This window comes from Haloglomus halophilum, from assembly GCF_024298885.1.
In the GTDB taxonomy this organism is placed as follows: Archaea; Halobacteriota; Halobacteria; order Halobacteriales; family Haloarculaceae; genus Haloglomus; species Haloglomus halophilum.
The window spans coordinates 3,142,778-3,197,521 of record NZ_CP101166.1 but is presented as its reverse complement, the minus strand read 5'-3'; the positions used below and the strand labels follow the sequence as shown (position 1 = coordinate 3,197,521).

General features: G+C 69.4%; 56 protein-coding genes and 1 tRNA gene (2 of these 57 only partly in view). 25 read left to right on the top strand and 32 right to left on the bottom strand.

Translation table 11 applies throughout. The annotated features are described in order from the left end of the window. Positions 1-927: the beginning of a DUF460 domain-containing protein gene (locus NL114_RS15580; protein ID WP_254821838.1), read on the bottom strand. Its footprint begins 1,056 nt before the window's first position; only the first 927 of its 1,983 coding nucleotides appear in the window; it begins with the start codon at positions 925-927; its stop codon lies off the left edge, out of view. A gap of 121 nt (positions 928-1,048) precedes the next feature. Between NL114_RS15580 and NL114_RS15575 the strand changes: the two genes are divergently transcribed. Next, entirely contained in the window at positions 1,049-1,453 is a 405-nt protein-coding gene (locus tag NL114_RS15575) for a DUF2178 domain-containing protein (RefSeq protein WP_254821837.1), read from the top strand. Next, positions 1,453-1,659 carry a helix-turn-helix transcriptional regulator gene (locus NL114_RS15570; RefSeq protein ID WP_254821836.1) on the top strand — a complete coding sequence of 69 codons (207 nt, stop codon included), beginning with the start codon at positions 1,453-1,455 and terminating at the stop codon, positions 1,657-1,659. The genes NL114_RS15575 and NL114_RS15570 overlap by 1 nt, the downstream gene beginning before the upstream one ends. 1 nt (position 1,660) lies before the next feature. Here the strand turns inward: NL114_RS15570 and NL114_RS15565 are convergent, their stop codons facing one another. Continuing rightward, a complete protein-coding gene (locus tag NL114_RS15565; protein ID WP_254821835.1) occupies positions 1,661-2,080 on the bottom strand; it encodes an HIT family protein in 420 nt (139 codons plus the stop codon). Positions 2,081-2,154: 74 nt separating this feature from the next. Further along, positions 2,155-3,081 (bottom strand): ribonuclease Z, encoded by a 927-nt coding sequence (rnz, locus tag NL114_RS15560; protein WP_254821834.1) that lies wholly within the window; start codon positions 3,079-3,081, stop codon positions 2,155-2,157. A 173-nt stretch (positions 3,082-3,254) separates the two neighbouring features. Between rnz and NL114_RS15555 the strand changes: the two genes are divergently transcribed. Continuing rightward, positions 3,255-4,421, top strand: coding sequence for a DUF4382 domain-containing protein (locus tag NL114_RS15555; RefSeq protein WP_254821833.1), 1,167 nt, complete (start codon positions 3,255-3,257; stop codon positions 4,419-4,421). 165 nt (positions 4,422-4,586) lie between these two features. Then, positions 4,587-6,287 (top strand): DUF4382 domain-containing protein, encoded by a 1,701-nt coding sequence (locus NL114_RS15550; protein ID WP_254821832.1) that lies wholly within the window; start codon positions 4,587-4,589, stop codon positions 6,285-6,287. 112 nt (positions 6,288-6,399) lie between these two features. Here NL114_RS15550 and NL114_RS15545 read toward each other — a convergent pair whose 3' ends face one another. Then, positions 6,400-7,467, bottom strand: coding sequence for an NAD(P)/FAD-dependent oxidoreductase (locus NL114_RS15545; protein ID WP_254821831.1), 1,068 nt, complete (start codon positions 7,465-7,467; stop codon positions 6,400-6,402). Between the two features lie 168 nt (positions 7,468-7,635). Here NL114_RS15545 and NL114_RS15540 point away from each other — a divergent pair, with 168 nt between their 5' ends. The 4 genes from NL114_RS15540 (at position 7,636) to NL114_RS15525 (ending at position 11,182) form a co-directional block, all read left to right on the top strand. Further along, positions 7,636-7,977 (top strand): glutaredoxin family protein, encoded by a 342-nt coding sequence (locus tag NL114_RS15540; RefSeq protein ID WP_254821830.1) that lies wholly within the window; start codon positions 7,636-7,638, stop codon positions 7,975-7,977. Between the two features lie 135 nt (positions 7,978-8,112). Beyond that, the gene (locus tag NL114_RS15535) at positions 8,113-8,745 is read left to right on the top strand and encodes a DUF7110 family protein (protein ID WP_254821829.1); all 633 of its coding nucleotides are present in this window, start codon (positions 8,113-8,115) and stop codon (positions 8,743-8,745) included. A gap of 167 nt (positions 8,746-8,912) precedes the next feature. Next, the gene (locus tag NL114_RS15530; protein ID WP_254821828.1) at positions 8,913-10,085 is read left to right on the top strand and encodes an acyl-CoA dehydrogenase family protein; all 1,173 of its coding nucleotides are present in this window, start codon (positions 8,913-8,915) and stop codon (positions 10,083-10,085) included. Between the two features lie 128 nt (positions 10,086-10,213). Continuing rightward, entirely contained in the window at positions 10,214-11,182 is a 969-nt protein-coding gene (locus tag NL114_RS15525; RefSeq protein ID WP_254821827.1) for a phosphoadenosine phosphosulfate reductase family protein, read from the top strand. Positions 11,183-11,549: 367 nt separating this feature from the next. Here NL114_RS15525 and NL114_RS15520 read toward each other — a convergent pair whose 3' ends face one another. The 4 genes from NL114_RS15520 to prf1 all read right to left on the bottom strand — a co-directional run bounded on the left by NL114_RS15520 (position 11,550) and on the right by prf1 (position 14,878). Beyond that, positions 11,550-11,756, bottom strand: coding sequence for a DUF7333 family protein (locus tag NL114_RS15520; protein ID WP_254821826.1), 207 nt, complete (start codon positions 11,754-11,756; stop codon positions 11,550-11,552). Between the two features lie 67 nt (positions 11,757-11,823). Continuing rightward, positions 11,824-12,612 (bottom strand): hypothetical protein, encoded by a 789-nt coding sequence (locus tag NL114_RS15515; RefSeq protein ID WP_254821825.1) that lies wholly within the window; start codon positions 12,610-12,612, stop codon positions 11,824-11,826. A gap of 79 nt (positions 12,613-12,691) precedes the next feature. Beyond that, positions 12,692-13,534 (bottom strand): aldo/keto reductase, encoded by an 843-nt coding sequence (locus tag NL114_RS15510; RefSeq protein WP_254821824.1) that lies wholly within the window; start codon positions 13,532-13,534, stop codon positions 12,692-12,694. Positions 13,535-13,636: 102 nt separating this feature from the next. Next, entirely contained in the window at positions 13,637-14,878 is a 1,242-nt protein-coding gene (gene prf1, locus NL114_RS15505; RefSeq protein WP_254821823.1) for a peptide chain release factor aRF-1, read from the bottom strand. 174 nt (positions 14,879-15,052) lie between these two features. On the opposite strand from prf1, the gene NL114_RS15500 reads away from it, so the two are divergent. Together NL114_RS15500 and NL114_RS15495 are read left to right on the top strand one after the other, a co-directional pair. Next, a complete protein-coding gene (locus NL114_RS15500) occupies positions 15,053-16,030 on the top strand; it encodes a MinD/ParA family ATP-binding protein (RefSeq protein ID WP_254821822.1) in 978 nt (325 codons plus the stop codon). A gap of 65 nt (positions 16,031-16,095) precedes the next feature. Next, positions 16,096-17,466, top strand: a complete 1,371-nt coding sequence (locus tag NL114_RS15495; protein WP_254821821.1) for a geranylgeranyl reductase family protein — start codon at positions 16,096-16,098, stop codon at positions 17,464-17,466. 170 nt (positions 17,467-17,636) lie between these two features. Here the strand turns inward: NL114_RS15495 and NL114_RS15490 are convergent, their stop codons facing one another. Further along, complete coding sequence (locus NL114_RS15490; protein WP_254821820.1) at positions 17,637-18,134, bottom strand: DUF309 domain-containing protein; 498 nt, start codon at positions 18,132-18,134, stop codon at positions 17,637-17,639. Positions 18,135-18,136: 2 nt separating this feature from the next. Beyond that, the gene (locus NL114_RS15485) at positions 18,137-18,349 is read right to left on the bottom strand and encodes a DUF309 domain-containing protein (protein WP_434084096.1); all 213 of its coding nucleotides are present in this window, start codon (positions 18,347-18,349) and stop codon (positions 18,137-18,139) included. A gap of 109 nt (positions 18,350-18,458) precedes the next feature. Here NL114_RS15485 and NL114_RS15480 point away from each other — a divergent pair, with 109 nt between their 5' ends. Next, complete coding sequence (locus NL114_RS15480) at positions 18,459-18,653, top strand: hypothetical protein (RefSeq protein ID WP_254821819.1); 195 nt, start codon at positions 18,459-18,461, stop codon at positions 18,651-18,653. A gap of 29 nt (positions 18,654-18,682) precedes the next feature. Here NL114_RS15480 and NL114_RS15475 read toward each other — a convergent pair whose 3' ends face one another. Next, complete coding sequence (locus NL114_RS15475; protein ID WP_254821818.1) at positions 18,683-19,147, bottom strand: hypothetical protein; 465 nt, start codon at positions 19,145-19,147, stop codon at positions 18,683-18,685. A 114-nt stretch (positions 19,148-19,261) separates the two neighbouring features. Between NL114_RS15475 and NL114_RS15470 the strand changes: the two genes are divergently transcribed. Continuing rightward, positions 19,262-19,345 (top strand) — tRNA-Leu (locus tag NL114_RS15470). Positions 19,346-19,495: 150 nt separating this feature from the next. After that, positions 19,496-21,304: a M61 metallopeptidase family protein gene (locus tag NL114_RS15465; protein WP_254821817.1), complete on the top strand. Its 1,809-nt coding sequence runs from the start codon at positions 19,496-19,498 to the stop codon at positions 21,302-21,304. Positions 21,305-21,332: 28 nt separating this feature from the next. Here NL114_RS15465 and NL114_RS15460 read toward each other — a convergent pair whose 3' ends face one another. Both NL114_RS15460 and NL114_RS15455 read right to left on the bottom strand, forming a co-directional pair. Continuing rightward, on the bottom strand, positions 21,333-22,337 hold the full coding sequence (locus NL114_RS15460) for a YndJ family transporter (protein ID WP_254821816.1): 1,005 nt from the start codon (positions 22,335-22,337) through the stop codon (positions 21,333-21,335). Further along, the gene (locus NL114_RS15455) at positions 22,334-23,269 is read right to left on the bottom strand and encodes an NAD(P)H-binding protein (RefSeq protein WP_254821815.1); all 936 of its coding nucleotides are present in this window, start codon (positions 23,267-23,269) and stop codon (positions 22,334-22,336) included. Before NL114_RS15455 ends, NL114_RS15460 begins: the two co-directional genes overlap by 4 nt. A gap of 128 nt (positions 23,270-23,397) precedes the next feature. Here NL114_RS15455 and NL114_RS15450 point away from each other — a divergent pair, with 128 nt between their 5' ends. Beyond that, complete coding sequence (locus NL114_RS15450) at positions 23,398-24,567, top strand: DUF63 family protein (RefSeq protein ID WP_254821814.1); 1,170 nt, start codon at positions 23,398-23,400, stop codon at positions 24,565-24,567. Between the two features lie 15 nt (positions 24,568-24,582). On the opposite strand, the gene NL114_RS15445 is transcribed toward NL114_RS15450, so the two are convergent. Together NL114_RS15445 and NL114_RS15440 are read right to left on the bottom strand one after the other, a co-directional pair. After that, entirely contained in the window at positions 24,583-26,046 is a 1,464-nt protein-coding gene (locus NL114_RS15445) for a PAS domain S-box protein (RefSeq protein ID WP_254821813.1), read from the bottom strand. Positions 26,047-26,147: 101 nt separating this feature from the next. Beyond that, a complete protein-coding gene (locus NL114_RS15440; RefSeq protein ID WP_254821812.1) occupies positions 26,148-27,947 on the bottom strand; it encodes a YcaO-like family protein in 1,800 nt (599 codons plus the stop codon). 630 nt (positions 27,948-28,577) lie between these two features. Between NL114_RS15440 and NL114_RS15435 the strand changes: the two genes are divergently transcribed. After that, a complete protein-coding gene (locus NL114_RS15435) occupies positions 28,578-28,868 on the top strand; it encodes a DUF5789 family protein (RefSeq protein WP_254821811.1) in 291 nt (96 codons plus the stop codon). A gap of 258 nt (positions 28,869-29,126) precedes the next feature. Then, the gene (locus NL114_RS15430) at positions 29,127-29,576 is read left to right on the top strand and encodes a DUF302 domain-containing protein (protein ID WP_254821810.1); all 450 of its coding nucleotides are present in this window, start codon (positions 29,127-29,129) and stop codon (positions 29,574-29,576) included. Between the two features lie 90 nt (positions 29,577-29,666). On the opposite strand, the gene NL114_RS15425 is transcribed toward NL114_RS15430, so the two are convergent. The 5 genes from NL114_RS15425 to NL114_RS15405 all read right to left on the bottom strand — a co-directional run bounded on the left by NL114_RS15425 (position 29,667) and on the right by NL114_RS15405 (position 36,972). Further along, positions 29,667-29,960 (bottom strand): hypothetical protein, encoded by a 294-nt coding sequence (locus tag NL114_RS15425; RefSeq protein ID WP_254821809.1) that lies wholly within the window; start codon positions 29,958-29,960, stop codon positions 29,667-29,669. Positions 29,961-30,020: 60 nt separating this feature from the next. Continuing rightward, on the bottom strand, positions 30,021-31,427 hold the full coding sequence (gene nreA / locus NL114_RS15420; protein WP_286671076.1) for a DNA repair protein NreA: 1,407 nt from the start codon (positions 31,425-31,427) through the stop codon (positions 30,021-30,023). Positions 31,428-31,534: 107 nt separating this feature from the next. Further along, complete coding sequence (locus tag NL114_RS15415) at positions 31,535-32,872, bottom strand: MFS transporter (RefSeq protein ID WP_254821808.1); 1,338 nt, start codon at positions 32,870-32,872, stop codon at positions 31,535-31,537. Then, positions 32,873-33,859 (bottom strand): DUF368 domain-containing protein, encoded by a 987-nt coding sequence (locus NL114_RS15410; protein ID WP_254821807.1) that lies wholly within the window; start codon positions 33,857-33,859, stop codon positions 32,873-32,875. Further along, on the bottom strand, positions 33,859-36,972 hold the full coding sequence (locus NL114_RS15405) for an oligosaccharyl transferase, archaeosortase A system-associated (RefSeq protein ID WP_254821806.1): 3,114 nt from the start codon (positions 36,970-36,972) through the stop codon (positions 33,859-33,861). Before NL114_RS15405 ends, NL114_RS15410 begins: the two co-directional genes overlap by 1 nt. A 124-nt stretch (positions 36,973-37,096) precedes the next feature. Here NL114_RS15405 and purM point away from each other — a divergent pair, with 124 nt between their 5' ends. Beyond that, positions 37,097-38,182 carry a phosphoribosylformylglycinamidine cyclo-ligase gene (gene purM, locus NL114_RS15400; protein WP_254821805.1) on the top strand — a complete coding sequence of 362 codons (1,086 nt, stop codon included), beginning with the start codon at positions 37,097-37,099 and terminating at the stop codon, positions 38,180-38,182. A gap of 455 nt (positions 38,183-38,637) precedes the next feature. Here the strand turns inward: purM and NL114_RS15395 are convergent, their stop codons facing one another. From NL114_RS15395 to NL114_RS15380, 4 genes are all read right to left on the bottom strand, one after another. Beyond that, positions 38,638-39,186 carry a CBS domain-containing protein gene (locus NL114_RS15395; RefSeq protein WP_254821804.1) on the bottom strand — a complete coding sequence of 183 codons (549 nt, stop codon included), beginning with the start codon at positions 39,184-39,186 and terminating at the stop codon, positions 38,638-38,640. A 380-nt stretch (positions 39,187-39,566) separates the two neighbouring features. After that, on the bottom strand, positions 39,567-40,172 hold the full coding sequence (locus tag NL114_RS15390) for an RPA family protein (protein WP_254821803.1): 606 nt from the start codon (positions 40,170-40,172) through the stop codon (positions 39,567-39,569). A 1-nt stretch (position 40,173) separates the two neighbouring features. Then, positions 40,174-41,112, bottom strand: a complete 939-nt coding sequence (locus NL114_RS15385; protein ID WP_254821802.1) for a replication factor A — start codon at positions 41,110-41,112, stop codon at positions 40,174-40,176. 190 nt (positions 41,113-41,302) lie between these two features. Continuing rightward, positions 41,303-41,860, bottom strand: coding sequence for a GNAT family N-acetyltransferase (locus NL114_RS15380; RefSeq protein WP_254821801.1), 558 nt, complete (start codon positions 41,858-41,860; stop codon positions 41,303-41,305). A 96-nt stretch (positions 41,861-41,956) separates the two neighbouring features. On the opposite strand from NL114_RS15380, the gene NL114_RS15375 reads away from it, so the two are divergent. Further along, a complete protein-coding gene (locus NL114_RS15375) occupies positions 41,957-42,244 on the top strand; it encodes a DUF7091 family protein (protein ID WP_254821800.1) in 288 nt (95 codons plus the stop codon). Between the two features lie 91 nt (positions 42,245-42,335). Here NL114_RS15375 and NL114_RS15370 read toward each other — a convergent pair whose 3' ends face one another. After that, positions 42,336-42,836 carry a TIGR04206 family protein gene (locus tag NL114_RS15370; protein WP_254821799.1) on the bottom strand — a complete coding sequence of 167 codons (501 nt, stop codon included), beginning with the start codon at positions 42,834-42,836 and terminating at the stop codon, positions 42,336-42,338. A 123-nt stretch (positions 42,837-42,959) separates the two neighbouring features. Between NL114_RS15370 and NL114_RS15365 the strand changes: the two genes are divergently transcribed. The 4 genes from NL114_RS15365 (at position 42,960) to NL114_RS15350 (ending at position 45,892) form a co-directional block, all read left to right on the top strand. After that, positions 42,960-43,496, top strand: coding sequence for a transcription factor (locus tag NL114_RS15365; RefSeq protein ID WP_254821798.1), 537 nt, complete (start codon positions 42,960-42,962; stop codon positions 43,494-43,496). After that, positions 43,497-44,186 carry a DUF2110 family protein gene (locus NL114_RS15360; protein WP_254821797.1) on the top strand — a complete coding sequence of 230 codons (690 nt, stop codon included), beginning with the start codon at positions 43,497-43,499 and terminating at the stop codon, positions 44,184-44,186. Continuing rightward, complete coding sequence (locus NL114_RS15355; protein ID WP_254821796.1) at positions 44,183-45,115, top strand: DUF5803 family protein; 933 nt, start codon at positions 44,183-44,185, stop codon at positions 45,113-45,115. Before NL114_RS15360 ends, NL114_RS15355 begins: the two co-directional genes overlap by 4 nt. A gap of 75 nt (positions 45,116-45,190) precedes the next feature. After that, a complete protein-coding gene (locus tag NL114_RS15350) occupies positions 45,191-45,892 on the top strand; it encodes a competence/damage-inducible protein A (RefSeq protein ID WP_254821795.1) in 702 nt (233 codons plus the stop codon). Between the two features lie 162 nt (positions 45,893-46,054). Here NL114_RS15350 and NL114_RS15345 read toward each other — a convergent pair whose 3' ends face one another. The 5 genes from NL114_RS15345 to NL114_RS15325 form a co-directional block, all read right to left on the bottom strand. Further along, a complete protein-coding gene (locus tag NL114_RS15345) occupies positions 46,055-46,810 on the bottom strand; it encodes a helix-hairpin-helix domain-containing protein (protein WP_254821794.1) in 756 nt (251 codons plus the stop codon). A gap of 65 nt (positions 46,811-46,875) precedes the next feature. Further along, positions 46,876-47,679: a shikimate dehydrogenase gene (locus NL114_RS15340; RefSeq protein ID WP_254821793.1), complete on the bottom strand. Its 804-nt coding sequence runs from the start codon at positions 47,677-47,679 to the stop codon at positions 46,876-46,878. 54 nt (positions 47,680-47,733) lie between these two features. Continuing rightward, complete coding sequence (locus NL114_RS15335) at positions 47,734-48,969, bottom strand: ABC transporter permease (RefSeq protein WP_254821792.1); 1,236 nt, start codon at positions 48,967-48,969, stop codon at positions 47,734-47,736. Beyond that, positions 48,962-50,788, bottom strand: coding sequence for an ABC transporter permease (locus NL114_RS15330; RefSeq protein ID WP_254821791.1), 1,827 nt, complete (start codon positions 50,786-50,788; stop codon positions 48,962-48,964). The genes NL114_RS15335 and NL114_RS15330 overlap by 8 nt, the downstream gene beginning before the upstream one ends. Next, positions 50,785-51,759, bottom strand: coding sequence for an ABC transporter ATP-binding protein (locus NL114_RS15325; RefSeq protein ID WP_254821790.1), 975 nt, complete (start codon positions 51,757-51,759; stop codon positions 50,785-50,787). Before NL114_RS15325 ends, NL114_RS15330 begins: the two co-directional genes overlap by 4 nt. 123 nt (positions 51,760-51,882) lie before the next feature. Between NL114_RS15325 and NL114_RS21670 the strand changes: the two genes are divergently transcribed. The 3 genes from NL114_RS21670 (at position 51,883) to NL114_RS15315 (ending at position 53,695) form a co-directional block, all read left to right on the top strand. Next, complete coding sequence (locus NL114_RS21670) at positions 51,883-52,017, top strand: DUF7128 family protein (protein ID WP_286671075.1); 135 nt, start codon at positions 51,883-51,885, stop codon at positions 52,015-52,017. Positions 52,018-52,083: 66 nt separating this feature from the next. After that, the gene (locus tag NL114_RS15320; RefSeq protein WP_254821789.1) at positions 52,084-52,620 is read left to right on the top strand and encodes a DUF5804 family protein; all 537 of its coding nucleotides are present in this window, start codon (positions 52,084-52,086) and stop codon (positions 52,618-52,620) included. Positions 52,621-52,663: 43 nt separating this feature from the next. Next, complete coding sequence (locus NL114_RS15315) at positions 52,664-53,695, top strand: hypothetical protein (RefSeq protein ID WP_254821788.1); 1,032 nt, start codon at positions 52,664-52,666, stop codon at positions 53,693-53,695. Positions 53,696-53,764: 69 nt separating this feature from the next. Here the strand turns inward: NL114_RS15315 and NL114_RS15310 are convergent, their stop codons facing one another. Beyond that, the gene (locus tag NL114_RS15310) at positions 53,765-54,412 is read right to left on the bottom strand and encodes a ribonuclease H-like domain-containing protein (RefSeq protein WP_254821787.1); all 648 of its coding nucleotides are present in this window, start codon (positions 54,410-54,412) and stop codon (positions 53,765-53,767) included. A 59-nt stretch (positions 54,413-54,471) separates the two neighbouring features. Next, positions 54,472-54,744, bottom strand: partial view of a hypothetical protein gene (locus NL114_RS15305; RefSeq protein ID WP_254821786.1) — the final stretch only. Its footprint extends 279 nt past the window's final position; only the last 273 of its 552 coding nucleotides appear in the window; its start codon lies off the right edge, out of view; the stop codon is at positions 54,472-54,474.

Below are 54,744 nucleotides of genomic sequence, written 5' to 3'. Positions count from 1 at the left end.
CTTCTCGACCGTCTCGGGCATCGGCTCGACATCGGCCGCCACGAGGATGGGCCGGCCGCGCTCGATGATCCACTCGATGACCGCGGCGGTGTCCGCGGTGCGGGTCGAGAGCGTCTCCAGGACCTCGCCGTCCAGCCCGACGATGGCGACGGCCGTCGTCGTCCCGGGGTCGATGCCCACGAGGACGTGGTCGCGGCGCTGCACCAGCGGCGCGTACTCGATGCCGTCCTTGCGCTCGCGGTCAATCTCGATGCGGGTGTCGCCGGCGCGCTCGCGTGAAACCGGCAACTCGGCGGGCGTCGCCTCGACGTGGAACAGCGCCTGCGAGTAGCCGCCGTACTTCTCCGTGACCTCCTGCTCGTACTCCAGTCCGGCCTCGTCGAGTTTCCGCTCCACGTCGCGGGTCTTCGTCTTCACGCTCCCGTGGATGCGGCGGGTGAAGCGGTCCTCGGACCATCCCCCACCCCCGCCGGTCGAGCGGCCCCGCGCGACCTTCACGGTCGTCCGGTCGGCGAACGCCGACACCTCCTGGCCCACGTTCCGGGCGGCGAGCCGGGCGGCGGCCTCGGCTTCCTTCATCGGCTGCTTGCCGTACGGGACGCCGTGGCGGCGGGCGACGCGGGAGAGCGGCTCGGGCTCTTCGGCGCCCGTCACCTGCACGAGCGTCGTTCCGGACGGGAGCTCGCGCAGGAACCGCACGAGATCGTCCTTGTCCGTCGCGAGTTCGTACGTGTTGTCGGTCGCAACGATGGCGGGTTCCTCGCGCTGGATGAGCCGGGTCAGCTTCCGGTAGGAGACCACGTCCCGGTCGACGTTCTCGCCGTCGAACGCGACGACGGCATAGGAGGGCGAATCGCCGCGCACGTCGCCGCTCTGGATGTCCACCCCGAACACCACCGCGTCGAGGGCACTCGTTCGGGTACTCACACCTGGCTATCGGCGACGAGTGGGAATAAATCCCGTGCCCGGGGGCAGGAGCGAGCGGCGGGTGGCGAAATGTTGAAGTGGGTGTAAAGTATACGTTACAGTGTAAAGGGTGCTTGACACCATGACGGATACCGCCCTCCCGAGCCCCACCGTATCGACTCGCTCGCTGTACGCGGCCTCCTGGGCCGTCGGCAGCGCGCTGTACGCCGCCCTCATCGTCGCCGGCTACCCGCTGGTCGGCGTCGGTGCCTTCGTCGCCGGCGCAGTCGTCGCGGTCGCGCTGGGTCACGAGAGCGACCAGCCCACCTTCGACGAGCGCGACCGCGCCGTCTTCGACGAGGCCGGCCGCCACACGATGGCCGCCGTCGGGATGGCCTCGGCCGTCGTCTTCCCGACGATGGTCGCCGCCCGGGCGCTGGGCTACGTGACCTGGCCGGAGTGGTTCTACTACGCGGGCTACTTCGTGGCCGGCCTGTTCGCCGTCTGGGGCGTCTTCGTGCTCCTGGCCCGCTCCCGCCGCCGATAATGGAGTCGAACCTCCGGGAGTACCGCGAACGCGAGGGGCTGAGCCAGGGCGCCCTCGGCGAGGCCGTCGGCGTCACCCGGCAGACCATCAACGCGGTCGAACGCGGCCGGTACGACCCCTCACTGGAGCTGGCACTGAAACTGGCGGCACACTTCGACTGCGCCGTCGAGGACCTGTTCCAGCTCGAGGACGACGGCGAGGGCTGACCTACAGCCGCTCTCGCAGTTGCTCGGTCACGGCGTCCAGCGCCTCGCGATCTGCCCGCGACTGCTCGGCTACGAACCGCACGTCGTCGCCCTCGTAGCGCGGGACGACGTGGAGGTGGACGTGGAACACCTCCTGCCCGGCGGCCTCGCCGTCTGCGAGGACGAAGTTGATCCCGTCGGGGTCGAGGGCCTCGCGCGCGGCGGCCGCGACCGCCATCCCCTCCTCGAACAGCCGCCCGCCGACCGCCGGGTCGAGGTCCGCGAGCCCGGCGGCGTGTCGCTTCGGAATCACGAGCGTATGGCCCTCGGTCGCCGGGTTCAGGTCCGCGAACGCCAGCGTCTCGTCGGTCTCGGCGACGACGCTCGCCCGGGCCTCGCCCCCGACGATACTGCAGAAGGGGCACTCGTAGTCCTCGGACATGAACGGGCGTTCCGCGCGCGCATACAAGAGCTTCGGGGCGACAGCCTCGGTGCGACAACCGCCGGTTCCGTGGCTCAGCCGTCTGGGTACGGGACCTCGAGTTCGTCGCCGTCGTCGGGGAGCAGGACCTCGCCGTCGAAGCCCGCGCGGGCCTCCTCGGCCAGCAGTTCCGACCGGCCCGCGTAGCGCGAGGAGATGTGGACGAGCGCGAGTCGCTTCGCGTCGGCGTGGCCGGCGAGTTCGGCTGCTTCGGTCGCCGTCGAGTGGCCCGTCTGCGGGGCGCGGTCGGCGTCGGCCTCGGCGAACGTGGCGTCGTGGACCAGGAGGTCGGCGTCCGCGGCGATGCGTTCGGTCGCGTCGGTCGGCCGGGTGTCTCCCGTGTAGACGACGGTGCGGCCGGGGCGGGGCTCGCCGACGACCTGCTCCGGCGTGACAACGGTCCCGTCGTCGAGTTCGACGGACTCACCGTCGTGGAGCGCCGAGAACTTCGGGCCGACCGGGACGCCGAGTTCCTCGGCCCGCTCGCGGTCGAACCGGCCCTTCCGGTCGTCCTCGACGATAGCGTAGCCGACCGACCGGGTCCGGTGCTCGGTCGCGAACGCGCGGACCTCGTACTCGTCGCGGGCGAGCGCGGCGTCGCCCGGATCGACCTCGTTGATGCGGACCGGGAACCCCGGATTCGTGCCGGTGCCGTCCAGCAGGTTCCGCATCGTCCGGCGCTCGCCGTTCGGGACGTGGATGGCGAGGCCGTCCTCGCGGTCGTTGAAGTCCCACGTCTGGAGGAGCCCGGGGATGCCGAGCGTGTGGTCCCCGTGCATGTGGGTGACGAAGAGATGCGAGATGTCGAAGCCGGTCCCGAAGCGCATCATCTGCCGCTGGGTGCCCTCGCCGCAGTCGAACAGGAGTCGCTCGCCCTCGCGGCGGACCAGCAGCGCCGAGGTGTTCCGCCGGACCGACGGGACCGCCCCGCCGGTGCCGAGGAACGTCACGTGAAGGGACATACCATCTGGGTCGGGGGCGCCGCGTGAAACCCGTGTCGGATGGCCGGCACCCGGCGGCGGCCGCCGAGCCGTTCACTTCGTTCACCCCGTTTAATCGCCACACGGCATCGGGGTAGGAACGGTCCGAACGGCGTGACCCCCTTATCTGGGTCCGGGCACTATCCCGGGGTACGATGTCGAGTACAAACACGGTCGTCGCGCTCGCCGCGGCGGCGATGCTGTTGCTGGCCGGCTGTATCGGAGGCGTTCCCGGTGGTGCCGACGGCGGCACCGACGGGACCGCCACGACCGACGACGGTGCGGGCACGGTCACGCTGTACGTGAGTGACCAACCCGGTGCTATGGGCGACTTCGAACACCTGAACGTCACCATCGACCGCGTCGCCTACCACCGCGTGAACGCGTCCGACGACGGGGACGTGGAGGCCGAGACGGACGCCAACACGACCGAGACCGAGGCGAACGAGACGGACGCCGAGGCCGACCCCGAGGACGAAGCGGAAGCCGAGGCAGAGGGTGAGAACGACCCCGACCGCGAGGACGACCAGCGCGAGGGCTGGGAGACCTACGACATCAACGACACGACGGTCGACCTGACCGAGCTGCAGGGCGAGAACGCCACGGTCGTCGGGCAGCAGCGCCTCCCCAACGGCACCTACGACAAGGTGTTCCTGTACGTGAGCGAGGTCGACGGGACGCTCGACGACGGCAGCTCGACGAAGGTGAAGCTCCCCTCGGGCAAGCTCCAGCTCGAGAAGCGGTTCACGGTCGGCAACAACGAGTCCATGGACTTCGTCTTCGACGCGACGGTGGTGAAGGCCGGCAAGTCGGGCAAGTACATCCTGACGCCGGTCGTGAGCGAGTCCGGGACGGACGTGCCCATCAAGGAGGTCGGCCGTGACGAGGAGTCCGGTCTCAGCGCGCGCTTCGCCGGCAGCGTCGAGCGCGGCGAGGCCGCGACGGTGACGGTGACCCAGCGCGGCGAGCCGGTCTCCGGCGCGACCGTCGAGATCGGCGACCGCGAGTACACGACCGCCGGCGACGGGACGGTGATGTTCGACGTGCCCGCCGACGCCGAGGAGGTCGAGGTCGAGGTCGAGTACGAGGACGGCGAGGTCGAACTGAAGCGGAAGTTCGCCGAGCGCGATGCGGACGAGGACGAGGCAGAGGCGGAGCGCGATGCTGACGACACGGAACGCGATGCGGAGGAGGAAGAGGAAGAGCCCGAGGAACGTGAGGAGGACGAGGACGAAGATGAGGCCGAGGAGCGCGAGGACGACGACGCCACGGACGATGCTGGAAGCGACGCCGGCGAGCAGGCCACGGCGACCGAGAGCTGACCGCCACGCTCGGTTCCGGACCGGCCACACCGGTCGCGTGGGACGCTGACATGGAACTCCACCTTCGGCAAATAGTGTCGGTAGCGGCAGCCTCGGCGGCGATATCGGGCGATTCGGCCATAACACTTCTAAGTCCGACGCGGTTCATTGACGCACGGATACATAATGAGACAGCAGTTCGCAACAGTGCTCGTCGCGCTCATGCTCGTGACCGCCGGGTGTTCCTTCGGCGGGTCCGGGCCGGGCGAGAGCGGCGAGCCCAGTGACGGGACTTCGGGCGATGCGGTCGGGACGATCAACTTCTACATCAGCGACCAGCCGGGTGCCATCGAGGACTTCGAGCACCTGAACGTCACCATCGACGAGGTGGCCTTCCAGAAGGCCGAGGGTGACGACGACTCCGAAGCCACCGCCACCAACACCTCCACCGGGGAGGACGATGCGGAGGCCGACGACGATGATGCCGAGGAGAGCGGCTGGCAGACGTTCGACGTCGACAGCCGTACCGTCGACCTGACCGAGCTCAAGGGCGCGAACGCCACGCTCCTGCAGGAGTTCGAGGTCGAGAACGGGACCTACACGCAGGTCCGCATCAGCGTGAGCGACATCAACGGGACGCTCACCGACGGCAGCAGCGCCGACGTGAAGCTGCCCTCGGAGAAGCTCCGCATCAACCAGCAGTTCACGGTCGGCAACAACGAGTCCGTGGACTTCGTCTACGACATCAACGTCGTCAAGCGCGGTAACTCCGGCTCCTACAACATCAAGCCGGTCGCGGGCCAGTCCGGCACGGACGTGCCTATCAACAAGGTCGGCGAGGACGCCGAGGACGAGGACGCTGACGACGAGGGTGACGATGCCGACGACGATGAGGACACGCCGACGCCGACGGCCACCGACGACGGCAACGAGACCGACACCCAGGCCGACCAGGGTCGGATGAACTTCTACATCAGTGACGAGAAGAACGCCATCGACGACTTCGAGCACCTGAACGTCACCATCTCGAAGGTCGGCTTCCAGCGCGGCGGCGAGTCCGGTAACTGGACGGAGTACGATGTCGACAACCGCACGGTCGACCTGACCGAGCTCAAGGGTGACAACGCCACCCTCCTGCAGACGTTCGACCTGCAGTCGGGCAACTACACGAAGGTATTCATCCACGTCGACGACGTCAACGGGACGCTCACGGACGGGAACCAGACCGACGTGAAGCTGCCCTCCTCGAAGCTCCAGCTCAACGAGAACTTCGAGGTCGGCGGCGGCGAGGAGCTCGACTTCGTCTACGACATCACCGTCGTCAAGCGCGGTAACTCCGGCTCCTACAACATCAAGCCGGTCGCCAGCGAGTCCGGCACGGACGTCCCCATCGAGAAGGTTGGCGGTGAGGACGAGGCCGAGGACGACGAGTCCGAGCAGGACGAGCGCGGCGGAGCCCAGCAGGGTGATGAGGCAACCGAGGCAGCCGCGTTCAACGCGACGTTCGTCGGCAACGTCACGGCCGGCGAGAACGCGACGGTGTACGTCTCCCAGAACGGGACCGCCGTGGAGAACGCCACGGTCGCGTACAACGACACGGAGTACCTGACCGGCGCGGACGGCAACGCGACGTTCGCGGTGCCGAGCGACGCCGAGGAGGTCGAGGTCGAGGTGACCTACGAGGACGAGACGGTCTCGCTGAAGGAGACACTCGAACCGGACGAGGAGGCGACCGAGACGAGCACCGAGAGCGAACAGCAGTCCGGTTCCGGTGACGCCGCCGGCTCCGACGGCGGCTCCGGGGACGACTCGGGCAACCAGAGTACGGACACCGAGACCGAGACGGCGACTGCGACCGCCACGCCGACCGAAACCGCGAGTAGCTAACGGCTGGCGCTCGCGGCGCCGATTTCCTGTTTATTCCAGCAACGATAGCTACGCAGTCGCCGTTCGCTTCGAGCGCGAGCTATCCTCCGGGAGATCCCGGTTCAGCGGTAGATCAGTCGTCCGCCGTCTCGGGCTCCGGTTCCTCGACCGGTGGAGCGGCCGCGTTCGCGTTGTGCTCGCGGGCCCGGCGGCGCAGCTCCTGGCTCATCCCGGGCACCTGCTCCGCGGTGACCTCGCCCTCGGACTCGATGCTATCGAGCGAGCGGGGGAACTCGCGGAGCCGGTAGTGGATGCCGATACCGGCCTTGGCGCCCTGGCCCATCGCGACGGGAATCTGGTTGTGACCGGGGACGATGTCGCCGACTGCGGAGACGCCCTCGACGCTGGTGTGGCCGTGGTCGTCGACGGCGATGGTGCCGTCGTCGTTCAGGTCGACGCCGAGCTGGTCGGCGAGGTCGGTGTTGTAGTCGCTGCCGTACATCGGGAAGCCCCCGCGGTACGCGCGGCGGGTGCCGTCCTCGAAGACGAACGCCTCCAGCCAGCCGTCCTCGCCCTTCTCGATGCTCTCGATGTCGTCGTGGATGACATCGACGGGGTGGGCCGCGAGCTGGCGGTCGGTCTCCTCGGACCACTCGGGCTCGTCGCCGCGGGTGAGGAGGTCGACCTCGTCGGTGAAGTTGAGCATTATCATCGCGACCTTCGCGGCGGCCTCGCCGGTCCCCATCACCCAGACCGGCTGGTCGACGAACATGTAGGCGTCGCAGTGGAGACACCAGTGGAGGCCACGACCCGTGCGCGGGAGCGGGGGGTCCGGCCGCACGTCGGAGAAGCCCGTCGCGAGAACGACGTGGTCGACGACCACCTCCACGTCGTTGGCGGTGAGGCGGAAGCGCCCCTCGTCCGTACGTTCGGCCTCGCTCACGAAGTCGCGGTGGTAGTCGGCGCCGTACTCCCGGACCTGCTCCTGGGCGGTCTGGAGGAACTCGTTACCGCTCACGTCCTCGGTGACGCCGATGACGTTGTGGGTATCCAGCATCATCGCCGCCCGGCCGCCGCCGCGGTTGATGACGACGGTGTCGTGCCCCAGTCGAGTCGTGTAGACCGCCGTCGTCAGTCCGGCTGGCCCGCCGCCGACCACCGCGACCTCGTACTCCTCGTCCTGGCTCTCGCTATCGGTCATCGGACATGGATAGAGCCGGGTTACAGTTAACTGGTCGGTAAGCACGAGGTAACCGGCTGACGGCCCGGTCATCCACCCACACGGCAGATGGGAGCGCCCGACCGCCGGGCTGTCGGTCCGTGACCCCTGCCCGCAAGGGATATGAGCCGTCGAGCCACAGGTTCGGACATGACGTTCGACCCCGAGAGCAGCCTCCCCCAGGAGGAGGTCGACGAACAGGTCGCGGAGGCCATCTCCGAGAACGACGTGGTGCTGTTCATGAAGGGGACACCGATGATGCCTCAGTGTGGTTACTCCGACCGGGCGCTGACGCTCATCGGGCAGTATCGCGAGGAGTTCGAGACCGTCGACGTGCTGGAGTCGCTCGACGAGTACCGGGCGGCACTGGAGGACCACAGCGGGTGGGAGACGATCCCACAGACGTTCGTCGACGGCGAGTTCGTGGGCGGCAGCGACGTGCTGGTCGAACTGGAGGAGCGTGGCGACCTCGGGGAGACGCTACAGGCCTGAGTCGCCCGTTACGCTCACGAGCGCCCCGTTCTCGTGGCATCGGCCCCGAGAGACACAACTATAAGTGAGAAATCCTTATACTCACATGACCACCCAACTGTTGGGGGTCGGCCGCTCCCAAGGGACAGGGATACTATGAACAGCAGGGTATTCAGACTCCATTCGACACTCGAACTGCCGCTAGACGACGTCCACTCCTTCTTCGAGGACCCGGACCTCCCAGTGGAGATCAAGGACATCGAGATTACCCGCCGGAACAACACGCTCATCATCTCCTCGGTCGCCGCCGAGGAGAACCTCTCGAAGTACACTCCGACCGCCCAGCTGAAGGCCAGCGTGACGGAGAACCGTGTCTACGAGAACGAGGACGGTGAGTGGCAGGAGACGCCGCCGGACGACGGGCCCGGCGGGTCGGTCTCCTCGGGCGGCGACGGCGGCGGCGGACCCTCCTGGTCCAGCCTCGGTGGCGAGCAGGAGGCCGAGCAGGAGATCCGCTCGAAGCTCATCGAGTACGCCTGCTTCAAGGGCGACCGCGAGACGGTGCTCCAGAACACCGAGCTCCAGTACCCAATGTTCGAGGTGCTGTGCAACCTCGCACGGACGGCCGACAAGGGCTCGCTCGAGGCCATCACCGCGGTCGGCGAGGATCTCGAAGCGGTCCGTATCGTGGACGGCGAGGACCGCGCGGCCCGCGTGAAGGTCGTCGAGGACCCCCGCGAGACGGAGAACGGGGGCGTCGACTGGCGCGACAACAAGTTCATCAACTGACCCCGCGGCTTCTTCGACACCGTGTCCCCGTTCGGCCGACCCTGTGCGGGCCACACCACGACACTCGGTACCAGACAGCAGTGGGAACGCGGCCCCGCCCGGTGAGTAAAGAAGGGCCGCATATGTGATGGACAACGACGAGGCAGTAGCCTCACGAGGAGATGTGTATGCAGCTCTCAGACGAGGACCGGATGTTCAAGGACTCGCTGCGTGACTTCCTCGAGAACGAGATCGCCCCGGACCTGCCGGAGGCGGACAAGGAGGCACTCAGCAAGGACGAGGTCGTCGCGTACCAGCAGGAACTCGGCGAACTCGGCGTCGGCCCCGCCTCCGGCGAGGGCTTCGCCGACCCGATGACCTACACCATCACCTCCGAGGAGCTCTCGCGGGTGTGGCCGTCGCTGAACGTGGCGCTGATGATGTCGTTCCCCGCACAGTTCGGGAAGTACGCCGGCGAGCGGACCCGCGAGGCGCTCACCGACAAGGTCGAGGACGGCTCCTGCATCGCCTGCATGGCCGTCACCGAGCCGGAGGGCGGCAGCGACACGGCCAACCCCAACACGACCGCCCGGAAGGACGGCGACGAGTACGTCATCAACGGCGAGAAGACGTGGGTCTCGAACGCCACCATCGCGGACATGGCGCTGGTCGTCGCGCAGGACCAGGAGACGGACACGCGTGACTTCTTCATCGTCGACAAGGAGACCACCGGGTTCGAGACGCGCGAACTCGACAAGCTCGGCTGGAAGGGCTCTCCGACGGGCCAGATGTTCTTCGACGACATCCGCGTCCCCGAGGAGAACAAGCTGATGACCGCGGTCGGCAACATGGTCGCCGAGGGCGAGGGCGCCATCATGGACGCCCCGATGTTCCAGAGCGCGAAACCGCTCAACGCCATCTTCTCGTACATGCGGACGGGGATGGCGGCGATGTCGGTCGGTATCCTGCAGGCCTGCATGGAGGAGGCGCTGGACTACGCGAAGGAGCGCGAGGTCGGCGGCGGTCCCATCGCCGGCAAGCAGCTCGTCCAGGACCTGCTGTACCAGATCAAGTGCTCGCTGGAGACCTCGCGGCTACTCACCTACCACGCGGCGGACCTGGTCGAGCGTGGCGACGACGAGGCCCGCCTGATGTCCTCGCTCGCGAAGGGCTACGCCTGCGAGCAGTCCGTCGAGGGCGCCTCGAACGCGATGCAGGTCTTCGGCGCCAACGGCCTCTCGAAGGACTACCCGCTGGAGCGCTACTACCGCGACGCCCGCACGATGACCATCCCGGACGGCACCACGGAGATCCAGAAGCTCATCGTCGGCTACGAGCTGACGGACATCCCCGGCTACTGATTCCGACCCAGCGGCCTTCGCTGGCGGGCACCCTCAGTATGACCCGCCTAACCCGGTGTGTTACCCGTTAACACCCACGAATCCTGCCGAAAAGCACTTACAACTCGCTAATTATATCTCATTACGAGATGACCGACTTCCCCGACTACCTGGACGTCGACTACACGGACGGCGAGGACGAGGACCCCGAGGACTACCCGACCATCGAGGACAAGATCGAGAAGGCCCTCGAGGTCGTAGAGACGGGGCTGCGCGAGTACGAGAACCCGGCCATCATGTGGACCGGTGGGAAGGACTCGACGCTCACGCTGTACTTCGTGAAGGAGGTCGTCGACCAGTTCGACCTCGAGATGCCGCCGACGGTGTTCATCGACCACTACCAGCACTTCGACGAACTCATGGACTTCGTCGAGCGCTGGGCCGACGAGTGGGACCTCGAGGTCGCCTACGCCCGCAACACGGACGTCGGTGACTACGTCGACGAGAACGGGCTCGAACCCGGCGACGACATCCCCATCGACGCCCTCTCCGAGCACAACCAGCACCACGTCCGCAACATCCTCGAGTACGAGGAGGACACCTTCCCGTTCCTGCTGGACACGTACGTCGGCAATCACCTCCTCAAGACGGTCGCGCTGAACGACGCGCTCGAGGAGTACGACATCGACGGCATCATCTCCGGCATCCGCTGGGACGAGCAGGAGGCCCGCGCGGACGAGACGTTCTTCTCGCCGCGTCACGACCCGGACATCTACCCGCCCCACGACCGCATCCAGCCCATCCTCCAGTTCATGGAGGCCGACGTGTGGGACGCCTTCTGGTACTTCGTCGTCCCGGAGACGGTCGCCGAGTACCCCGACGACGGCTACGTGCCCCAGTCGCTCGACGACCTGCCGAACGACCTGACCCCCGAGGACATCCCGGTCTCCCCGAAGTACTTCGAGGGCTTCCGCTCGCTCGGCTCCGAGGTCTCGACGGGCAAGTCCGCCGACGAACCGGCCTGGCTCCAGGACATGGAGAACACCTCCGAGCGCGGCAACCGCGCCCAGGACAAGGAGGACCTGATGGAGCGGCTGCGCGACCTCGGTTACATGTGAGCTTTTTTGCGGTTCGGGTTCCGCGCCTGCGGCGTCCTCAGAAATCTTCGATTTCTGATGGGCTGCGGGAGGGCTTCGCTCTCCCGAACGCGGAACCGCTCACCGCAAAAAACGTTCAGAAAAAAGGCCGCTCCTCGCTCCCTGCGGTCGCTCGGAGCGGAGAAACGCGCGCCTCCGGCGCGCGTATGCAGGCGATTGATTCACCTGATTCACGGGCGTGGCCCCGATTGCCCGTTCCACCGGGCGACACGTCGTGCAGATGCCCGGATTCTTTACAGCCATTTTCGCGACATATGCCGCGAAAAAGATATTATGCTACAAATATGTCAAAAGCATCTGGATTTCGGGATGAGTTTCTGCTTTCAGCTTATAGCCCGCCGGACGCCCCCGCCCGGAACTCACCGTGTTTCACACCCAGCGCGAGGCAGATGACACCGAACACGACGGTCGATGGGAGGACCATCATGAGGATGGTGCTGGTCTCCATCGGGATGGGTGCGGCGACGAGGCCACCGATGCCGACCGCGATAATGGCGGCGAAGATTCCGGCCGTGACGGTCAGGTCGAACTCCATACCGGGCGTAGGCGGGACTCGCTAATGAGGATTGGTCCAGCGGGGAGGCCTGCCGATTCCGTGGCGGTCAGTCGTCGGATGCCTCAGCACCGCCGGATTTGTTCTCGTCCTCGTCCTCCTGCGGGCGGGTGAGGTTCGCCAGCGTCACCACCAGACCGAGGAGCCAGCCCAGCGGCACCGCGATGCCGAACCACATCAGGACGAAGGCGAAGCCCTGGAGTTCGAACTGCGACTCCAGCAGGTCCTTGAGCCCGATGGGCTGGAACACCTGGTTCAGCAGGACGATGGCGATCTGCCGGCTCTGCGTGAACACGACGGCGCCGACCGTATCGGAGTAGAAGGCGGCCACGACCGGTGGGAGCAACAGCGCCGTCACCCCGAACGGGTACGCCAGCAGGACCGTCGTCGCCCGGCCGCCCTTCGCCCAGAAGATGAAGGCGAGCGCCGAGGAGACGACGGCCGTGACGCTCGCGACGAGGACGGCCATGAATCCGACCTGCCCGAAGCCGCCGTACGTTCTCACGATGGCCGTCAGCGCTCCCCAGATGACCGTCATCACGAGGACCGTGCCACCCAGGCCGATGCGGGTAGCCAGACTGTCGAACCGGCGCGAGTAGAACCGGACGGCCACGCCGAGCAACATCAGGGGGTACAACACGAGGACGACGGGGACACCGAGGGCGCCCCAGATGCGATACTTCGCCTTGTCACCGGTGGTGGAGGGTTTCCACTTGCCGAGCACCGAGTGCTGGGCGCCACGCTGGCGAGGGAACAACAGTTCCATCCACGTCTCGTGCAACCGCTGCACGTCGAGACGGACGCCGTCGACGACGCCGTCGCGCTGCTCGGTCGCCATGTCGATGGGGTTGCGGCCGCCATACGTCAACCTTCCGCCCGTCCGTTTCGGGCTGGTACAGCCGTCGGCTTCGGGGGCGCTACGCGCTCCAGGCCTCGGGGGCGAAGTCGGGGTGGACCCGGCGGTCGGTCTCCTCGATGGCGTCGATGGTGGCGACCTCCTCCTCGCTCAGTTCGAGGGCCAGCGACCGCCAGTTGTCGACGATGTGGTCCTCGCCCGTCGCCTTCGGGATGGCGGTGACGCCCTTCTCGCGGAGCCACGCCAGCGACACCTGCGCCTCGCTCACGCCGTGGCGCTCGGCGATGGTCGTCAGCTCGTCGACCTCGAACACCTGGCCGCGGGCGAGCGGGGAGTACGCGACCAGCTCGACGCCGTTGTCCTCGGTGTAGCGCTGCAGTTCGCGCTGCTGGAGGAGTGGGTGCATCTCGACCTGGTTGGCGAACGGCTGTTCCCCCAGCACCTCCGTCGCCCGGTCGAGGTGGTCGGGCTCGAAGTTCGAGACGCCGATGCGCTCCACCAGCCCCTCGTTCCGGAGCTGTTCGAACGCGCCGAGCGTCTCCTCGGCCTCGTACTCGCGGGCGGGCCAGTGGACGTACAGGAGGTCCACGTAGTCGACCCCGAGGCGGTCGAGGCTGTCCTCGGTCGTCGCGATGACATCGTCGTGGCTCAGGTTGTCGATCCAGACCTTCGTCGCGAGGAAGACGTCCTCGCGGTCGACGTCCGCCCGCTCGATTCCCTCGCCGACGGCATCCTCGTTCCGGTAGGCCTGGGCCGTGTCGATGTGTCGATAGCCGGTCTCGAGTGCCGTCGCGACCGTCTCCGCGCACTGGTCCGGGTCGTCGTTCTGCCACGTTCCGAGGCCGAGCATCGGCATGCCACGCGACTCCGGACCACCGACGCGCTGCTGTTGCTGGTCACTCATGTCGGTTCGAACTCCGACGCCGAGCCGAATAGCCGTTGGGGAACCGGACGCATCGACCTCGGGCAGCGCGAGAAGCCCTGACGCGATAGCAGCTCCGCCCGCTTACACGCCGGTCGAGTAGCGGAGGATGCCGGCGACGCCGCCGAACGCGGTCATCAGCTGCTCGCCCTTCTCGAAGTCGGTGGAGATGAACTTCGTCTCCGTACCGCGCTGCTCGGCGATCTCGATGAGGTGGTCGATGGCGTCCTCGCGTTCTTTCACCTCGGCCTCGGTGCCGTTCTCGCACTCGTGCTCGGGCGTCTCGGCACGGCGGCTGACCGTCTCGAACTCCTCCTTCCCGCCGCAGTCGTAGACGACGACGTCCTGTCGGAGGTCCTCGGAGATGAGCAGGCGGTCGACCGACCCCATCATGAGGTTCTGCCGGGTCTGGGAGAAGCCGTAGGTGGCCCGCTCGCCGTCGTGGAGCTCCTCGAAGAACTCCTCCATCTGCCGCTTGTCCTTCATCACCTCGTGGTCGGCCAGTACGTCGCTGGCGGCGTCCACGAGGTCCTTGAGCCCGGATTCGTCCGTGTAGGAGACGTCGAACTTCCCGAGGACGAGGTCCTGGAGTTCGTGGTGGAGGTAGTCACCGTCGAGGAACTCGTCCTTCGTCGGCGAGGGGCCACCGACGAGGATGCCGTCCATCTCGTGGCGCTTCGGGACGAACAGGTCGTCGGCCATCCCCGCGACCTCCTGGTAGAAGTTGTCGATGGCCTCGAGTCGGAGCCGGGCGAATCGCTGGGCGGACTGGCCACCTTTCCGCTGCTTGCCGGGGACCAGCGAGGAGGCGGACTTGACCGCCTCGACGCGCTTGCCCCGGAGCCAGCCGACGTTGGCCTCGCGCCGGTCGAGGACGACGAGGCCGAACAGGCCCTGGTCCTCGAGCATATGCTCCAGCGGCCCCGTGAGGAAGTCCGAGTCGCAGTGATAGCGGAACGACTCGATGGGCTGGGGCGGTGATTCCAGCGTCCGCGTTATCATCTCCGTTCGGCCGCCGCCGCTGTCGATGGCGCCCGAGAAGATGACCATCCCGTTCTCCGGCGGGAAGGTGTCGTAGTACTTCAGCCGGTCCTTGATGCTGGTCAGCGCGTCCTGCACCGCGGTCCGGGTCTGCTTGGACTTGATGTTCGAGGCCTCCGAGTGCTCCTGGGTGACGTGCTGGGCGACGTCGCTGATCTGACGGTCCTCGGGGATGTAGATGCTCACTAGCTGCGTGCCCGACCCCTCGAAATCCTTCAGCTCCTCGATGACCTTCTTGAACTCGTACTTCTGTTTGTCCGACTGTTCGGCGTCCTGCTGACTCATTGCCGGTTCTAGGCCAATGGGGTGTAAGTAACTGTTGACAGTCCGAGGCGGCGGCTGGAGGCCCACCGAGGGACGGTGCGAGCACAACGACCGAGCGTCACGGTTCCCCCGGGAACGTTAGAACCGGGCAATAGTGGGACAGTTTATTAAAGGAACGACGACGTACCCGTACCCATGGATATCTACGCCGTCGCCGGTGCGGACGGGGCCGGCAAGACGGCGACAGCGTTGAACGTCGCCGTCGCCTTCCGTGCCGGCGGCCAGTACGCCGCCGTGCTCGACGCGGACCTCCGCGGCAACGTCGCCTCGCGCCTCGGTATCGAGCCCGAACACACCCTCGACGACGTGTTCGACGGCGACGCGACAATCCGCGAGGCGACCACCGAGTACGAGCTCTCGGCCGAGACGGTTCCCGAGGCGGACCTCCTGGCTTACCGGGAGGCGCTCGCCGACGACCGGACCGCGTTCCGCGCCGGGGACGAGGAGTTCGCCGGGGTGGACGAGACGGAGTTCCCCGACATCGACACCGTCCCCGTCATCGCGGGCTGGCCCTCCGACCGGCGCGTCGCGGCGACCGACCCGGACGAGCTGGAGGACGTCCTCCAGGAGCTGGTGATGGCCTACGACGCCGTCATCATCGACACGGGCGGGGAGTCGGTAGCGGCGACGGCACCGGTGACGGTCGCCGACGGCGTCGCGGTCGTGACCTCGACCGACGAGTCCCACATCCAGACCTCGAACGCGACGGCCATCGAGTGCCAGCGCAACGGCGCCTCGCTCGTCGGGACCGTCGTGAACCGGGCCGACGAGCAGACGACCGTCACGGCCGTGACCGACGAGGTCGGCGTCGAGGCGGTCGGCGTCATCCCGGAGGACAGCCGGACAGCCGACCTCGAACCGGTCCGCTACAGCGTGCCCGATGCGCCTGCCGCGAAGGCCTACGACCGGCTCGCCGACGGTCTCGAGGAGTGGAGCCGGGCCGTCGAGGCCGAGGCCGACAGCGCAGCCGACGGCGGCGGCCCCGGGGCGTCGGGGGCAGGGACCGACCCGGAGACGGATGCGAAGGCTCCCGGCGAGGGTGACGAGCACGGAGCGGACGACGAGAGCGACGAGGGAGACGACGGGCTGCTCGGCCGATTCGGACTCGACTGACGCCGGCGGCCGCGAGCCGACCCGAAAGGAGTGTATTTTAAGTTCGGGTCGGATAACCTCCGAACATGCCAGCCGAGACGTACGACGTCCTCGTGGTCGGTGGCGGGACGGCCGGCGCGTTCGCCGCAGCCACGGCTGCCCGCGAGGGTGTGGACGTCGCCATCCTCGAACGCAAGTCCGAGGAGGAGGCGGGGCACATCGCCTGCGGCGACGCCGTCAAGGGAACGTCGACGTTCCCCGACGTGATCGACCGTGAGCGACTCCGCCGGGAATCGTTCACGAACGACGGCATCCGGCGCGCGGTGTTCGAGAACCCCCAGGGCGGCACGCTCGACATCCAGATGCAGGGTGACGGCGGCGCCGTCGTCGACCGCAAGCGCTACGGCGAGATCCTCCTCGACGAGGCCGCCAAGGCCGGCGCGGACATCCATTACGACACCGTCGTCCAGGACGTCATCCAGAACGGCAAGGTCGAGGGCGTCAAGACCGCCTCGAAGGGCTCGGTGACGACTTACGAGGCCGACGTCACCATCGACGCCGCGGGCGCGCTCTCCATCCTCCAGGACCGCACCGACCTGAGTGACCCCACCTTCGACACGAACGTCAGCTACTCGCAGTTCTGTTCGGCCTACCGCGAGGTCATCGAGGTCCAGGAGCCGGTCGACTACCACGACGCGCTCGTGTTCAAGCCGACCGCGGAGCTGGGCTACCTCTGGTACTTCCCCCGGACGAAGACGGAGATCAACGTCGGCCTGGGCTTCCAGATGAACAAGGACCCGATGAAGCTCGTGAGTGTCCTCCGGGACGACGTGCGCACGCGCCCGGAGTTCGAGAACGCCACCGTCAAGGACAAGCTCGGCGCCGCGCTCCCGACCCGCCGGCCGTACGACTCCGCGACGGCGCCGGGCTTCATCGCCGTCGGCGACGCGGCGGCCCACGTCAACCCCACGACGGGCGGCGGCATCCCCGGCGCCGCGAAGGCCGGCTACTGGGCCGCGCTCGAGGCCGTCGAGGCCATCTCCGAGGGCACCACGGACGACGAGGCCGCGTTCTGGGACTACAACCGCAAGGTCCAGACCGACTTCGGCAAGCGGTTCGCCGCGATGGACCTGTACAACATCTGGGGTGGCACCTACGACGTGGACGACCTCGTCTCGGTCATCTCGGCGCTGCCGGGCCAGCAGATTGCCGACGTGATGGCCCGCGACGGGACCGCCTCGATGAGCCTGGGCCTCAAGCTGAAGACACTCGTCAGGACGTTCGGGCACTGGGGCACCCTGCTGGAGCTCCGGAAGGTCAACGGCCTCGCCGCCGACCTCCGGGATATCTACGACGATTATCCGACCTCGCCGGACGGCTTCGAGGCCTGGCGCGACCGCCGGGACGCCGTCATGGACGAGCTGTACGAGGTCACCGGCGCCGACCCCAAATACTGAGCCGGCCGGCCCCTCCACAGCGTGGAGGAGCACCGTATTTCTCAGCACCCTAGCCAATATCTGGAATAATATGCATATATGGGACTTATTTGATATTTCTGCCAGCTATACTCATCTGCGCAGATAGCGACCGAACCCGAGGGGAAGCAACGAGGCCCCGACCCAGTCGGTCAGTGTTCCAGGGACTCCGCGTAGGCGAAATCCTCCGTGCCGGCCTCCCGGACCTCCCCGTCGAGCGTGATGGCCCAACCGTGGAGCGCCGTCGGGTCAGAGAGTGCGTTCGTCAGGACCGTCCGCACGTCGAGTACGTCGACGCCGTAGTAGTCCCGGGGGATACCCTGGAAGTACTGGAGCGCCGTCCGGAACAGCGAGCGCATCCCATCATCATCCTCGAAGTCGAAGTGCTTGTACGCGCCCGCGGCGACCTGCACCATCCCGTGGAGGAACTTGCTCTCGGTGGAGCCGCGGCCGTAGTTGTACCACTCCGCTTCGAAGCAATCATGTGATTCATGAAACTCGCCACTATTGTACAGACAGACGCCGTGAATCACAGCGCGTCGGAGCGTGCCATGCTCCCAACCGTTTGATTCCCTCCGGTCGGCGGACCAACCGGTTGGGTTGCTCGAAGCTGGTGGAGCAATATCCGGGTCAATAGTGTGGTCGTCCATTATCAAGGATTCCGCTGGTACGGATTGTTTACACTGGCACAAACGTTCTCGAAGCAGTCGTGTGACTCGTGGAACTCGCCGCTGTTGTAGAGGCGTACGCCGTGGACGGTCGCCCGCCGCAGGGTCCCATGCTCCCACCGGCCGTCGGCTCGCCACCCCGCCGGGTCGCCGCGGGCCGGCGGGCCCACGCTCGGGTCACGGGTGTGGTCGTCCATACCTCGACTTCCGCCGCGAGGGCCGTAACGGCGTCGGTCAGTATGCCCTCGCCGTTCGGCGGTCGTAACGAGCCGAAGCTTCTTGCCGTGGGGCACGTAACCGTGGTGCATGGACGTTGACGCGGCGACCGATACGGTCGAGTGCGAGCGATGCGGTGACGCCGTCGAGGTCGGCGTCCCCGGCGGTGAGCGGTGCGCGGACTGCGGTGCCTACTACTGTCACATCTGCGTCGACGACCTCGCGAGCCAGCAGTTGCTCGACGAGCCCGAGTGCCCGGCGTGTGAGATCCGGCTCGTGGCCTGAGGCGGGGGCACCACTCGGCCCCAATCGCCTCAGAGGTCCCGCGCGATGTCGCGTAGCCGGTTGACCCGCTCGGAGCGGTCGCTGATGGCGTCGGGGTCACAGAACTCCCCGAGCCGGCTCGACCGGACCAGTTCCTGCAGGGGCTCCAGCGACCGGTCGGGCACCTCCACGGATTCGAGGTACTCGGCGGTTCGTTCGAGGTCGGCCGTCGACGCCTTCCGGCCGCCGTCGGCGCCACCCAGTCGCCAGGCGAGGTCGCGTTCGTCGTCGCCCCCGCGCTCCGGGAGCGTCGCCCCGCCCGCGAGCACGAACGCCTTCGCCATCACGAACGGCACCACGTCCGGCCGTTCGTATTCGAGGTCGTCCACGAGCAGCGAGACCACCCGGTCCGAGAGTTCGAGCCGCCGGCGACTGCTCCCGACCGCGATCTCGAGCAGGAGGTCGTCGCGTGACTCCAGGTCGGGGTCGCGATAGAGATGCGGGGGCTTGGTCATACCCCGCCGTACGCGCGCCCGTGATTTCAGCGGCCCGGTTCCCGCGACCCGGTTCACGGGTGTGACCGGCCTCCGCAACGGTTTTGCCCGACAACGCCGGATTCTCCGGTGCGCGCGGGGGTAGCCAAGCCTGGAAACGGCGGCGGACTCAAGATCCGCTCCTGTAGAGGTCCATGGGTTCGAATCCCATCCCCCGCACGTGCAACTCGTGCGGAAGGCCGCCTCGGAGCGGTCTTCCCCCGCATCATCCTACTGGAAGCCACCTGACGAGTCCTGGGAACGGCCCCAGTTCGAGGGCGACCGGGAACGGCCAGAAGCGCTATACGGCGTGGTGTTCGACGGGTGGGCATGCGAACCCGTGCGGCCGTTGTCGTGGTGTCCGTGCTTCTCGTGGCGACGGCCGGCGCCCCGGCCGCGGCGGTCGTCCCGGAGCCGTCCCGAGCTGGGGCCGACGGTCCGTCGGCCGCAGCCGACACGGATGGTTCCGCGGTGGCGAGTCCGGTCCCCACCGGGACCGTCCGCCACACCGTCCGGCTGGCCGACCCCGGGACGGTCCGCGTCGAACTCGGTGTGGGCATCACGGAGCCGACCGCCGAGTTCCGGGTCACGCTCCCCGGCACCGCCGAGGTGACCGGAACCGACGGGTTCAGCCGGACCGACGGGGGGACGTACGAGTGGGACGGTCGGACCGAGGACCCGACGCTGACCTACCGGGCACCGGTCAACCGGACGGTCGGGGAGAGTGTCAGGTTCGCCGCGACCGACGACTGGGCACTGGTCGACATGACCGACTTCGACGCCGCGTACTCGTGGCGGAGTTTCGGCGAGACGAGTTACGAACGCCGGTTCTCGGTACCGAACGGCTATGCCGGGCGGGCGATGGCCTATCTCGGCCCCTACCGCGTGGCGAACGCCTCCGGGGCGGACCAGCGGTTCACCGTCGTCCACCCGACCGTCGTGGAGACGAACGCGACCGCCAGCGCGTACGCCGAGACGCTCGCGAGTCTCGCCGGCACCATCCGGATCGGGGCGCGCGACCCCGCCGTGACGGCGTTCATCGCGCCGCGACCCATCGGCGTCGAGGGGGGCGAGGGCGGCGTGGGCGGCCTGGCGACCAGCGCGGACATGTGGATCGCCGCGGACGCCGCCACCACGACCGGGCCGAACGGGACCAGCGTCCACGAACCCATCTTCGTCCACGAGTACGTCCACACGCGGCAGAACTACACGTCGACGCCCGAGATGCAGTGGTTCACGGAGGCCAGCGCGTTCTACTACATGGCGCTGACCCCCTACCAGCGCGGCAGTATCACCGAGGCCCGGTTCGACCGCCAGCTCCGGGTCCCGGACCGCTTCGGCGACACCGTGCTGACGGGGACAACCGGCGCGCAGTACCGGGCGTGGGCGACCCGGGGAGCCCGGACGCTGGCGGCGCTCGACCGCCGTATCCGGGTATCCACGAACGGGTCGCGGACCCTGCAGGACGTGTTCCGCCGGCTGAACGCCCACGAGGGGAACGTCACGTACGCCGACTTCCAGTCGATGGTGGACGCGACGGCCGGCGAGTCACAGGCCGACTGGCTCGACCGCCACGTCGACGGGTCGGAGCCGGTTCCCTCGCCCGTCGCGGATGCCTATCCCGCCCCCGACGTGACCGTCGACCCCGCAGGGGCGGAGTGGCGCCGCGGCGACGAGTGGGTCTCCGTCTCCGACACCCCGCTCCCCGCTGGGATACCGGTCCGTGTTCGCCACCCGGAAGTCGGTGTCGTGGTCCGGGCCGGGAACGGGACGACGGCCGTGAACGTCTCCGGTGGCGACCCGTCGACGGTCCGGTTCGCGGCCGGCGAGGCGACGCTGCGCGTCGAGACGTTCTACGGCCAGCAGTCGACTCGCCTCACCGTCGCCACCAGCGACGACGTGGACGGCGACGGCGTCACGAACGCCGCCGAGCTCGGACAGGGGAGCGACCCCTACGACGCGAGCAGTTCGACGGCGACCCCCGAGCCCGGCCTGCTGGATGGTGACGGGAACGACGGGAACGGGACGGGCGGCGGTCCCGCGGTCCGGGACGGCCCTGGGTTCGGCGTCACGAGCGCGCTCGCCGCGGGGACCGTCCTGTTGGTGTGGCAGCTGGCGCGGGCGCGACGACGGGAGTAGCATCGGGAATCCCCGCGTCAGAGGGCCATCAATCATCCAGCAGCCGGAAGGCGAGCAGTGCCGGAACCGCGAAGCCGAACGCGTTGAGTGCGCCGTGCCAGCGGACCATCGTCCCGATGCCGACCAGCGCGTCGCTCGGACGGAACGCAGAGTAGCCGTAGGCCAGCGCGAGCGCCATCGAGGCGAACAGCGTACAGCACGCGACCGCCAGCAGCGTCGCCGGTACCCGCGGAAGCCGGGGCACGGCCCGGCGGAGCGCGACGGCGGCGAACACGGCCACCGCCACGGTGAACAGTGCCACGGCGACGACCTCCAGCAGCGGCGAGAACGTGATTCCGACCGCGATGAGCGCAACGTTCCCCACGAGCACCAGGAGCGCGGCGGCGGCCAGCCGACCGACGGGCCCCTCGAACCCCCCGTCCGCGTCGACGACGCGCGCGGTCAGGCCGGCCGTGAGCGGGAGGACGAACCCGGCGTAGTGGTAGTGGACGGCCGTCAGCAGGACGATGATGGGTTCGAAGCGCAGGAAGACGCCGGCCCGGTGCAGGACCAGCGCCACCGCGCCGACCGGGACGTAGAGCAGCGCCGCGGTCACAGACAGTTCCGGAAGCGAGTCGAGTCCCCGTTCGCGGAGCCGCGAGAGTCCGGCCACGGCGATAGCACCGGTGACAGCGAGCCACGGGAGCGTCAGCAGGACGGATGGCAGCGACCCGACGGGGAGCGACAGGGCCCCGACGACCGCCAGCGCCGCCGGGAACGAGGCGACGATGGCACCACGGGCAGCCAGCACCCCGAGTCGGGAGTCCGGCGACGGCACCTGGCCGAGTCCGAGGGGGACCAGCACCAGCACGGCCAGCGCGACGAAACGGTCGACGGCCGAGAGCGGGGCGATATCGCCGAGGCCAGCGGCGACGACGCCCGCCCAGACGAAGGCTCCGGCGGCCGCGGTCAGGTCCGTCACCCGGTAGCCGCGGAGTCGGAGCCGACGGGTCGGCCGCGACCCGTCGCGGTGGCCGTACCCGGTCGCACTCACGGGTCGGTCACCCCCGTCGTGCCCGTCGTGTCCGTCGCATCCGCAGGGGCGGTCGGCGTCGCCCCGTCCTCGCGCTCCCGGAGGTAGTCACCGAGCCGCCGGAGCGACGACTCGGGGGTGTCGAACGCGGTCACGTCGTTGTCGGCCACGGTGTTGTCGAGCGTCGTGGCGCGGTACTGGTCCAGCCCGACCGGAGCGCCGGGCACCCGATCGAGGAGCGCGGCGCCGGCTCTCGCGACCGGCATCGGGACGGGCAGTACGACCGGGTCGTCGGCGACCAGCCGGAGAACCGCCGCGAGCGTGAGCCGCTCGGGCCCGCCGAGCCGATACGTCGCGCCGACGTGTCGGGAATCGGTGACCCCCGCGGCGACCATCGGTGCGAGGTCGTCGACCCACATCGGTTGCAGCCGCGTCCGCCCGCCCCCGGGGAGCGGAACCACGCCGAAGCGGCCCAGCCGTTCGAGGAAGGGGAGGAACGCGCAGCCGTCGCCGAACACCACGGACGGACGGTAGATGACCCAGTCGAGTCCGGATGCCCGGACGGCGGCCTCGGCGGCGCGCTTCGCCCGGAAGTACCCGGTCTCGACATCGTCCTCGACGCCGAGTCCGGAGAGCTGGACGAGCCGGTCGACGCCGGCGGCCTCGCTCGCCCGGAGCAGGTGGCGGGTCCCCCCGAGGTGGACCGCCTCGTGGCTGGCCCGCGGCTGGACGTGCGAGGGCAGCGCGACGAGGTTGACGACCGCGTCGTGGCCCGCGACGAGCCCCCGGAGGTCGTCCTCGGTCACGTCCGCGGGGGCCCGCACGACCGCCTCGGGGAGCGCCACGCCGTCGGGCGAGCGCGACGCGGCGGTCACCCGGTGCCCCCGGTCGACGAGGGCAGCGCAGACCGACCGGCCGAGGAAGCCGGTACCGCCCGCGACGAGGATATCCATACGCGGGCGCAGGGCCGCAGCCGGCTAAAACACCGGGGCAGTTCCGGACCACAGCGACCGGACGGGCCGGTGCGTCGCCCGGGCACAGGTCCGGAACGCTGAAACATCGGGCGCGCCGGTCTCCGGACATGGCCGCGACAGAGCGGTTCGACCTCGATATCAGCCCGGAACGGGCGTGGCTCGCGACGCTGGCGGCCGCCGTCGTCGCGCTGACCGCCGGGGCCGCCGCCCTCCCCCGCCTCGTCTGGGACCGTTTCCTCTGGCACTACTTCTGGGGCCCCGTCTTCGCGGACGCACAGGGCGCCCGCTGTGCCGTGATGACCGACAGCGGCCCGGAGCTGCTGTTCCGGGAGACCCGCTGTAGCGCCGCCCGCAACGCCGGCAGTATCGTCGCCGAGCCGGGCTACACGCTCGTCTCGGAGGCCGGCTACGCCATCACGCTCGTCTTCTTCCTCATCGGGGTCCTCTACCTGCTCCGCTACCTGGAGGTCGGCGAGTCGCTGGATCTGTTCTTCGCGCTGACCCCGTTCATGTTCTTCGGCGGCGCGCTGCGGGTCGTCGAGGACGCCAACAACGCCGCGCTCGAAGCGGGCGTCGAGAACCTGCTCTCGTACCCGGCGAACACGCTCATCATCAGCCCGGTCATCTACTTCACCGTCTTCGCGGTGACGCTGGCTGCGCTCGTCGTCGGGGTCGCACTGGACCGGCGCGAGGTCGTCGAGAGCTACCACCGCTTCGTCTTCGGCGTGGGCGCCGTCGCGCTGCTGGCCACGACCGGCTTCCTGTTCTGGTTCGTCCCGACGCAGATCGCCCCGGAGATTCCAGGCGTCGGGTTCTACCCGCTGATGACCATCGTCACGCTGGTGCTCGCGGCGGTCCTCGCGGTCATCATCTACGCGGGCGCCGAACGCTACGCGCCCGTGATCAACGAGGGGACCGGGCGTGCAGGGCTCGTCGTCCTGTTCGGCCACGCGGTCGACGGCGTGGCGAACGTGCTGTCGGCCGACTGGCTCGACTACATCGGCGTCCCCGTCGAGTACGGCTCGAAGCACCCGATCAACCGCATCATCGTCGATATCACACAGTCGGTCCAGCCGGAGTGGCTCTCGACCGCCATCGGCACCTCGTGGCCGTTCCTCGCGGTGAAGCTCGTCGCCGCGACCGCCGTCATCTACGTCTTCGACCGGCGTATCTTCGAGGAGAGCCCACGGTACGCGGTCCTGCTGCTCATCGCCATCCTCGCGGTCGGCCTCGGCCCGGGGAGCCGGGACATGCTCCGCGCGACGTTCGGCATCTGAGGCGGGCCGCCCGCCTCACCCGTCCGCACTGTCGGCCAGGGGTAGCCGCATCTCGACGACGGTCCCGCCGTCGTCGGACTCGTCGACCGAGAGGTCGCCACCGGCCTCCGTCGTCACCCAGTTGACCAGCCAGAGACCGAGCCCCTGGCCGTGGCGCAGCGGTGTCTCCGAGCCCTCCTCCAGCGTGCGGCGTTCCATCCGGGGGATACCCGGACCACTGTCGGCCACGCGAAGCACGGCCACGGGCGCACCCCCCGGGTCCTCGGAGCTGAAGAGGTCGACGCTGACCGCCGGGGCGGTGCCGTCAGGGCCATCCGACCCGGCCTCCGACGGACCGCTCGTCGAGCCGTGTTCGACGGCGTTCTCGATGAGTTCTCGCACTGCGTGTCGGCACCCGGGAGACGCCACGTGGAGCGGGCGCTCCGGGAGGCTGGTGGCGATGTCGTGTCCCCCGGCCTCGACCTGGTCGGTGGCCTGCCGGACGGCCGAGCGGAGGTCCAGATGGTCGGTCTCGTGGTCGCCCGAGACCACCTCGCGGACGGTCCGCGCGGTGTCGCTCACGGCCAGCAGGCTCCGGGCGCGGTCACGAATTCGCTCGGCGGCAGCCGCCTGCTCCCCCTCGGCGTTCCGGGCGATGTCCCCGGCCTCGCCCAGCACCACGTTCATCTCGTTGCGCAGGTTGTGCCGGAGCACCCGGTCGAGCACGTCGATTATCTGCTCGCGTCGTGTCCGCTCGGTCACGTCCCGAACGACACAGACGAAGCCATCCTCGAGGTCGCTCAGCGAGAGTTCCTGCTGGAAGGTGGAGCCGTCGGCGCGCCGGCCGACGGCCGGGCCGCGCCAGCCGCCCGTCTCGACCATCTCCGGCAGCGCCTCCCGTTCGAGCCGTCGTTGCTCGGCCGGGTCGTAGAGCTGGGACCAGTGGTTCCCGAGGAGTTCCTCGCGGTCGTACCCGTACAGGTCGGCGTGGGCGTCGTTGACGAAGAGATAGCAGCCGTCGTCGTCGAGCAGCGCCATCCCGTCCATGGCACCCTTCATCGCCTCCGAGTGGCGCTCGATGGCCCGGCGGCGCTCGGTCGCCTCGCGAGCAGCTCCGCGCACGGCGACCACTTCGCCCTCCGCGTTCCGGACCGGCTCAGCGTTCACCTCGATCCAGGGGCGCTCGTCACCGGCAATCCGGAGTGCCATCCCGCGGACGGTCTCTCCCGACAGCACCGCGTCCAGCGCGTCGTACGCGGTCTCGAGGGACCCAGCGGCGATGTACTGCTCGAACTTGTGGTCGATGACCTCCTCGGCGGTGGCTCCCAGGAGCCACTCGATGTCACCGGAAACGGCGGTGACCGTGCCGCCGGTGTCGAGTCGGAAAGCGAAGTCGACACCCAGGTCGGCGATGGCGTCGACCTCGATGCCACTCGCGCCGTCGCGTCTGGCGGACGCCCGCTGTCGACCCGGGGTAGCGCTCGGCTCCCGGTCACCCACACCCATTGGTAGTGAGATGTCCACAACCAGTTGCCCTTAAACTACGGGTCACCTCGATGCCCGAGTCGGCGCTGCAGTGGCCCGGGCAGGCGTCAGCGGCATCAGGGGAACGGATGATGCGCACGGTCCAGGCGCGGTTCGCACCCGAACGTCTCCGGGACTTTACGGGCACGCTCCCCGAAATACGGCGTTCCGCTGAACAGTGGCTGCGCGCCGGGGACCAGAACCCGGACCGCCTCGAACCCGAGCGCCTCGACGTCGCGGGTCGTCAGCCGCGCGGCGTAGGCGTCGAGGTCGGCGCTCGCGAGCGCTTCGACGAGCGCCTCCAGTGCCTCGGCACCGGTCGGCGGAGTCGATGACCCGACCGACCCCAGTGGGACGGTCGTCTCCGGGTCGCAGAGTGCTCGGACACCGCGCGGGAGGTCCGCCGCACGTGCCACGTTCGGTTGCTGCTGGCTGGCCCCCTGCCGGCCCATCCCGCGCAGTTCCATCCAGTTCTGGAGCGCCTCGGAGAGGGCGTCCCGGGCGGCCGCCGCCGGGTCGAGCGCCGCCGACATCCCGGCGGCGAACCGGGGCCAGCGGTCCGCCTCCTCGTGGTGGACCGCGCAGGCGACGACCGGCACGTCGATATCCTGGGTCAGCAGGAGTGCGGTCGTCTCCAGCCCCTCCGAGCGGGCACGGCGCCGGAGCGTCTCGAAGGTGGCGAGCGGGCCGTCCTCGGGCGCGTCCGCGAGGGTGTCGGGCCCCACCGAGAGTCCCATCGGTTCGAACGTCGAGTACCACGCCAGCATCGCGGCGTCGCGCTCGATGACCTCCGAGAGCCCGGACAGCAGGGCGTCGACACCACTCCCGAAGCCCAGTCCGGTCGTGATGGCCGGGCGGTGGCGCGCACCCCCCGGCGGCGGGAAGACGACGAACTCGACCGGGAGCCAGGCCCGCTCGCCGGTCGCGAGGGCCTCACCCGCGACCCACGGGATAGTCTCGCTCGGGTCGGGGGCGTGCCACTCGCCCGCGTCGGTACCGTCCGTCTCCGGCCGCACGAACGCCGACGGTGGGACCGTATCGTCGACCCCGGCAGCCGGCGCGCGCTCGAACGCCTCCGTGCGGTAGACGGCGGCGGCGTAGCGTTCGAGTCCCTCGCCCAGTGCCTTCCCGAGCGCGGCGTTCCAGTCGGTCGCGACGCCCGCCGCGAGCCCACCGGTCGCACCGTCGCTGAACCCGCGCGTGTCGGCGAGTTCGGCGAGGTAGTACGGCGCCGGGAACGACTCGGCTTCGCTGATCTCACGGACGGGCCCGAGTCGCCGGTCGACCGCGCGCTCCAGCCGGTCGACGGATTCGTCGAGCGAGCGGTCCACGACGGAACGGTCGAGGGCGGGCCCGGGCGCCTCGCTCTCGCAGGCACAGTTCGGCACCGGGAGCACCCGGCGCTGGGCGTGCGGAACCTCGACGACACTGCCCAGCGTGGCCGTCTTGCGGCCGGCCACGAGGTCGGCCGCCGCACGCCCGGCGAGCGCGCCCGCGAAGCGAGCCGTCGCCGGGTCGACCGACGCGGTCCCGTCGACGGAGGGGGCCTCGCCGCCCAGTCCCGCGGCCACCCGCGTCCGGAGACAGTCGAAACAGGCCGTTCCGGGGCCGAAGCCGGCGACCGCGGCGTCGACGCTCGGGAGCGCGTGGCCGCCGATACCGCCGAGTTCGACCGCCAGCCACGGGGTGCCGGCCTCGCGTGCGGTCCCGGCCGCCGTCTCGAACGCGTCGGCGCCGACGGGCGCGACGACGACGCCGAGGTCGGCACCGTTCAGTGCGTCCGAATCGGTCCGGTCGACCGTCGCGTCGGTGTCCGCGAGCGCCGCCTCGACGGCCTCGACGGCCGGCCCCTCGCCCGCGAGCCGGACCTCGGTCACGGCTCGACCCCCGCACCGGTCCGTCGCCGCGCGCCAGTCTTGTTCATGCGCGACTCCGCGGCCGGGCGCGACGTGTCGTTTGTGGTCCCGGCGGGCGCATTCAGGTCGGACTCGATGGTGGCTTGGTGGTGCGAAGATACAGAAGGGCTCTCTGGTGACAGCGCCGACCGAACCCTGTTGAAAGCCCCCGAGCGCTCCGGGCTCCGGGGCTCGCTGCGGTCCTCGGCCGCCGGAGGCGGCCTGCGGTCCTTACGTCGCCCGGGAGCCGCGGAGTGCTCGGCCCCTTTCAGTCCCGCCCGGGTCGGCGTTCCAGGGTCGCTTCGCACCGTGCTGGCTCGGTGCGGACGCTCCGTGGACCGGACACTCTCGGGTGGAATGGAAGGGGCTGGCCGCTCGACCCGGCCCCGGCGAAGCAAGGACCGCAGGCGGCCGAAGGCCGCCGAGGACCGCAGCGAGCCGCGGACGGTCGAGCGGCCAGGGGCTTCCAAACCGGTTCTATTCGCGGTTCCTCGCTCTGCATCTCCCTCCAACTACACTCCCTACAGCTACCGGCCCGGGTGCGTATCTGCACACGACCGGCGGGCGCTCCGGCTTCGAAAACGGTATGAGCGAACCCCCGAAGGGTTGGGTATGAGCGACGAGGACGAGGAGGCTGACGAGCCCGCCGTCGAACTCGGCGAGGGTACCGACGTCGAGGGGGCGCCCCTCGCGCGAGTGAGCCACCGGCTCCACTACGGCATCGAGCACAGCGAGGTCGTGCGCCGCGAGGGCGACACCGTCATCCGGACGCCCGACGGCCCGCGCGAACTCGGTGACGTGCTGGAGGAAACCGACGAGACCTACTTCGAGACCCGCAACGCGCTCGAAGAGGCCGTCGAGGCGGTCGTCGGCACCGGCCCCGTCCCGACAGCCGAGGACTGAAAACGAGCCATCCGACCCGTACGGGTGTCCCGGTAGCCTGCGGAGACGGCTTCTCCTTGCCGCCCGCCCCGGCCGGCGCATCGAACGGTCACCCATCCAGGCGCGTGGCCGTAGACTGCCGCCGGAAGCCGACGGGCGCGATACACGCACACGATCAGCGACTGCAAGGCAGGCACGTCGCGCGAACGGCCCAATATTGTGCAATCAGTGAATATCTGTCGGAACCGTTTTGTGGCTGACGGGCGTCCGGACGGTACGATGCTCCCCATCGACCCGACACAGCTGGACGGCGACGACATCGGCGAGAAGCGCGCGACGCTCCACATGGACCACGAGGAGGCCATCGAGCACGTCCGGGAGGCGTTCACGCAGGAGGGCTTCGGCGTCGCCACGGAGTTCTCCCCCTCGGAGATGCTCAACGAGAAGGTCGATGCGGGTCGGGACCCGTACTACGTGCTCGGTGCGTGCAACCCGAACATGGCCGACCGCGTGCTGGATGCGAGCGACAAGCGGGCCGGCGGCCTGTTCCCCTGCAACGTCGTCGTCTGGGAGGAGGAGCCCGGCGTCCAGACCGTCTATCACGTCTCCATCATGAAGCTCGCCCGTCTGACCGGGATGGCTCCCGACGACGAGACGATGGCCGACATCATCGCGGACACGGGCGACCTGGTCGAGGCCGCGTGGGCGAACCTGAACACCGCCGAGTGATCGGCCATCGGCCCGGGAAGCGTCGCCGATACGCCACCGAACCGACTCGGAACGGAACCACGACCCAGCCTGGGGCGTGACGCTTCCCGACTACTCCTCCCCACCGTCCGTTCCGACGATGCGTTCGAGTTCCTCGACACGGGTCCGGAGCTCCTCCAGTTCGGTGACCCGGTCGTCGAGGTCCTCGACGCGCGCCTGAACCCCGCCGACCTCGCGCTCGACGCGGTCGAAGCGTTCGTCCATGCTGCCCCCACTTTTGGTACGGTCGACGAAGTAGTAGAACCCGCCGAGGATGGCCAGCAGGATGGCGACACCGAGGACGAGGTTCAGCACGATGATGAGCAGTTCCGGGGCGCCGGGAATCGACTGGAGGGGTACCAGCATCGGCCGAACACGCACCCGGAAGGGGCAAAAAACGGGGGGTCGCTCGGGACGCGCGGCCACTCACTCGAAGTCGGAGAGCGTCGGTTCGCCGCCGTCGTGGTCCCCGGCACCACCGCCGACCGTCCCGCCGTCCCCGGCTGTCCTGCCATCCTCGGCCATCTCGCCATCCCCGACCGTTCCACTCGGGTCCACGCCGCCAGCGCTACCGAACTCGCCGAGCGTCGACTGCAACCCGGCGACCATCTCGGACTTCCGCCGGAGGCCGTCCATCGAGATGGGGAGCCGCTGGCTCACCTCACGCACGGCGTCGTGGAAGGTCTCGGCGACGCCCGGTTGCCCGTCGCGGAAGGCGTTGCGCACGGTCTCGCGGACCTGCCACACGCCGGCGGGACCCCAGTAGTCCTCGGTGACGTGCCGGAGGACGAGCACCTTCGCCTGCCGGTCGCGCTCGCGGAGGTGTTCGAGCACGCCGAGCCGCGAGGCGTAGTACGCGCCGGAGGTCTCGTCGACGTACGTGGTACGGCCCTCGTACCCCTCGCGGTCCGAGGCGACGCGGTAACCGCGGTCCTCGTGGGGGTTCCAGACGGAGCCGGGCGCCTTCATCTCCACCAGCTCGAACTCCCAGTCGCCCGGCGCGAGCAGCACCCAGAACCGGTTGCCGAGGAACTCGTTGTACCAGACCTCCACCTCGTCGACGGTGTTGGCGTTCCGCAGGCCGCCCCGGAGGAAACCGCCGATGGTGTCGTCGACGGCGGTGATGGACCAGCGGGTCGGGACCATCCGGCGCTCCTCGGTCTGCCCCAGCGCGCCCGCCGAGAGGATGGTCTTCACGTCGTACACGTCGAAGCCCCGGTTGTAGAGGTAGCTCATCGCGCCCTCGGCCTTCCAGTCGTCGTCCTCCAGGGTCTTCTCGACCGCTCTGGGCACGTGTGGGTTCTCCGTTAGCTCGGCGTGCTCGGCCTGCGCCCGCGGTCCGGTCGGCGTCGCGATGTCGTCGAACCCCACGTCCAGGTCGAGGTCGAGCGGCCCATCCAGCCCGACCTCCACGTCCACGGGCCGGTCGGCGATGGCCACCTCGCGCTGGACGCCGGTGAAGCCGGTCCACTCGTCGGCGACGTGGACGTTCGTCCGCTGGGTGGAGTTGAGCAGGTTCGTCCGCGCCTCGAACACGTCCTCGATACCGAACCCCTCGCGGTACCAGTGGCTCCCCGTCTCGTACTGTGCGGCGCGCTCCTCGTCGCCCACGGGGGCGAGGACGCCGGCCGTCACGTCCGGGTACTGGCTCCGACCGACGAAGATGGAGGGCGAGGTCGACCCGAACAGGGAGTCGCCCTGGGCCACCTCGTCGAAGCGGCGCTGCACCTCGTCGAGGTGGTCCGTGATGGCGTAGGACTTCTCCTCGGCGAGCTGGCGCTTCAGCGCCTCGGTCCCGTCGTCCAGCCCGTCCATGAACTCGTCGAGGCGCATCGTGGTCTCGACTCGATGTCCGACCGCTGGCCAGTTCAATCGTTCGGCAGCGGAGCGGAAGTGGTCGTCCCGCGAGCGGAGCGGCCGTCAGGGAGCCGGGGCGCCCGTCAGTCGGCCTCGAAGACGCCCTCGTCGTCGGTGGCTCGCGTGTGAGCTCGCCCGGCCAGCAGCCCGAGGCCGAGTCCCGCGACCGTTCCGAGGGCGGCCGTCCCGAGCAGGACGTACCGGACCGCGGCCTCGAAGCCGAGGACGGGTTCGCCGGCCGCGATGAGTCCCCCGAGGACGAGCGGGGCCGCCGTCGAACCGACGCGGCCGACGGACTCGCCGACGCTGACCAGCCCCCCGCGAGCGCTGGCGTCGGCCAGGCCCGTCACCGTCGAGCGATAGAGCGTGAGGACGGTCCCGAAGCCGGCGCCGACGAATGCGGCCCCTGCCGCCGCCATCGGCACCGAGGTCGCGAGGCCGAACAGTGCCAGTCCCGCGCCACAGACCGCCATCGTCGCCGCGAGGGGGAGCCCACGGCTGTCGAAGGTCGCCGTGAGTCGGCCGACCTGCGTCCCGCCGACCGCCGACCCGAGGCTGGCGAGCCCGACGACCAGCCCCGCGACGCCCGGCGACCCACCGAGGAGACGGCCCGTGACGACCGAGGCGTACGTCAGGAAGGCGAACCACACGAAGGAGGGCACCGCCCGGCCCACGAGTGCCGCGAGCACCAGCGGGTCGCGAAGGCGCTCGACGAGGGCGCCGACCGTGGCCTCCGGTTCCGACCCGTCGGTCCCCCCTCCCCTTCCCCCTCCCCCTCCCCCGGCGCCCGCCCGCGTCGGTTCCTCGAACACCAGGAGGACGACGAGCGCGACCGGCAGGCCCAGGAAGAACAACAGGAAGGGGAGCTGGAACCCACGGGTGACCAGCACGCCCGCGACGACGGGGAAGAGGGCCAGCGAGAGCCCGACCGTGGCGAACCGGAGTCCCTGCGCGGTCGCCTCGCGCTCGCCTGCGTACAGGTCCCCGACGCTGGCGATGAGGACCGGCCCGATGCCACAGTAGCCGATGCCCTGGACGAGCCGGAGGCCGACGACGACGCGGAAGTCGGCCGTGAACGACGCCGCGCCGCCGGCGACGGCGAACAGCGCGAGTCCAGCCGCGAGAACCGGCTTGCGACCGACCCGGTCCGAGAGCGCTCCCACGAGCGGGATGGCGACGATGGAGGGCGCGGTGAATGCGGCCATCAGCAGGCCCACGCGCGCAACCGGGACGCCGTACGGCGTCGCCAGCGACTCCAGCACCGGCGAGACGACCGACGACCCCATCGGGGAGACGACGCTCCCGAGCAGGAGCACCTGGAACGTCCGGTCCCGGACGACATCGGCGTCGTCACCGAACAGACGGGCGAGCACGGCCGCGAGCGGTCCCGTCGCGGTCCCGTCCGACTCGCCCGCGGGCATTCAGAGCCCGAGGTCGGCCGTGATGTGGTCGAGACCCAGCACGAGGGCGCCACCGACGAGTCCGGCCCCGAGCAACACCGCGGCGGTCTCCGCGGAGAACCGGGTGGTGGCATCGAAGATCTCCCGGGCCGGGAGCCGGAGCGCGCCGACCATCAGGCTCACGAGGAAGGTCAGCGTCGCGGCGCGGTAGTGGTCCAGGGCCCAGCGGATGACGTGTGCGACCGTCAGCAGGCCGACCACGGCGCCCGCACAGAACGTGACCACGACGCTGCCCGTGCTGGCGAGGTCGGTGCCGCCGCCGGTGACGGCCGCGAGCACGGCGTCGACGAAGTCGCCGAGCGTCGTCACCATGAACTCGTACTGCCCCAGCACGAGCAGCAGGAACGAGCCGCTGATTCCGGGCAGGACCATCGCGGTCACGGCGATCGAGCCAGCGATGAAGACGACCGGAAGCGTCGACGGAAGGGCTCCGGAGATGGGCCCGGTCAGCAGGAACGCCACGACCACACCGACGACACCGACCGCCAGCCGGCGGGGGGTGCCCACATCCACCTCACCGTAGAGGACGACCGCGCTCGCGGCGATGAGGCCGAAGAAGAACGCGAACGTCGGCCCCGGATGCTCCTCCAGCGCGAACTCCAGTACCCGCGAGAGGGTGACGACGGCCGTCGCGATACCGCCACCGAGCGCGAGCAGGAAGGGGACCTCCATCTCGCGGAGTCGGTCGATGAGCGCGGCCCGGCCGGCGCGGGTGTGGATGTCACCGAGCAACAGCACGGCCAGCGGATCCAGCTCGGTGATGGCCGTCACCAGTCGCTCGTAGACCCCGACGATGAGTGCGACCGTCCCGCCCGAAACCCCGGGAACGGTGTCGGCGGCGCCCATCGCGGCGCCCTTCAGGTAGACCGACAGCCACCACGGGAGGACGGAACCACCCTCGCCGGTCTCCACGGTCGTCTCGGTGCTCGGAGACTCCGGCTCCGGCATCACAGGACGGCCGCGAGCGGTGTGGTCAGCCAGGCCGGCGGTGCGAGCGACCCCGAGGGCGTCGCCGTCGGGGTCGCCGTGCCCGTCGGCGTCGGGGTGGGCGTCGACGACGTGGAGTTCGTGTCCGAGCCGCCGGAGTCGGTCGTGTTCGTCCCGCTCCCCGAGTCCGTCGAGTTGGTGCTGTTTCCGTCGTTCACGGAGATGACCTCGCCCTCCAGCGTCACGGTCACGGGTTCGTCGCTGCGGCCGATGACCTGGGCCTCGGAGACGGTCGCGTTCGCCTGGTACCGGGTGATTTCGTCACCCTCCACCGTCGGCGGTGCCGTGATGCTGTACGGCCCCGTCGCTCTGACGGAGGCGTTGGTACGGCCCTGCTCGGGGCCGAACTGGTCGTACCCGGTCGTCGAGTACGGCACCGTCATCGTGAACCGGCCGTCGTCGCCGGTCCGGGCCTGCTGTTCGTAGGTGAACGTCTGCCCGTTGGTGGGGATGCGCATCTGGACCGTGGCGGTGACGTTCGTGTTCGCGGGCCCCTCGCCCTGGATAGTCGCCCCCTCGACGCGCTCGAACGTCTTCAGGTACGAGGTCCTCTCGATGGGCCGGGGCGGCCGCTGATTGAGGCGCGACCAGAGGCCGAAGGCACGGCTGATGGGCGTCTGAACGCTCTGTCCGGAGGCCCAGACCAGCCGGTAATGCTCCAGTGCCGGGACCGGCTCGCTGGGCTTGCCCAGGACGCCGCCGATCTGTGCGGTGCCGTCACGGCGGACGTACTGCTCGGCCGCGGTCCGGTTGGGGAACGTCCGGACGGGCTGGGTCGCAGCCGTGATACCCGGGAGGGTCGTCCCGCGGTAGTCGACGCGCTCCCAGTCGGCGACGACGACGCTCCCGTCGCTGAAGGTCGGCTCGGCGCGGCTCCCGTGGTACTGGTAGAGCCGCGTCCGCATGCTCTCCATCGACCGCTGGGAGTGGATGGCGTACCGGGTGATGACGCGGCTACCGGCCTGTGTCTGCTGGATGACGTACGCCGTCTGCTGGAGGTCGCCGGCGCGGAGCGCCCGGAGGCCGTCCGGCAGCGTGTCGCTCCCGCCGGGGTACGGCTCGACGACGAACTCGCCGGTGTCGTTGTCGACAGCGTAGCGGCGCTGCCACGCAGCCGGGGCGCTGAACTTCCGGGTCCCGGCCTGCCCCATCTGGTAGTCGAGCATGACGTACCGGGTCTGCTCGCCGTCGCCGCTCGTGTCCACCATCGACTCGTGGGCGTACGACTCGTTGGTCGAGAGGAAAACCTCGGCAGCGTACTCGGCGTTCTGCTGGAACGGGTTGGCGTTCGGAACCCGGTCGCCGAGGACCGTGATCCAGTGGCCGTAGTCCCACCAGGCGAGGACGCCATAGTCACCCGATCCATACTGGAAGTCGTCCGTCTTCTCGTAGGTCCCGTACTTCCCATCCTCGAGCGCTGAGTCGGGGCTCTCGCCGAACTTGCCCTCCTCGGGGGTCTGCTCGTCGAGCCAGATGAGGCCCGACTGCCAGTTCTGGACCGACCCCGGCGAGGACTGCTGCTCGGAGGTGTCGACGACGTTCGAGTACGTGCCGCCACCCGGCCGGATGGCCAGCGGGGCGGTGATGACGAGCAGGACGGCCACGATGGAGAGCACCTGGTACCCCTTGATGCTCGTGATGTCCTCGGCCATCTGGCCCACGTCGAGCAGGTCGAACACCTGCTTCGCGAGGAAGGCGTTCAGCGTACAGACGGAGAGGATGAAGTAGTAGTCGAAGCGGCGCTGCGTGAACGCCGCCGCGAGCAGGAACAGCGACCAGATGACGACGAACGTGCCGACCGGGTCGATGTGGTCCTCGCGGAGGGAGGTGTAGGTGAGATAGACCAGGGCGCCGACCGCGGTGTAGAACGCCAGGCCGTAGGAGTTGTAGAGGAACTGCCCGGGGTTCTGGATGGGCGTCGCCTCGGCGACCGTCCGGGCGGTGTCGGTGGCGCCGAAGCCGACGACGCGGAGCAGCTGGCGCTGGAAGAACTGGAACACGTCCGGCAGGACGACGGCGACCAGTCCGAGGAGGACGAGTCCCGCGCCGACCAGTGCCACGGGGAACGCAGCCCGCGGGAGTTCCTGATCGAGCCGCTCCCAGAGGCGGCTCCCGCCCACGATGACCACGCACGCGAGCGCGGCAGCGGCGGCCACGAACGGCTGAGCGATGGAGAACCGCGTCGCGGAGAACGAGAACGTGTTGATGGGGACGAGGGTGACGAGGAACGTCGTCGTCATCATCACGGCGCCGACGATGCCGACGTGGTCGGGGCTGTGCCCGCGGAGGTAGGTCCCGAGGAGATAGCAGACGAGGAAGACCCCGATGATGCCGGCGAGGAAGACGCCGGGCGGCCACACCCAGATGTAGAGGCCGACGAACAGGCCCGCGAGGGCCGACCAGAGCAGTGTCGGGCGGAGGGCGTCCCAGTCACGGGCGGTGAACAGCTCCCAGATGGGCCGGTCGCGGTCGGCCACGTCGAGCGCGACGAGGACGAACACGACGGCGGTGGCCATGAACAGCGTCTCGCCGACGTGGTGGTCCGAGAAGCCGGCGAGAGAGCGGGTGAGGAACTGGCCGGGCGTCAGGGCGATGATGAGCGCCGCGATGACGCCGCCGGACTTCCCGCCGAGACGCTTGCCGAGGAAGTAGACCGGGACGACCACGAGCGCGCCGAAGACGGCCGGGGCGAACAGCGTCGCCAGTTTGACCTGGAACTCCGTGGGGGAGCCGAGGCCGTAGATGAGCGCGCCGGTGGCGATGAGCTGGTCGAACAGGGTGCCGAACTGACCGACGCTCGTGCCCGTCGGGAAGCTGGTCCACGGGTCGAACGGCATCGTGGCGGGCCAGTTCCCGACCGTGTACTGGACCATCCGGTAGTGGTAGTAGGCGTCGTTCCCGGAGAACAGGACCTCCTTCCCCTGCACGTACGCGCCCCAGTTGCGCGCTCGGACCCAGAGCATGAACGCGAACAGGGCTGCCACCACAGGGATGTGGTAGTAATCCCGGAGCGTCTCGGTGGGGAGGTCGAGTGCCTCCACCCGCTCCGAGATGGATTTCGAGGACTGGCTCATTGCCCGAACGGGGGGCCAAAACCCGCATAAGCCTTTTGCGATTGGCTCGCTGGCCGATTCCGCCGCGCCACGGTGTCAGGCGCCGACCGACACGCCTTTGCGCGCCTCGCCCCCGCGCTCACCCATGACCGACCGTGGCGCGAACGGGGACGACGACGCACCGGACGGGAACCGGGACGCGGACGACGGTACCGGCGAGGAGGGCCTGACCTACGCCGACGCCGGCGTCGACATCGACGCGAGCGAGGCCGCCACCGCTGCCCTCGTCGGTGCGGTCGAGGGGGTCTCGGGCGACTACGCCGGCCTGCTCGACATCGGCGACCGCTACCTCGCGCTCGCGACCGACGGCGTCGGGACGAAACTGCTCGTCGCCGAGGCGCTGGGAGACTACTCGACGGTGGGCATCGACTGCATCGCGATGAACGTCAACGACCTCGCAGCCGCGGGCGTCACGCCCGTCGCCTTCGTGGACTACCTCGCCGTCGACGAACCGGACGAGGGATTCGCCGAGCAGGTCGGGCAGGGGCTCCGTGCGGGCTGTGAGGCCGCCGACATCGAACTCGTCGCGGGCGAGACCGCCGTCATGCCGGAGGTCGTGAAGAGCCTCGACCTCGCCGGGACCTGCGCCGGGCTCGCGACCGACGAGGACCTGCTCCCCGGCGACGCCGAGGCGGGCGACGCGCTGGTCGGCTTCCCCTCCTCGGGCATCCACTCGAACGGGCTCACGCTCGCGCGGCAGGCGACCACGCGCGAGCACTCATACACGGACCCGTTCCCGGTCGAGGAGTACGGGACGCCGAACTGCTCGCGCGTCGAGGACGGCGAGACACCCCGCATCGGCGACGTGCTGCTGGAGCCGACGCGCATCTACACCCACCTGCTGGAGCCGCTCCGCGAGGCTGGCGCGCACGCCGCCGCGCATGTGACGGGTGGCGGGTGGACGAACCTGACTCGACTGGGCGAGTTCCGCTACGTCGTCGACGGCCCGTTCGACGCGGACCCCGTGTTCGACTTCGTGCAGGCCGAGGGGTCGGTCGACGACGAGGAGATGCATCGCACGTTCAACATGGGCACCGGCTTCGTCGCCGCGCTCGCGCCCGACGATGCCGAGGCGGTGGTGGCCGAGACGGACGGCCGCGTCATCGGGCACGTTGAGGAGGCCGAGAGCGAGGACGCAACGGTCGAGATTCGCGGATTGAAACTCGATTAAGTCTTCTATACTCGTCTTTGGGGCCCTTATACCCACCTTTTGGCACTTATATCCAGCCTTAGACATCGATGAGCGTAGCCCGGATGCTGTTCGAACCGCGCCTCCCGTCAGTCCAGTAGGCGCGCGCTGGCGGCTGTGCCACAGGCCAGCCGCCGGCACCGTGCGAGGGGCGAGAAGCGCAACGAGCGGAGCGAGTGAGCATCGCAGGCGGTTGGGGAGGCGTGAGGCTCATGGCCCCGACTGACCCGCGTGCGGTTCCTGGCGGAATCGAAGGGCGACCGCTCTCGACCAGGTGAGACGACGCAAGCACCGCAGCCGCGCGAACGAAGTGAGCGCGACGAGGAGCGCAGCGAGTCGCAACCGGTCGAGAGCGGGAGGGCTTCGGAGGAATCTCCAGCAGCAGAGTCTCGGTGCCGGTCGAAGTGCGCGAGGGCTTCGGAGGCGGCCCCCAACACCTACCGCAGGTGTGTCGCCACGTCGGCCTCGGTGATGATACCGACCATCTCGCCGCTCTCCATCACGATGATGGCGGGGTTGTGGTCGAGGTAGTCGTTGATCTCGTCGAGCGTGGCGTCCCGGCCCACCGTGACGATGGACTCGCTCATCGACTCCGCCACCGGAATCTCGTCGACCTCGTCGGCGCTGTAGTGGCGCACGTCGGAGTTCGAGATGAGCCCCACGGGCGTCCCGCCCTCGTCGACGACGGGTAACTGCGAGAACCCGGCCTCACCCATCAGGTCGATGGCCGCCGCGACGCTGTCGTCGCGCGAGACGAAGGTCAGGTCCTCGTTCATGATGTCCTCGGCGCGCTTGATGGCGCCCTCGGCCTCGTTCATCGCGTTGACGATGCGCCGCAGCGTCGAGAGCCGCGGGTCCACGTCGCCACCCTCGATGCGCGCGATGAGCGGCTGGGAGACGCCCGCCATCTCGGCCAGCTCGCTCTGGGTCATGTCGAGGTCGGTCTTCCGCCGCTCCCGGAGTTCGGCGGCCGTCGGCAGTTCCATGAGGTTTGATAACTGTGGGTTATCACTAAAGCGTTCGGGTGCTAGCAGATGACTGGAGCGGCCGCACCGAGGCCGGCGGGTACGACTACGAAGCCCTCGCGCTCTCGGGTCGCGCGCCTCGCTGCGCGCTTCCCTCGCTCCCGTTGGTCGCTCGGTCCAGTGCTTGCGTCGTCGTGCTTCCCCGAGAGCGCTCGCCCTTCGATTCCACCAGGGACGTAGAACGTGTCACGGGCGCGGCGGCCCTGCCCTTCCCCGGGTCGCGCGGGCCTCGCGTTGCTCGGCCACGCGCTCCCGGCCCGTGGACCGTCGAACGTACCCGTCGCTATCAGTTGCGAAGAAATCGCAGAACGGTTGACGAACGCTACGAACCGCGGAGGCGGTCAGTCGGCCGCGTCGGGCGCCGGCGCCTCGGCCGTCTCACCGTCGTCCAGCGACTCCAGCGCCGCGATGGCCTGGTCGCGGTAGGTGTCGACGGGCAGGTCGTACTGCTCGTCGGCCATGGCCGCGTACTCGCTCGTCTCGGGGGCGAACGCCTCGATGCGCTCGATGGTCCGCTCGGCCGTCTCGACGACCCAGCGGTCCCGGGTCGCCTGGTCGACGACCGTGATGGACTCCGGCCGGAGGGAGACGCGGACCTCGCCCTCGTCGGTCTCGTAGGTCCGGGGCTTGCCGACGATGGCGACGAACGCGGGCGTCTCCAGCTCGCGCAGTGCGGCGGCGGCCTCGGGCTGGTACTGCCCGGCGTACGTGAAGAACGTCCCCGTCGGGTCGACGATGCGGCCGCGCCAGTACTCCGACTCGTCGCCGACGTCCTCGGTCTCCATCAGGGTGCCGACGACGAACACGCGGTTGGCGCGCTCGCCTGTGGGCAGGAGCGCGTACAGGGGCGCGCGGTCGTCGTCGCTCTCCTTGAACGTGTAGCCGGCGTCGTTGAACTCGCTGGCGAACGCGCGCCGCGCGACCTCGCGGGTGGGGATGGAACTCATGTCAGATCGACCTCGCCTTGATCAGCGTCGCTTCGGCATCGACGGGCCCGTCGAGCCGCTCTGTCTCGTTCGCCAGGACGTACCGGCCGAACGTCGGGCCGCGGACGCGGTAGTAGCGCCCCAGCACGTCCTCGCGCATCTCCTCGACCACGACCTCCGTGTCGAGCGCGTCCTTGGCCATGCCGATGGCCTCCTCCAGCCCGATGCCGGTGAGATCGGTGGTGGCCTCCTCGTCGAAGATGACCTCCGTCACCTCGTCGCCGTCGTCCAGCACACCCTTGATGCGGAGATCGTACTCGCCGTCGACCTCGCCGTGCTCGTTGCAGCGGCCGTTCTGGAGGACGCGCGTGCAGTCGTCCTCCGGGCAGCGCTTGACGAGGCCGCTCCCGTCCTGGATGTCGACCAGGGCGCCCTCGACCTCGGTGGCGTCGTCGCCGACCTCGACGGTCTCGTCGAGTTCGGTGATGCTCGTCGTCCGGTTGAGCTTCACCGAGTAGTTGCCCTCGTACTCGTCGGTGACGACGTTGCCGAGCGCGTAGCTCTGCCCCTCCTCCAGCGGCGGGAGGTCGCTGGTCTCGAAGGCGACGAACTTGATGGTTCCCGACTCGTCGCCGAGCAGGCCCACCTGCGAGACGGCGTCACTCCGGGGCTCCCAGAGGTCGGCCACCGTCACGCGCAGGTCGACCCACTGCTCGTCCTCGTCGATCTCGTTGACCAGCAGGGAGGCGTTACCGCCACCGCCGCCACCGCCGATCTCATCGCGCTCCATGCCCGCCTCGTCCAGATACGTCGAGACGACGCTGCGCCGGGCCTCGTCGGCCGGCACCTTGTACTCGTTCACGAGCGTCTCGAGGCGCTCCTGGACGTCCTCGACGGTGATATCGAGCTGGTCGGAGAACTGGTCGTGTACCTCTTCGGCGTGTCGCTGTAGGTCTGCCATGGGTTCGTTCCGCCTCCGCGTGTTTTCAATGGGAGGCGTACGCTGGTTGGCGCCGGATGGTATAAGAAGTTTCGCGACCGGGGTGGAAGTGTAATCGTGGCCTTCGATGCATCTATCGCCGGGTTCCTCGGCTCGGGTCAGGTCCTCCCGCCGGACCACCTCCGACGGACCACCGGCCACCCGTCGACGGTCAGTCCGAGCGGACGGCGTCGGCGCCCGGCCACTCCCGCCGGAGGAGCCCGTAGAACTCGACATCGGCGTACTCGCCGTCGGCCATCGTCTTCTCGCGCTGGGTCCCCTCGTGGGTGAACCCCAGCCGCTCCAGTACGCTGATGGACCCGTCGTTCGGAGCGAGGGCGTTCGCCGTGATGCGTCGGAGCCCCCGTTCCCGGAAGGCGAACTCGACCAGGTCGGCCGCGGCCTCCGTCGCGTACCCGTGTCCCCACCCCTCGGGGAACAACCAGAAGCTGAGGTTCGCCCAGCCGTCGGCCTCGTTCACGTAGTCGAGTTCGACCTGTCCGACCGGCTGCCCCCCGTGTTCACCCGCCTTCGGAACGACGAACAGCGAGACGCCGTCGTCGCTCGGAACGTCCTCGGCGACGGCCGACTCGCTCCGGGGCGCCCGGAATCCGGCGATGTACCGCCTGATATCGGGATGCATCCGGGCACGCTGTACCACATCCGCATCCCCTTCCTCGACCGTCCGGAGTTCGAGCCGTTCCGTCTCGATGAACACGGGCCCCGGCATACCGGCTCTTGCCCCCGGCACCCACCTATCGCTTTCGCCGGAGCGCGACCGGGGCCGCGCCGACGCGTCTTTGTGGCCGGGCACCCGTGAATCGGTATGGGCGACCGAGGACGATGGAAACGGTTCCTCCGGACGAAGCTCCGCTCGGCGGGCCGGCAGGTAGAGGAGGCCCGTCGGTCCTACGAGAGCGGCCGCAACCAGGCGCTCGCCGACCTCCCGACCGACGACGAGGGCCGGGCGAAGCTCGTCTGCCGCCGCTACGCCGAGCGCCGGGCCGTCGACCTCGACGAGCAGGCCCGGCCGGTCTGCTACGACTCCGAGCATACGGACTGCCAGGGCTGCGTCGAGGACATCCGGGAAGGTCGCATCGAGACGTGGGAGTAGACTTCTGCAACTATGCGGTATACTCGCGAAATATTCCCCCACATTCTACAGACCTACATCTTTTCTACATTATTCGAATTATTTCCAACTATCAGTCAACTGGCGCCAGCATCAGCGCCCGGAGGCTGGGCCAGTAGTACCACCAGGCGACACCGAACATCAGTACCGCGCCGAACGGGACCGGCGTGTACGCGAGTCGGTGGCTGAACGCGTACGCGACGCCGAGATGCGAGAGGCCGGCGAGAACGAGGATGCCCGCGGTGAAGCGCGGGTCCTCGCGGTCGGCCAGCCCGGCCGTCGCGCTCGCGAGTGCGACGAGGTAGAACAGGATCGAGAGCGGGAGTAGTTCCGGGTTCCGCGGCAGGCCGCCCTTCGCGACGACGAGCAGGCGATAGATGTCGATGAGCTCGGGCGGGTTCGTGTTGACGAAGCCGAACGGGAACACGAGCGTCACCTCCCCGTAGACGAGGATGACCGTCCACGGGACGACGGCGAGTGCCGCGATGGTGGCCAGTCGGCGCCCGGGCGACCCGTGTGGCTCCCCACGATACGGCGTCGAGGGAGCGGGACCGCCCGCGGACGCATCGTCCATACCCGGTGTCGGGGAGCGACCTACTTCGGTCCCGCGAATCCAGCAGGCCGCCGCCGGCCGGCCGAGCGGAGACAGACGGCCCGAGCGGAAGTTTTACCCGGCGGACCGGCGGATTACACCGTAATGGCGTTCGAGGATCTACTCGAGGACCCCGTGATACAGAAGTACCTCCACGAGCTGGTGGGGCCGACCGGCATGCCGGTGGCGGCGGCCCCCCCGGACGGGGAGGTAACGGACGAGGAACTGGCCGAGGAGCTGGGGATGGAGCTCAACGACGTGCGTCGGGCCCTGTTCATCCTCTACGAGAACGACCTCGCGAGCTATCGGCGGCTCCGCGACGAGGACTCGGGCTGGCTCACCTACCTCTGGACGTTCGAGTACGAGAACATCCCCGAGCGGCTGGAGGAGGAGATGCACCGGCTGCTCGAGGCGCTGGAGGAGCGCGAGGACTACGAGCGCGACAACGAGTTCTACCTCTGCGAGCAGGACTCCATCCGGTTCGAGTTCGGCGAGGCGATGGAGTTCGGCTTCCAGTGCCCCAACTGCGGCGGCGAACTCACCTCGATGTCCAACGAGCGGCTCGTCGACGCGATGGAGCAGCGTATCGCCGAACTCCGCGATGAACTTCACCTCCCAGAACCCGACGAGGCCGAGGCGTAGATGGTCGTTCTCGCGACGAAACTCTACGTGAAGGGCGAGGCCCGCGAGCGGGCGCTCGACTCGCTGCGCTCGCAGGTCGACAACACCATCGGCGAGCTCGATGTCGAGTCGTCGCTGGGCATCCGTGACGACGACTTCCCGAGCGTCACCATCTCCGGACCGGACGCGACGGCCGCGCGCAACGCGCTCGCCGAGGAGTGGGGCGAGCTCACCCCGCACCGCGAGGCCGGCGGCACCTACGTCGGTACCCTCGCGCGCTGGGACGACGACGGGTTCACCCTCGACGTCGGCTTCGGCGAGACGGTCCGCGTCCCGGCCGAGAACCTCGGCCTGGGGCCGGGCGACGCCACCCAGATCCGCCAGCGGTTCGGCCTGGTCCAGCACCTCCCGCTCCGCTACACGATAGCTGAGGACGAGGAGGGCAACGAGATGGCGTCGCTCGCCGAGGTCGAGCAGGACCGGCTCTACGAGTGGACCCGTGGCACCGGCCGGCTCAACGTCAACAGTGCCACACGGGCGGAGGTCCGTGCCACCGTCAACCGCGCAGGGCACGCCCAGGATATCGTGACCGTCGAGCGACTCGGTCTGCTGGAGCAGTCGGTCGTCTGCAAGGAGGGGACGGACCCGCCGGGGCTGCTGTCGGCCGTCGGCGAGTACCTGCCCGCGGAGCTGCTGTGCGTCGTCCCATGACCGGAGACGTACCCGACGACGGGACGAACGACGGAGGCGCGGGCCCGTCTCCGGGCAGTCGACGCCGGCTCGCGGCGGGTGTCGTGCTCCTCGGTGCACTCCTCGCGCTCGGTGGCTGTACCTCCGTGTTCGGCCCGGGCTCGGTGCAGTCCGGGGCGCTCGCCGAGGACCCGGGCAGCCCCTACGACTGGACGGATGACGCCGACGGCTACATCGAGGTGAACAAGAACAACTTCACCTCCGTCTACGCCGTCGGCAACCGGACGACCGGGAGCCGGGAGGCGGGCGAGAACTTCACGATGGGGCTGTACACCCGCGACGCGCTCGGAACCGACCAGCCGGTCGACCCCATCGCGCTCCAGTTCCAGTACGAGAACGGCACCGTCCTCCGGTACCAGAAGACCGACGACGGGAACGCGAACCTCGTCATGCTGAAGGACGGCGAGACGGTCGACGTGCCGGACTCGAAGCTCGCGGTCTCGAAGTCACGCCGCCGGACGACGGTCCGGCTCCCGACCAACGAGACCGGGAAGCTGGCGTTCACCACGCCGAAGAACGGCAAGCAGGTGGCCACGCCCACGTTCGTCGAGGGCTCCTACGAGATGGTCCTGCCCGAAGGCGCCCGCGTCGGCCTGCCCGTCCTCGCGCAGGTCCAGCCCACACGGACAAGCGCCGAGCGTATCGACGGCAACGTCCACGTCAGGTGGGACTCGGTCAGCCGGGCGCGTTCCGTTCTGGTCCGGTACTACCTCCAGCGCGACCTGTTCCTGTTCGGCGGGCTGGTCGCGCTGATGCTGGTGCTCGGCACGGGTGGGGCGCTCTACTACTACCTCCAGATCCGCGAGACCGTCAAACGCCGCGAGGAGGTCGGCCTCGACATCGACATCGAGGACGACGACGGGCGCGACCCGCCGCCGGGGATGGGGTAGCGGCGGCCCGGCATCGCGCGACAGCGGCCACCCCATCGCGAGGACCTTTTTGCGAGGCGGCGCCAACGGCGAATCATGCGCGTGGCCATCGTCACCGTCGGGGACGAGTTACTGGCGGGCGACACGGTGAACACGAACGCGGCGTGGCTGGGGCGACGGCTGGCCGAGCGCGGCGTCGATGTCGAGCGCGTGACGACCGTCCCCGACCGGGTGGCCGACATCGCGGGCGTGGTCACCGAGTACCGGGACCGGTACGACGCCGTCCTCGTGACCGGTGGGCTCGGCCCGACCCACGACGACCTGACGATGGACGCCGTCGCGGCAGCGTTCGACGTGGCCGTCGAGGAGAGCGAGGCCGCACTCGAGTGGCTATCCGAGAGTGGCTACGCCCGCGAGGACCTCGCGACGGGGACGGCGGACATCCCGGCCGGCGCCCAGCCGCTTCACAACGAGGCGGGCGTCGCGCCGGGCTGTGTCATCGAGAACGTCTACGTCCTCCCCGGCGTCCCGGCGGAGATGGAGTCGATGTTCGAGTCCATCGCCGACCGGTTCGTCGGGAGCGAGACCCACGTCGCGTTCGTCACCGCCGACGAGCCGGAGAGCGCACTCATCGACCGGTTCGCCGAGCTCCGCGAGCAGTTCGACGTGCAGGTCGGCTCCTACCCGGGCGAGTACGTCCGTATCAAACTCCAGAGCGACGAGGAACGCGTCGTGCAGGAGGCGGCCGCGTGGCTCCGCGAACGGGTCGACGTCGTCGAGGAAGCCGAGGGGACGTGAGCTACCGGAACAGGTAGACCGCCCACGCGATGGTGAAGGCGAGACTCGCGAGTCCGACGAGCCAGCCGGTCGTGTCGATGATGCCGGCGTTCACGGCCTGCAGTGGTAGGTACATGGCGTGTCGTAGTCGGAGGCGTCTCTTAATCGATGTGGTTGCCGGCGTCAGGCCAGGCGCTCCCCGGCGCGCTCGACGAGCCGCGAGAGCCGCTTCTCGGAGATGCCCGTCTCCTCGGCCAGCGCCGCCGGATCCGCGGCCGCGAGGTCGGCGACCGTCTCGACGCCCGCATCGGCCAGCTGGCTCGCGTACGCGGGGCCGATACCGCTCACGGTGTCGACCGGGTCATCGTCGTCGCCCGCCGACTCCTCGGCGGGGTCGGCCTCGTCGCTCACCGGGCCGGCGGCCTCGGCCGGCTCCGCAGCCTCGTGCTCGTCGTCGTTCTCGCTGATGGCGCCCGCGGCCTCGGCGGGTTCGGCGGCCCCCTCGTCCTCGGGGGGCTCCTCGGTCACGCTCCCAGTGGAGCCCGTGGCGTCCGTACCGGCCGCGGCAGCCTCCTCCTCACCCGCATCCGCCTCGACCTCGGGCTCGCCCACCGGGCTCTCGTCGACCGGCGCGGGCTCGGTCTCGCTCGGGTCGGACTCGTCGGCCGGGCCGGCGGCCTCGGCCGGCTCCGCAGCCTCGTGTTCGGTGCCGGCGTGGTCGGTCCCGTCGGCCGCCTCGGCCGGCTCCGCGGCCCCCTCGTCCTCGGGGGGCTCCTCGGTGATGGAACCGGTCGAGCCGGTGGCGTCGGTTCCCTTCACCGCCGCCTCGTTCTCGGCGTCGGGGTCGTGCTCGACGGTCACGTCGGTGGACTCCTGTCGCTTGTCGGAGTCCGTCGACTTCAGCCCCAGCAGTGACAGGATGGAGTCGAACAGCGTCATGTCCGAAGCGATGGCGGGGCTGGACTTAAACCCCAACACGATGACCCGACAGGCCGGGCGGCTCGCTAGAGCGCCCCGCGCAACGCCACGTTCATCGCGTCGACGGGAGCGCGCTCGCCGGTCCACAGCTCGAACGCCTCGACCCCCTGGAAGAGGAGCATCCACGCCCCGTCGATGGTCGTCGCGCCGACCGCCGTCGCGTCGCGCAGGAGCCGCGTCTCGATAGGTGTGTAGACGGCGTCGAGCACCGCGAGGTCACCGTGAAGCGCGTCGGCGGGAACCGGGCTGGCGTCCTCCTCCATCCCGACGCTGGTGGCGTTGACCAGCAGGTCCGCGTCCGCGAGGAGGTCGGGGACCGCATCGAGCGGGTGGCCCGAGGCCCCCGGAACCGCCGCGGCGAGGTCGGTGGCCTTCGACTCGGTGCGGTTGGCGATGGTGACATCGACGCCGGCGTCCGCGAGCGCGAACGCGGCCGCCCGCCCGGCCCCGCCCGCACCCACGACGACACCTCGCCCTTCGAGCGCGACATCGTGATGCTCGAACGCGCGCGTGACCCCGGCCGCGTCGGTGTTGTGGCCCGTGACACCGTCGCCGCCGAAATCGAGCGTGTTGACGGCGCCGATACGCTCGGCGAGCGCGTCGGCGTCGACCTCGGGGTGTGCCAGCGCGTCGCCCTTGAACGGGATGGTGACGTTCAACCCCCGGATGCCGAGCGCCCGCGCGCCAGCGACGGCATCGTCGAACTCGTCGGGGTCGGGTTCGAACGTGACGTACCGGGCGTCGAGTCCCAGTTCCTCGTAGCCGGCCTCGTGCATCGGCGGCGACAGCGAGTGCCCCACCGGGTTGCCGAGGAGGCCATACACCTGCATACCCGCCAGTGTGACGGACGGGGGATTGACGCTGGCGGTTCGGGCCCGGCCGGGTTACAGCCCCTCGGCGTCGATGCGCGTCACGAACGAGCGGACCCCCAGAGCCACGACGACGCCGGCGACGAGGTACAGCACGACCAGCAGCCGGGAGAACTCGCCGGGGGAATCGATGGCCAGCAGCGCGGCCGTGGTGGCCGGGTGCTCGGGGAGCAGGGCCGCGCCGGCGAACGCGCCGAGGACGCCCAGCGAGTAGAGCAGCTGTGCGCGCTGGCGTTCCCGTATCACCAGCCCCAGACCGATACCGACGGCGACCAGCGCCAGGGAGAGCCCCGCCGTGAGCACGAGCAGCCCCGGCAGGTTCTCGATGCCGATACCGTTCAGCGTCAGGAGCGCCATCCACAGCAACGCCTGCGCCGGACCCAGGAACACCGCGCCCAGCGCCTTCCCGTCGGCGATGGCCGTCAGGGAGAGCGGCGCGACCTGCAGGAGTTCGAGCGTCCCCCGTTCGATCTCCTCGGTCACGATGTCGACCGCGACCGACCCCGCGATGAAGACGGGCAGGAACAGCAACAGCGGGACGAGCACCGTGTACGAGAACCCGAAGTAGGGGCTCGCGTTCACCTCGCCCGGGAGCGGAACCACGGGCGAGTCGAGATATCGAGCGCGGTCCTGCCGTTCCTGGCGCTCGAGCGCCTCCAGCGTCTCGCGTAACTGGGCGACGATGAGCGTCCCCCGGAAGCTGTTGGCGGGCGCCGTCGCCTCGATACGGATGCGGTTCCCGCCGCTCTCGTCCGCGTACCGCTCGGCGGCGACGAGTGCGTCGACCCGGTTCGCGTCGAACGCCGCGAGGGCGTCGTCGCGCGTGTCGTACTGGACGGCCGAGAGCCCCTCGCGACCGGCCCCGGCGGCGACGACCGCGTCGGCCGCCTCGCCGGTCACGCCGACCGTCACCTCACCCTGTACCGCCGACGGGTCGTACAGCGACGTGAGCCCGACGACGAGGAAGGAGGAGAACGCGGCGACGAACAGCTGGATGAGCAGCGCCAGCACGATGGTCTTCTCGCGCGTGAGCGAGGTGAGGTCGCGTCTGGCGACCACGCCGCGGACACGTAGGGCCCAGCCGAGGCCTCGCTCGTCCGAGCTGGCGGCCGTTCCACCGTCAGCTCGCGGCATGCCGTCTGCCCGTGGCGTGCCATCAGGGCCCGCCTCGCTCCCGCGACCGTCGGAGTCGCCGCCGTCGGTCCGGATGGGGCGGCTCCCGGAGCCGAACGAGCCGGTGCGGTCAGACAAGGAAGACCACCACCGAGAGGTTGTAGACGACGTGCAGGAGGATGGCTGCCGTCAGCCCGAGCACGTACCCGTCGCGGCTCCGGGTGGCACCCAGCGCCGAGCACGTGGTCGTGACGACGTGGAGCGCGAGCGGCGCGAGCAACAGCAAGAGCGCCACGGCCGGCCCCGCGTTCGCGCCGGTCTGGAAGACGGCGCTCCCCTCGGAGATCTGCTGGTCCAGCCCGACCACCTGGACGATGAGGGTGAGCTTCTCGGCGAGGAAGAAGCCGAAGCCGGCGAACGCACCCGCGATGACGGCTGTCCGGGCCGTCCGCTCGTAGCGGGCGTGCATGAACCCGGCGTAGACCGGGAGCGACTTCGCCAGTTCCTCGATCACCGCCACGACGGTCAGGAGCAGGACGACCGAGAGCCCACCCGGGAGCGCGAACAGCAGGGCGACGGCCATCAGCTCCGCGACGAAGACGAACGGGACGAGCGCCGCGACCACGAGCGTCAGCGAGCGCGGACGGCTGATGCGGGCCGCGAGCGAGTCCATCGCCTTCAGATGGACGGGCCGCTGGGTGAACATGTCCTCCTCGCGGTAGATGCCCGTCCCGAGCGCGAACAGGAGGAGTGCGGTCAACGTGGTCGGGAGCAGCGCGAACGCGATACCGCCGGGGCCCACCGAGGCGCCCGTCAGGTCACGGACGACCAGCGTCAGCGGCGAGATGAGCGCCACGCTACCGACGTCGGTGAAGATGGCCGGGACGAACGCGAACGTCATCAACAGCACGGAGATGGCGACGGTGACGAAGGTCAACTCCTTGAACGAGCGCGCGAACATCGCGCCGACGAACGAGGCAGCCAGGAACAGCAGCGCCAGCGTCGCCACCGCGACCACCGACAGCAGGCTCCCGCTTCCGGTTCCGAGTGCGATGAGCCCCGTGATGGCACCCGTGATGAGGACCGCGCCGACGAAGTAGGGGAGCGTCTTGCCGGCGACGATCTCGCGTGGCTTCACCGGCGCCACGAGCAGCAACTCCCCACGTCGGTTGAGTCGCTCGCTCAGCACGGACGAGCCGTACGCCTGGATGACGAAGTTCAGCGGGATGACGAAGACGAACGCCAGCACCAGCGACCCGAAGGGGAACGGCGGGGCGAGGTCGCCCGGCGTCCCGCCGGTGGTGCCGCCGCCGAAGACGCCGCCGGAGAGCCCCGGCACACCGAACTGGCCGCCACCGCCGCCCGACGGGAGGCCGCCGCCGTCGCCGCCGCCGGTGCCCCCGGAACCACCGTCGCTTCCGGTCCCACCGTCACCGCCATCGCTCCCCGTACCACCACCGCCCGTCCCGCCGTCACCGTCCGTGCCGCCGTCCCCACCGGTGTCGACCGAGCCACGGTCGGCGTACTGGAGCGAGACCGGAAACACGGGATAGGCGGCCGAGGCGTTGGTCTCGTTCAGCATCCGGCGGTCGTTGAACTGCTGGACCGTAGTCCGGAGTTCGGCGACCGCCGCGCGGCCCTTCTCCGAGTCCGCGGCGACGAGTCGGCCCTCCTGGATGACGATGTCGGCCTCACCGGCCGCGAGGAGCCCCGGTTCGGGCTCGACGACCCGGAACGTGTCGTCGCTCGCCACGGCCGGGTAGAAGACGCTGTCCTCGGCGACCCCGGCGCGGTAGATGCCGTCGTCGAGCGCGAACCCACCGCCCGCGACGACGGGCGCGAGCGCGAAGGCGAAGAGGATGCCGACGACCGCCACCGCCACGGTCCGGCGGTCGAGGCCGCCGGCGTTCTTCGTGACCTCCCAGCGGGCGATGCGGAGGACCGTCCGTGGCCTCACTCGTCGGCCCCCGGGGGCGTCGCGCGGGCCGTCTCCGTGTCCTCGCTGGCCGCCCCGTCGGCGGCACGTCGGGCGACGGCTCGTTCGGCCTCGCTCTCACCCTCCGCCAGGTCGAGGAACACGCGCTCCAGCGACGGGTCCTCGGTCCGGATGTCGACCATCCGTCCCCCGGCGGCCTCGGCGGCCTCGCGGGTCGCATCCACCGCATCCATCGACTCGACGGTCCGCTCGTGGCGCTCGCCGGCGCTCCCCTCGACGGGCGTCGAGTCCTCGACCGGCACGGAGGTGTAGACGTGGTACGTGGTGCGGCCGTACTGCGCGCGCAGCTCCTCGACGCTGCCGCGGGCGACGATCTTCCCCTCGTTCATGATGGCGATACGGTCGCAGATGGACTCGACGTGATACAGGTTGTGCGCCGAGAAGACGACCGTCTTCCCCTCGTCGGCGAGGTCGCGGGTGAACTCGATGATGTAGTTGGTCGTCAGCGGGTCCAGCCCCGACGCCGGCTCGTCGTACACCAGCACGTCGGGGTCGTTGACCAGCGAGCGCGCGATGGCGACCTTCCGCTTCATCCCCTTCGACATGTCGCCCAGTGGTCGCTCGCGGTACTCGAGGTCGAGTCGGTCCAGCGTATCGTGGATGCGGGTCTCCGCGACCTCGCGGTCCACGTCGTAGAGGTCCGCGAAGAAGGTGAGATACGAGATGGGCGTCATCTCCTCGTACAGCGGTGACTCCTCGGGGAGGAAGCCGAGCTGCTGGCGCATCCGCGGGTCCGAGGCGTCGTAGCCCGCGACTTCGGCGCTGCCGCTCGTCGGCTCCAGCAGGCCGGCCAGCGTCTTCAGCGTCGTCGTCTTGCCGGCCCCGTTCGGCCCGATGATGCCGAACACCTCGCCCCCCTCGACCGTGAAGCTCGACCCTTCGACGGCCACGAAGTCGCCGTACTCCTTGCGCAGGTCCCGGACCTCTATCATTCGTCGGTGGGAGGGGCGCACGAGACTTAAGTCCGGGCCCCACTTCGAGCCCCGTCGTCCGGTGACTCCTGACGGGGTACGCTCGGAGAAACACATTTGTCCGCGGGCGGTCAGGTTCCGCACATGGTCGCCGAAACCACCCGAGAGGGCGAGACGTGGTACGAGTGCGAGGCGTGTGGCCTCCTGTTCGACGACCCGGACGACGCGGCGGCCCACGAGGAGAACTGCGACGCGGAGGAACCCTCGTACATCCAGTAACGGGCGGGCCACCGACCGACCCGCCCGGTCGAAACCGCTTTGAGTGCGCCCCCGGCAGTCGAGGGTATGGCGCGGGTCTGTCTGCTGGGCGACGACGGCGTGGACCTCCGGTACGAGCTGCTCTCGCGGGAGACCGCCCGCGAGGCGCTCGCGACCTACGACCTCCGGCAGCCGTACCACAACTCCGTGGCGCTGGAGACGGTCTCGCTCGGCGCCGCCGTCGCCCTGCTGAACGACCTGAACTGGTACCTCGTCCGCTTCGTCGACGAGGCACTCGTGCTGGAACCCTCCGTCAGCGACGAGGAGTGGCTCTCCCGGGACCTCGCGAGCGACCTCCGCGAGGACCGCGTCACGCCCGACGAGAGCGACCGCTTCCTCAAAGTGTACGGCGTCGTGACGCCCGACAAGGGCGACGCGTCAGGCGGCGACGAGGGCGACACGGCGGCGGACGACGGGAACGACGGGACCCGTCGGGGCCCCGACCGTCGCCTCGTCGACCCGATGTTCGTCACGCGGACGGGCCCGGAGCTGCCCGACTACGACCTCCGTGACGTGGACGAGACGGTCGTCGTCCGCGTCACGGAGGGTGAATTCGGTGCTTGAGCCTCCGTCCGGTTGAAGTGCGCCGACGTGCAGCCTCCGCGTGATGTCGACGCCCTCCTCCACCGACAGCCGCGACGGCCACCGTTCCCCGTCCACGATGTCGTACTTCTCCGCCGGAGTGGACGTACTGGCCAGCCGCCCGTGGCTCGCGCTCGTCCCGCTCGTCGCCGGCCTCCTGTCGGTCGACCAGCTCGAACGCGCCGCGCGTGCCGACGTGACGATGCAGATAAACTTCGGCCTCCCGACGCCGGTCGCCGGGGTCTGGACGTTCCTGAACGCGCCGACCGAGTCGGGAGTATCCGTGTTCGGCTACTCCAGCACCGCCGTCGCGAACCAGCCGGAACTCCTCGTCACCGGGATAGGTGTCGCGGGCGGGAGCCTGCTCCTCGTCGGCCTCCTGACCGCCATCTACCTCGGGTCCATCGACGACGCGCTGGCGGGACGGTCCGGCGACCCGGTGGAGAACCTGCGCCGGTACGCTCCCGTGACGCTCGCGTTCGCCGCGCTCCAGGTCTGCTTCCTGCTGGTCCTGCTGGTCCTCGGCGGTGGAATCCTCGCAGCCGGGGGCATCGCCACCGCGCTGTTCGTTCCGGTGTTCGTCGCGGCGCTCGTCGGCTACTACCTGCTTGCACCCGGGGTCTACGCGGGTGTCGCCGCGGACCTCGGCCCGCGCCGGGCGTTCCGGCTCGGTGCCAGAATCGCGCTCACGGCGGACTACGTGGTCTTCGCACTGGCCTACGCCGCCCTCGTGGCGGTCTGCTCGGTGCCGCTCTCCTCGGTGGCGTTCTCGGCGGGGCTGCCCAGTATCCTCCTGACGGCGCTCGTCGCCGCGCCCGTGGGCCTCGCGCTGAACGCCGCCACGATGGCGTTCGTCCGGCACCGGGTCGGCGAGGCGAGCGCCGGCCCCCAGCCACCGGCTGACGACGGCGGTCCGGACCCGGGTCGATACGACGAGAAGGGGCGTGGAATCGATGGAATCGAGATGGGGATGGGCCCGGCAGAGGAGCGGGACCCCGCGGAAGAGGTGGTCCCCGCAGACGACAGCGGCGAATCGGAAGGGAGAGATAGTAGATAGCGCGTTAACTGTATTATACCATTACCTTCCACCATATCCCAGTTATTTTAAAGATATATCCTCACCTAGTCAGAACTCCCGTCGCGTTCCCGCGAACGCCGGCTCGAACGGTGTCCCCACGTCCCCGTAGTAGACGAGGAAGTTGTTCTCGAGGTCGCTCCGGAGGTAGTGTTCGACGACCGCACGGAGGTCGGTGCCGTCTCCGGCCCGGACGGCGTCGAGGTACTCCGGGCCGAGTTCCTCGCCGAAGCGGCTGTTCGTCACCGGCTCCCCCCGCCAGTGCGTCTCGGCTGGAGTGGCGTCGTAGGCCGCGACACACTCCTCCAGACTCGGCCACTTCCGGCCGGTCTCGTCCGCGCGTCGCTTCCGGTCGGCGTAGAGGTCGAGGTGGTCGACGGGTGGGAGCGCGACCGGGTCGGTGTCGTGGACCCGCAGCCGGTCGTGCAGGAAGGGGATATCGAACTCGGCGCCGTTGTACGTGACGAGCCGGTCGGCCCCGTACGAGGCCAGCCGGTCGAGCGCGTCGCGGATGACGGCCGGCTCGTCGTCCCCCTCGCGGAGGACGCAGTCGTACACGGCGTCCGAGCCGGGCGTCCCGAACTCGTGGACGCCGACGCCGACCGCGACCACCTCGCCCTTCGCCGCGTCGTAGTGGGTGGTCTCGATGTCCAGCGTCGCCACCCGCCGTGCCCCGTCGTCGTCCCTGTCGAAGCGCATGACCGGGGCTCTCGACGAAGCGGTATAAAAGCGTGCGGGGACCGGAGTGGAAGTGAACGCTACTCGAAGCCGCGGCCGACCCCGTCCTCCTCGATGAGGTCGTCCAGTTCCGTCGACAGCAGCTCCTCGGCCTCCTCGAACGTCTCCGAGAGGTCGTCCATCTCCTCGGGCCGGCCGTCGAACTCGTACTCCATCGGGCCGAACGCAGGCGAGTCGAGCGCGTCCATCACATCCTCGAACAGCGCGTCACCCGTCGTCGGCGCGTCGGCGTGGGTCTTCAGCACCTCCTCCAGTCGCTTCGCGGACTCGGCCGCGGCGTCCTCGTCCTCGGG

Bases quoted from the DNA above. Each gene is read 5' to 3' on its own strand.
- NL114_RS15360 (WP_254821797.1), top strand. From the start codon at position 43,497: ATGGTCGTTCTCGCGACGAAACTCTACGTGAAGGGCGAGGCCCGCGAG.
- NL114_RS15410 (WP_254821807.1), bottom strand. From the start codon at position 33,859: ATGCCGGAGCCGGAGTCTCCGAGCACCGAGACGACCGTGGAGACCGGC.
- NL114_RS15540 (WP_254821830.1), top strand. From the start codon at position 7,636: ATGACGTTCGACCCCGAGAGCAGCCTCCCCCAGGAGGAGGTCGACGAA.
- NL114_RS15315 (WP_254821788.1), top strand. From the start codon at position 52,664: ATGTCGACGCCCTCCTCCACCGACAGCCGCGACGGCCACCGTTCCCCG.
- NL114_RS15340 (WP_254821793.1), bottom strand. From the start codon at position 47,679: ATGCAGGTGTATGGCCTCCTCGGCAACCCGGTGGGGCACTCGCTGTCG.
- NL114_RS15375 (WP_254821800.1), top strand. From the start codon at position 41,957: ATGGGCGACCGAGGACGATGGAAACGGTTCCTCCGGACGAAGCTCCGC.
- NL114_RS15515 (WP_254821825.1), bottom strand. From the start codon at position 12,612: ATGGCGACCGAGCAGCGCGACGGCGTCGTCGACGGCGTCCGTCTCGAC.
- NL114_RS15485 (WP_434084096.1), bottom strand. From the start codon at position 18,349: ATGGACGACCACACCCGTGACCCGAGCGTGGGCCCGCCGGCCCGCGGC.
- NL114_RS15380 (WP_254821801.1), bottom strand. From the start codon at position 41,860: ATGCCGGGGCCCGTGTTCATCGAGACGGAACGGCTCGAACTCCGGACG.
- NL114_RS15510 (WP_254821824.1), bottom strand. From the start codon at position 13,534: ATGAGTGACCAGCAACAGCAGCGCGTCGGTGGTCCGGAGTCGCGTGGC.
- NL114_RS15320 (WP_254821789.1), top strand. From the start codon at position 52,084: ATGGCGCGGGTCTGTCTGCTGGGCGACGACGGCGTGGACCTCCGGTAC.
- NL114_RS15500 (WP_254821822.1), top strand. From the start codon at position 15,053: ATGGATATCTACGCCGTCGCCGGTGCGGACGGGGCCGGCAAGACGGCG.
- NL114_RS15415 (WP_254821808.1), bottom strand. From the start codon at position 32,872: ATGCCCGCGGGCGAGTCGGACGGGACCGCGACGGGACCGCTCGCGGCC.
- NL114_RS15425 (WP_254821809.1), bottom strand. From the start codon at position 29,960: ATGCTGGTACCCCTCCAGTCGATTCCCGGCGCCCCGGAACTGCTCATC.
- NL114_RS15530 (WP_254821828.1), top strand. From the start codon at position 8,913: ATGCAGCTCTCAGACGAGGACCGGATGTTCAAGGACTCGCTGCGTGAC.
- NL114_RS15355 (WP_254821796.1), top strand. From the start codon at position 44,183: ATGACCGGAGACGTACCCGACGACGGGACGAACGACGGAGGCGCGGGC.
- NL114_RS15450 (WP_254821814.1), top strand. From the start codon at position 23,398: ATGGCCGCGACAGAGCGGTTCGACCTCGATATCAGCCCGGAACGGGCG.
- NL114_RS15395 (WP_254821804.1), bottom strand. From the start codon at position 39,186: ATGGAACTGCCGACGGCCGCCGAACTCCGGGAGCGGCGGAAGACCGAC.
- NL114_RS15325 (WP_254821790.1), bottom strand. From the start codon at position 51,759: ATGATAGAGGTCCGGGACCTGCGCAAGGAGTACGGCGACTTCGTGGCC.
- NL114_RS15550 (WP_254821832.1), top strand. From the start codon at position 4,587: ATGAGACAGCAGTTCGCAACAGTGCTCGTCGCGCTCATGCTCGTGACC.
- NL114_RS15385 (WP_254821802.1), bottom strand. From the start codon at position 41,112: ATGGCAGACCTACAGCGACACGCCGAAGAGGTACACGACCAGTTCTCC.
- NL114_RS15555 (WP_254821833.1), top strand. From the start codon at position 3,255: ATGTCGAGTACAAACACGGTCGTCGCGCTCGCCGCGGCGGCGATGCTG.
- prf1 (WP_254821823.1), bottom strand. From the start codon at position 14,878: ATGAGTCAGCAGGACGCCGAACAGTCGGACAAACAGAAGTACGAGTTC.
- purM (WP_254821805.1), top strand. From the start codon at position 37,097: ATGACCGACCGTGGCGCGAACGGGGACGACGACGCACCGGACGGGAAC.
- NL114_RS15370 (WP_254821799.1), bottom strand. From the start codon at position 42,836: ATGGACGATGCGTCCGCGGGCGGTCCCGCTCCCTCGACGCCGTATCGT.
- NL114_RS15520 (WP_254821826.1), bottom strand. From the start codon at position 11,756: ATGGAGTTCGACCTGACCGTCACGGCCGGAATCTTCGCCGCCATTATC.
- NL114_RS15465 (WP_254821817.1), top strand. From the start codon at position 19,496: ATGCGAACCCGTGCGGCCGTTGTCGTGGTGTCCGTGCTTCTCGTGGCG.
- NL114_RS15535 (WP_254821829.1), top strand. From the start codon at position 8,113: ATGAACAGCAGGGTATTCAGACTCCATTCGACACTCGAACTGCCGCTA.
- NL114_RS15365 (WP_254821798.1), top strand. From the start codon at position 42,960: ATGGCGTTCGAGGATCTACTCGAGGACCCCGTGATACAGAAGTACCTC.
- NL114_RS15455 (WP_254821815.1), bottom strand. From the start codon at position 23,269: ATGGATATCCTCGTCGCGGGCGGTACCGGCTTCCTCGGCCGGTCGGTC.
- NL114_RS15575 (WP_254821837.1), top strand. From the start codon at position 1,049: ATGACGGATACCGCCCTCCCGAGCCCCACCGTATCGACTCGCTCGCTG.
- NL114_RS15565 (WP_254821835.1), bottom strand. From the start codon at position 2,080: ATGTCCGAGGACTACGAGTGCCCCTTCTGCAGTATCGTCGGGGGCGAG.
- NL114_RS15495 (WP_254821821.1), top strand. From the start codon at position 16,096: ATGCCAGCCGAGACGTACGACGTCCTCGTGGTCGGTGGCGGGACGGCC.
- NL114_RS15475 (WP_254821818.1), bottom strand. From the start codon at position 19,147: ATGACCAAGCCCCCGCATCTCTATCGCGACCCCGACCTGGAGTCACGC.
- NL114_RS15345 (WP_254821794.1), bottom strand. From the start codon at position 46,810: ATGACGCTGTTCGACTCCATCCTGTCACTGCTGGGGCTGAAGTCGACG.
- NL114_RS15490 (WP_254821820.1), bottom strand. From the start codon at position 18,134: ATGGACGACCACACTATTGACCCGGATATTGCTCCACCAGCTTCGAGC.
- NL114_RS15310 (WP_254821787.1), bottom strand. From the start codon at position 54,412: ATGCGCTTCGACAGGGACGACGACGGGGCACGGCGGGTGGCGACGCTG.
- NL114_RS15435 (WP_254821811.1), top strand. From the start codon at position 28,578: ATGAGCGACGAGGACGAGGAGGCTGACGAGCCCGCCGTCGAACTCGGC.
- NL114_RS15525 (WP_254821827.1), top strand. From the start codon at position 10,214: ATGACCGACTTCCCCGACTACCTGGACGTCGACTACACGGACGGCGAG.
- nreA (WP_286671076.1), bottom strand. From the start codon at position 31,427: ATGCGCCTCGACGAGTTCATGGACGGGCTGGACGACGGGACCGAGGCG.
- NL114_RS21670 (WP_286671075.1), top strand. From the start codon at position 51,883: ATGGTCGCCGAAACCACCCGAGAGGGCGAGACGTGGTACGAGTGCGAG.
- NL114_RS15405 (WP_254821806.1), bottom strand. From the start codon at position 36,972: ATGAGCCAGTCCTCGAAATCCATCTCGGAGCGGGTGGAGGCACTCGAC.
- rnz (WP_254821834.1), bottom strand. From the start codon at position 3,081: ATGTCCCTTCACGTGACGTTCCTCGGCACCGGCGGGGCGGTCCCGTCG.
- NL114_RS15480 (WP_254821819.1), top strand. From the start codon at position 18,459: ATGGACGTTGACGCGGCGACCGATACGGTCGAGTGCGAGCGATGCGGT.
- NL114_RS15390 (WP_254821803.1), bottom strand. From the start codon at position 40,172: ATGAGTTCCATCCCCACCCGCGAGGTCGCGCGGCGCGCGTTCGCCAGC.
- NL114_RS15545 (WP_254821831.1), bottom strand. From the start codon at position 7,467: ATGACCGATAGCGAGAGCCAGGACGAGGAGTACGAGGTCGCGGTGGTC.
- NL114_RS15570 (WP_254821836.1), top strand. From the start codon at position 1,453: ATGGAGTCGAACCTCCGGGAGTACCGCGAACGCGAGGGGCTGAGCCAG.
- NL114_RS15430 (WP_254821810.1), top strand. From the start codon at position 29,127: ATGCTCCCCATCGACCCGACACAGCTGGACGGCGACGACATCGGCGAG.
- NL114_RS15350 (WP_254821795.1), top strand. From the start codon at position 45,191: ATGCGCGTGGCCATCGTCACCGTCGGGGACGAGTTACTGGCGGGCGAC.